56 protein-coding genes, 1 tRNA gene and 4 pseudogenes (2 of these 61 running past the window's edge) are annotated in these 54,901 nt (G+C 59.8%); 22 read left to right on the forward strand and 39 right to left on the reverse strand.

Going from position 1 to position 54,901, the window contains the following annotated elements:
- The 5 genes in view from FHT87_RS08165 to FHT87_RS31515 are tightly spaced (at most 13 nt apart) and all read left to right on the forward strand, a layout consistent with a single transcriptional unit that may run on beyond the window.
- On the forward strand, positions 1–478 hold the final stretch of the coding sequence (locus FHT87_RS08165; RefSeq protein WP_183727056.1) for a glycosyltransferase family 4 protein. It extends 731 nt beyond the left edge of the window; the window shows 478 of its 1,209 coding nt (coding positions 732–1,209); the start codon falls outside the window, past its left edge; it ends in the stop codon at positions 476–478.
- Between the two features lie 13 nt (positions 479–491).
- The gene (locus FHT87_RS08170; protein ID WP_183727057.1) at positions 492–1,523 is read left to right on the forward strand and encodes a polysaccharide biosynthesis protein; all 1,032 of its coding nucleotides are present in this window, start codon (positions 492–494) and stop codon (positions 1,521–1,523) included.
- Positions 1,520–2,629, forward strand: a complete 1,110-nt coding sequence (locus FHT87_RS08175) for an NAD-dependent epimerase/dehydratase family protein (RefSeq protein WP_183727059.1) — start codon at positions 1,520–1,522, stop codon at positions 2,627–2,629. The genes FHT87_RS08170 and FHT87_RS08175 overlap by 4 nt, the downstream gene beginning before the upstream one ends.
- A 1-nt stretch (position 2,630) precedes the next feature.
- Positions 2,631–3,770 (forward strand): UDP-N-acetylglucosamine 2-epimerase (non-hydrolyzing), encoded by a 1,140-nt coding sequence (wecB, locus tag FHT87_RS08180; protein WP_183727061.1) that lies wholly within the window; start codon positions 2,631–2,633, stop codon positions 3,768–3,770.
- Positions 3,771–3,781: 11 nt separating this feature from the next.
- Entirely contained in the window at positions 3,782–5,017 is a 1,236-nt protein-coding gene (locus tag FHT87_RS31515; protein ID WP_183727062.1) for a glycosyltransferase family 4 protein, read from the forward strand.
- Positions 5,018–5,391: 374 nt separating this feature from the next.
- Here FHT87_RS31515 and FHT87_RS08190 read toward each other — a convergent pair whose 3' ends face one another.
- On the reverse strand, positions 5,392–6,786 hold the full coding sequence (locus FHT87_RS08190) for a hypothetical protein (RefSeq protein ID WP_183727064.1): 1,395 nt from the start codon (positions 6,784–6,786) through the stop codon (positions 5,392–5,394).
- Positions 6,787–6,966: 180 nt separating this feature from the next.
- Between FHT87_RS08190 and FHT87_RS08195 the strand changes: the two genes are divergently transcribed.
- On the forward strand, positions 6,967–7,374 hold the full coding sequence (locus FHT87_RS08195; protein WP_183727348.1) for a hypothetical protein: 408 nt from the start codon (positions 6,967–6,969) through the stop codon (positions 7,372–7,374).
- An 821-nt stretch (positions 7,375–8,195) separates the two neighbouring features.
- Here the strand turns inward: FHT87_RS08195 and FHT87_RS08200 are convergent.
- Positions 8,196–8,271: transfer RNA gene (locus FHT87_RS08200), tRNA-Val, on the reverse strand.
- Between the two features lie 159 nt (positions 8,272–8,430).
- Between FHT87_RS08200 and FHT87_RS08205 the strand changes: the two genes are divergently transcribed.
- Entirely contained in the window at positions 8,431–9,045 is a 615-nt protein-coding gene (locus tag FHT87_RS08205; protein WP_183727334.1) for a class I SAM-dependent methyltransferase, read from the forward strand.
- Positions 9,046–9,059: 14 nt separating this feature from the next.
- On the opposite strand, the gene FHT87_RS08210 is transcribed toward FHT87_RS08205, so the two are convergent.
- The 5 genes from FHT87_RS08210 to FHT87_RS08225 form a co-directional block, all read right to left on the reverse strand.
- Positions 9,060–10,085 carry an NAD-dependent epimerase/dehydratase family protein gene (locus FHT87_RS08210; RefSeq protein WP_183727066.1) on the reverse strand — a complete coding sequence of 342 codons (1,026 nt, stop codon included), beginning with the start codon at positions 10,083–10,085 and terminating at the stop codon, positions 9,060–9,062.
- Between the two features lie 221 nt (positions 10,086–10,306).
- Entirely contained in the window at positions 10,307–11,281 is a 975-nt protein-coding gene (locus tag FHT87_RS08215) for a HEPN domain-containing protein (protein WP_183727067.1), read from the reverse strand.
- Positions 11,282–11,562: 281 nt separating this feature from the next.
- The gene (locus FHT87_RS08220) at positions 11,563–11,934 is read right to left on the reverse strand and encodes a hypothetical protein (protein WP_183727069.1); all 372 of its coding nucleotides are present in this window, start codon (positions 11,932–11,934) and stop codon (positions 11,563–11,565) included.
- Between the two features lie 284 nt (positions 11,935–12,218).
- On the reverse strand, positions 12,219–12,341 hold the full coding sequence (locus FHT87_RS31395; protein ID WP_281411203.1) for a hypothetical protein: 123 nt from the start codon (positions 12,339–12,341) through the stop codon (positions 12,219–12,221).
- Complete coding sequence (locus tag FHT87_RS08225) at positions 12,338–12,580, reverse strand: hypothetical protein (protein WP_183800857.1); 243 nt, start codon at positions 12,578–12,580, stop codon at positions 12,338–12,340. Before FHT87_RS08225 ends, FHT87_RS31395 begins: the two co-directional genes overlap by 4 nt.
- Before the next feature lie 207 nt (positions 12,581–12,787).
- Between FHT87_RS08225 and FHT87_RS31160 the strand changes: the two are divergent.
- Both FHT87_RS31160 and FHT87_RS08230 read left to right on the forward strand, forming a co-directional pair.
- A pseudogene (locus FHT87_RS31160) lies at positions 12,788–12,904 on the forward strand (type IV toxin-antitoxin system AbiEi family antitoxin domain-containing protein); the annotation flags it as partial.
- Positions 12,873–13,121 (forward strand): annotated as a pseudogene (locus FHT87_RS08230) (nucleotidyl transferase AbiEii/AbiGii toxin family protein); the annotation flags it as partial. The pseudogenes FHT87_RS31160 and FHT87_RS08230, both read left to right, overlap by 32 nt.
- A 116-nt stretch (positions 13,122–13,237) precedes the next feature.
- Here the strand turns inward: FHT87_RS08230 and FHT87_RS08235 are convergent.
- Complete coding sequence (locus FHT87_RS08235) at positions 13,238–13,765, reverse strand: GNAT family N-acetyltransferase (RefSeq protein ID WP_183727072.1); 528 nt, start codon at positions 13,763–13,765, stop codon at positions 13,238–13,240.
- A complete protein-coding gene (locus tag FHT87_RS08240; protein ID WP_183727073.1) occupies positions 13,762–14,040 on the reverse strand; it encodes a DUF1778 domain-containing protein in 279 nt (92 codons plus the stop codon). Before FHT87_RS08240 ends, FHT87_RS08235 begins: the two co-directional genes overlap by 4 nt.
- A gap of 969 nt (positions 14,041–15,009) precedes the next feature.
- Here FHT87_RS08240 and FHT87_RS08245 point away from each other — a divergent pair.
- Positions 15,010–15,888, forward strand: coding sequence for a DUF3313 domain-containing protein (locus tag FHT87_RS08245; protein WP_183727075.1), 879 nt, complete (start codon positions 15,010–15,012; stop codon positions 15,886–15,888).
- Positions 15,889–16,203: 315 nt separating this feature from the next.
- Positions 16,204–16,782: a hypothetical protein gene (locus FHT87_RS08250; RefSeq protein ID WP_183727077.1), complete on the forward strand. Its 579-nt coding sequence runs from the start codon at positions 16,204–16,206 to the stop codon at positions 16,780–16,782.
- Positions 16,783–16,865: 83 nt separating this feature from the next.
- Here the strand turns inward: FHT87_RS08250 and FHT87_RS08255 are convergent, their stop codons facing one another.
- From FHT87_RS08255 to adhP, 6 genes are all read right to left on the reverse strand, one after another.
- Complete coding sequence (locus tag FHT87_RS08255; RefSeq protein ID WP_183727080.1) at positions 16,866–17,627, reverse strand: ABC transporter ATP-binding protein; 762 nt, start codon at positions 17,625–17,627, stop codon at positions 16,866–16,868.
- Entirely contained in the window at positions 17,624–18,664 is a 1,041-nt protein-coding gene (locus FHT87_RS08260) for an iron ABC transporter permease (protein ID WP_183800861.1), read from the reverse strand. Before FHT87_RS08260 ends, FHT87_RS08255 begins: the two co-directional genes overlap by 4 nt.
- Positions 18,661–19,683 (reverse strand): ABC transporter substrate-binding protein, encoded by a 1,023-nt coding sequence (locus FHT87_RS08265; protein WP_183800864.1) that lies wholly within the window; start codon positions 19,681–19,683, stop codon positions 18,661–18,663. Before FHT87_RS08265 ends, FHT87_RS08260 begins: the two co-directional genes overlap by 4 nt.
- 293 nt (positions 19,684–19,976) lie before the next feature.
- Complete coding sequence (locus FHT87_RS08270) at positions 19,977–20,306, reverse strand: chaperone modulator CbpM (protein ID WP_183727086.1); 330 nt, start codon at positions 20,304–20,306, stop codon at positions 19,977–19,979.
- Between the two features lie 2 nt (positions 20,307–20,308).
- Positions 20,309–21,235 carry a DnaJ C-terminal domain-containing protein gene (locus tag FHT87_RS08275; RefSeq protein WP_183800867.1) on the reverse strand — a complete coding sequence of 309 codons (927 nt, stop codon included), beginning with the start codon at positions 21,233–21,235 and terminating at the stop codon, positions 20,309–20,311.
- Positions 21,236–21,578: 343 nt separating this feature from the next.
- Entirely contained in the window at positions 21,579–22,634 is a 1,056-nt protein-coding gene (adhP, locus tag FHT87_RS08280) for an alcohol dehydrogenase AdhP (protein ID WP_183800870.1), read from the reverse strand.
- 305 nt (positions 22,635–22,939) lie between these two features.
- On the opposite strand from adhP, the gene FHT87_RS08285 reads away from it, so the two are divergent.
- The 3 genes from FHT87_RS08285 to FHT87_RS08295 are packed head-to-tail and all read left to right on the forward strand — an operon-like array spanning position 22,940 to position 27,808.
- A complete protein-coding gene (locus tag FHT87_RS08285; protein WP_183800873.1) occupies positions 22,940–23,968 on the forward strand; it encodes an HlyD family efflux transporter periplasmic adaptor subunit in 1,029 nt (342 codons plus the stop codon).
- Entirely contained in the window at positions 23,965–26,685 is a 2,721-nt protein-coding gene (rbbA, locus tag FHT87_RS08290) for a ribosome-associated ATPase/putative transporter RbbA (protein WP_183800876.1), read from the forward strand. Before FHT87_RS08285 ends, rbbA begins: the two co-directional genes overlap by 4 nt.
- A 1-nt stretch (position 26,686) precedes the next feature.
- Complete coding sequence (locus FHT87_RS08295) at positions 26,687–27,808, forward strand: ABC transporter permease (RefSeq protein WP_183800879.1); 1,122 nt, start codon at positions 26,687–26,689, stop codon at positions 27,806–27,808.
- A 124-nt stretch (positions 27,809–27,932) separates the two neighbouring features.
- Here FHT87_RS08295 and FHT87_RS08300 read toward each other — a convergent pair whose 3' ends face one another.
- Together FHT87_RS08300 and FHT87_RS08305 are read right to left on the reverse strand one after the other, a co-directional pair.
- Complete coding sequence (locus FHT87_RS08300; protein ID WP_183800882.1) at positions 27,933–28,397, reverse strand: universal stress protein; 465 nt, start codon at positions 28,395–28,397, stop codon at positions 27,933–27,935.
- A 277-nt stretch (positions 28,398–28,674) separates the two neighbouring features.
- Entirely contained in the window at positions 28,675–29,238 is a 564-nt protein-coding gene (locus tag FHT87_RS08305) for a threonine transporter RhtB (RefSeq protein WP_183800885.1), read from the reverse strand.
- Between the two features lie 293 nt (positions 29,239–29,531).
- Here FHT87_RS08305 and FHT87_RS08310 point away from each other — a divergent pair, with 293 nt between their 5' ends.
- Positions 29,532–29,744 carry a hypothetical protein gene (locus tag FHT87_RS08310; RefSeq protein ID WP_183800888.1) on the forward strand — a complete coding sequence of 71 codons (213 nt, stop codon included), beginning with the start codon at positions 29,532–29,534 and terminating at the stop codon, positions 29,742–29,744.
- A 488-nt stretch (positions 29,745–30,232) separates the two neighbouring features.
- On the opposite strand, the pseudogene FHT87_RS08315 reads toward FHT87_RS08310, so the two are convergent.
- The 5 genes and pseudogenes from FHT87_RS08315 to FHT87_RS08335 all read right to left on the reverse strand — a co-directional run.
- A pseudogene (locus FHT87_RS08315) lies at positions 30,233–30,331 on the reverse strand (twin-arginine translocase TatA/TatE family subunit); the annotation flags it as partial.
- A gap of 338 nt (positions 30,332–30,669) precedes the next feature.
- The gene (locus FHT87_RS08320; protein ID WP_183800894.1) at positions 30,670–31,092 is read right to left on the reverse strand and encodes a hypothetical protein; all 423 of its coding nucleotides are present in this window, start codon (positions 31,090–31,092) and stop codon (positions 30,670–30,672) included.
- A complete protein-coding gene (locus FHT87_RS08325; RefSeq protein WP_183800897.1) occupies positions 31,083–32,006 on the reverse strand; it encodes a U32 family peptidase in 924 nt (307 codons plus the stop codon). Before FHT87_RS08325 ends, FHT87_RS08320 begins: the two co-directional genes overlap by 10 nt.
- 3 nt (positions 32,007–32,009) lie before the next feature.
- Entirely contained in the window at positions 32,010–32,987 is a 978-nt protein-coding gene (locus FHT87_RS08330) for a peptidase U32 family protein (protein ID WP_183800900.1), read from the reverse strand.
- Positions 32,978–33,484 (reverse strand): SCP2 sterol-binding domain-containing protein, encoded by a 507-nt coding sequence (locus FHT87_RS08335; protein WP_183727110.1) that lies wholly within the window; start codon positions 33,482–33,484, stop codon positions 32,978–32,980. Before FHT87_RS08335 ends, FHT87_RS08330 begins: the two co-directional genes overlap by 10 nt.
- A 101-nt stretch (positions 33,485–33,585) precedes the next feature.
- Here FHT87_RS08335 and FHT87_RS08340 point away from each other — a divergent pair, with 101 nt between their 5' ends.
- Together FHT87_RS08340 and FHT87_RS08345 are read left to right on the forward strand one after the other, a co-directional pair.
- Positions 33,586–35,094, forward strand: a complete 1,509-nt coding sequence (locus tag FHT87_RS08340; protein WP_183800903.1) for a UbiD family decarboxylase — start codon at positions 33,586–33,588, stop codon at positions 35,092–35,094.
- Complete coding sequence (locus FHT87_RS08345) at positions 35,078–35,716, forward strand: UbiX family flavin prenyltransferase (protein ID WP_183800906.1); 639 nt, start codon at positions 35,078–35,080, stop codon at positions 35,714–35,716. The genes FHT87_RS08340 and FHT87_RS08345 overlap by 17 nt, the downstream gene beginning before the upstream one ends.
- A gap of 153 nt (positions 35,717–35,869) precedes the next feature.
- On the opposite strand, the pseudogene FHT87_RS31520 reads toward FHT87_RS08345, so the two are convergent.
- Positions 35,870–36,136: pseudogene (locus FHT87_RS31520) on the reverse strand (hypothetical protein); the annotation flags it as partial.
- Positions 36,137–36,201: 65 nt separating this feature from the next.
- On the opposite strand from FHT87_RS31520, the gene FHT87_RS31170 reads away from it, so the two are divergent.
- Positions 36,202–36,681 carry a hypothetical protein gene (locus FHT87_RS31170; protein WP_246699579.1) on the forward strand — a complete coding sequence of 160 codons (480 nt, stop codon included), beginning with the start codon at positions 36,202–36,204 and terminating at the stop codon, positions 36,679–36,681.
- A 34-nt stretch (positions 36,682–36,715) separates the two neighbouring features.
- Here the strand turns inward: FHT87_RS31170 and FHT87_RS08360 are convergent, their stop codons facing one another.
- From FHT87_RS08360 to nirK, 3 genes are all read right to left on the reverse strand, one after another.
- Positions 36,716–37,411 (reverse strand): Crp/Fnr family transcriptional regulator, encoded by a 696-nt coding sequence (locus tag FHT87_RS08360; RefSeq protein ID WP_183727116.1) that lies wholly within the window; start codon positions 37,409–37,411, stop codon positions 36,716–36,718.
- Positions 37,401–38,363, reverse strand: a complete 963-nt coding sequence (locus FHT87_RS08365) for an SUMF1/EgtB/PvdO family nonheme iron enzyme (protein WP_183800909.1) — start codon at positions 38,361–38,363, stop codon at positions 37,401–37,403. Before FHT87_RS08365 ends, FHT87_RS08360 begins: the two co-directional genes overlap by 11 nt.
- Before the next feature lie 82 nt (positions 38,364–38,445).
- Positions 38,446–39,594, reverse strand: coding sequence for a copper-containing nitrite reductase (gene nirK / locus FHT87_RS08370; RefSeq protein ID WP_183800912.1), 1,149 nt, complete (start codon positions 39,592–39,594; stop codon positions 38,446–38,448).
- 200 nt (positions 39,595–39,794) lie between these two features.
- Between nirK and FHT87_RS08375 the strand changes: the two genes are divergently transcribed.
- Positions 39,795–41,012: an NnrS family protein gene (locus FHT87_RS08375; protein WP_183727128.1), complete on the forward strand. Its 1,218-nt coding sequence runs from the start codon at positions 39,795–39,797 to the stop codon at positions 41,010–41,012.
- A 245-nt stretch (positions 41,013–41,257) separates the two neighbouring features.
- Here the strand turns inward: FHT87_RS08375 and FHT87_RS08380 are convergent, their stop codons facing one another.
- The 5 genes from FHT87_RS08380 to FHT87_RS08400 form a co-directional block, all read right to left on the reverse strand.
- Positions 41,258–41,695: a CBS domain-containing protein gene (locus tag FHT87_RS08380; RefSeq protein ID WP_183727130.1), complete on the reverse strand. Its 438-nt coding sequence runs from the start codon at positions 41,693–41,695 to the stop codon at positions 41,258–41,260.
- Between the two features lie 294 nt (positions 41,696–41,989).
- A complete protein-coding gene (locus FHT87_RS08385; RefSeq protein WP_183727132.1) occupies positions 41,990–42,295 on the reverse strand; it encodes a metal-sulfur cluster assembly factor in 306 nt (101 codons plus the stop codon).
- Complete coding sequence (locus FHT87_RS08390) at positions 42,282–42,809, reverse strand: DUF2249 domain-containing protein (RefSeq protein WP_183727134.1); 528 nt, start codon at positions 42,807–42,809, stop codon at positions 42,282–42,284. The genes FHT87_RS08385 and FHT87_RS08390 overlap by 14 nt, the downstream gene beginning before the upstream one ends.
- Positions 42,793–44,166 carry a hypothetical protein gene (locus FHT87_RS08395; protein ID WP_183727136.1) on the reverse strand — a complete coding sequence of 458 codons (1,374 nt, stop codon included), beginning with the start codon at positions 44,164–44,166 and terminating at the stop codon, positions 42,793–42,795. Before FHT87_RS08395 ends, FHT87_RS08390 begins: the two co-directional genes overlap by 17 nt.
- A 15-nt stretch (positions 44,167–44,181) precedes the next feature.
- A complete protein-coding gene (locus FHT87_RS08400; RefSeq protein ID WP_183727138.1) occupies positions 44,182–44,466 on the reverse strand; it encodes a DUF2249 domain-containing protein in 285 nt (94 codons plus the stop codon).
- Between the two features lie 260 nt (positions 44,467–44,726).
- Here FHT87_RS08400 and hemN point away from each other — a divergent pair, with 260 nt between their 5' ends.
- Positions 44,727–46,079: an oxygen-independent coproporphyrinogen III oxidase gene (gene hemN / locus FHT87_RS08405; RefSeq protein ID WP_183727140.1), complete on the forward strand. Its 1,353-nt coding sequence runs from the start codon at positions 44,727–44,729 to the stop codon at positions 46,077–46,079.
- A gap of 148 nt (positions 46,080–46,227) precedes the next feature.
- Here hemN and FHT87_RS08410 read toward each other — a convergent pair whose 3' ends face one another.
- The 6 genes from FHT87_RS08410 to FHT87_RS08435 form a co-directional block, all read right to left on the reverse strand.
- The gene (locus FHT87_RS08410; protein WP_183727142.1) at positions 46,228–48,114 is read right to left on the reverse strand and encodes a VWA domain-containing protein; all 1,887 of its coding nucleotides are present in this window, start codon (positions 48,112–48,114) and stop codon (positions 46,228–46,230) included.
- Positions 48,115–48,121: 7 nt separating this feature from the next.
- Complete coding sequence (locus tag FHT87_RS08415; protein WP_183727144.1) at positions 48,122–48,934, reverse strand: CbbQ/NirQ/NorQ/GpvN family protein; 813 nt, start codon at positions 48,932–48,934, stop codon at positions 48,122–48,124.
- A 27-nt stretch (positions 48,935–48,961) separates the two neighbouring features.
- The gene (locus FHT87_RS08420) at positions 48,962–50,302 is read right to left on the reverse strand and encodes a cbb3-type cytochrome c oxidase subunit I (protein ID WP_183727146.1); all 1,341 of its coding nucleotides are present in this window, start codon (positions 50,300–50,302) and stop codon (positions 48,962–48,964) included.
- A gap of 18 nt (positions 50,303–50,320) precedes the next feature.
- The gene (locus FHT87_RS08425; RefSeq protein ID WP_183727148.1) at positions 50,321–50,773 is read right to left on the reverse strand and encodes a cytochrome c; all 453 of its coding nucleotides are present in this window, start codon (positions 50,771–50,773) and stop codon (positions 50,321–50,323) included.
- A gap of 205 nt (positions 50,774–50,978) precedes the next feature.
- Positions 50,979–51,260, reverse strand: coding sequence for a cytochrome C oxidase subunit IV family protein (locus tag FHT87_RS08430; protein WP_183727150.1), 282 nt, complete (start codon positions 51,258–51,260; stop codon positions 50,979–50,981).
- Positions 51,257–51,799 carry a cytochrome c oxidase subunit 3 gene (locus FHT87_RS08435; RefSeq protein ID WP_183727152.1) on the reverse strand — a complete coding sequence of 181 codons (543 nt, stop codon included), beginning with the start codon at positions 51,797–51,799 and terminating at the stop codon, positions 51,257–51,259. Before FHT87_RS08435 ends, FHT87_RS08430 begins: the two co-directional genes overlap by 4 nt.
- A 160-nt stretch (positions 51,800–51,959) precedes the next feature.
- On the opposite strand from FHT87_RS08435, the gene FHT87_RS08440 reads away from it, so the two are divergent.
- The gene (locus tag FHT87_RS08440) at positions 51,960–52,115 is read left to right on the forward strand and encodes a hypothetical protein (RefSeq protein WP_183727154.1); all 156 of its coding nucleotides are present in this window, start codon (positions 51,960–51,962) and stop codon (positions 52,113–52,115) included.
- A gap of 217 nt (positions 52,116–52,332) precedes the next feature.
- A complete protein-coding gene (locus FHT87_RS31030; protein WP_183727156.1) occupies positions 52,333–52,584 on the forward strand; it encodes a hypothetical protein in 252 nt (83 codons plus the stop codon).
- 62 nt (positions 52,585–52,646) lie between these two features.
- Here FHT87_RS31030 and FHT87_RS08450 read toward each other — a convergent pair whose 3' ends face one another.
- Together FHT87_RS08450 and FHT87_RS08455 are read right to left on the reverse strand one after the other, a co-directional pair.
- A complete protein-coding gene (locus FHT87_RS08450; protein ID WP_183727157.1) occupies positions 52,647–53,099 on the reverse strand; it encodes a pseudoazurin in 453 nt (150 codons plus the stop codon).
- A 253-nt stretch (positions 53,100–53,352) separates the two neighbouring features.
- Positions 53,353–54,901, reverse strand: the 3' portion of a protein-coding gene (locus FHT87_RS08455; RefSeq protein WP_183727159.1) for a PAS domain-containing sensor histidine kinase. Its footprint extends 377 nt past the window's final position; the window shows 1,549 of its 1,926 coding nt (coding positions 378–1,926); the start codon falls outside the window, past its right edge; the stop codon is at positions 53,353–53,355.

A 54,901-nucleotide genomic window follows, 5' to 3' on the forward strand; every position in this document is an offset into this window, starting at 1 on the left:
TCGTTCCTCAAAAACGCTGCGTGCAAGGATCCTTAGCGTTCTTGGAATCAACCAAAATATCCGGGCAGAAGTGGAGCAGCGGCTGCATAGCTACGATTTGGCCAAGGACTTTCATCTGGTTGGGTTCATGTCGGATATCGCTCAAGCCTATCGGTCCATTGATGTGTTGTGTTTTCCATCGCACTACAACGCTCCGGGTCGTCCGGTATTTGAGGCAGCATTCTCCGCCATTCCGAGCATTGTTGCCGTGACGAATCCGACCAAGGACACTCTGGTCGACGGGAAAACGGGATTGGCTGTTCCGCCACATGATCCCAAGAGGCTTGCGGCTGCGATTTCCACTCTCGCGAATGATCGTGACCGGTCGAGAAAAATGGGTTTGGCGGCCTTTGAACTCGCGAAGAGTAATTTCAGCGTGGATCAAAACGCTTTGAAGCTATATGCGGTATTCCGTCGATGCCTAGGATTGTCTGAATAGAGAAGTGGAAGAGATGTTTACAGACGCTTGTCTCCTGATCACCGGTGGCACTGGTTCGTTCGGCCATGCTGTGATGCGCCGTTTCCTGGACAGCGAAATACGTGAGATCCGCATATTCAGCCGTGATGAGAAGAAGCAGGATGACGTTCGCAAGGCGTTCAATAATGACAAGCTTAAGTTCTACATCGGCGATGTGCGAGATTATTCAAGTGTTCTGAACGCTACGCGCGGCGTCGATTATATCTTTCACGCAGCAGCGCTGAAGCAGGTCCCGTCATGTGAGTTTCATCCGCTTGAAGCGGTCAAGACGAACGTGCTCGGCACCGAAAATGTCCTGGAGGCTGCTATCACCAACGGCGTCAAGCGTGTTGTCTGCCTAAGCACGGATAAGGCGGTCTATCCGATTAACGCCATGGGAATTTCCAAGGCGTTGATGGAAAAGGTCATGGTTGCCAAGTCGAGAAATCTCAACAACGGCACCGTCATCTGCGGCACTCGTTATGGCAATGTCATGGCTTCCCGCGGATCGGTTATTCCGCTTTTTGTCGAGCAGATCTTGGCGGGAAAGCCGCTGACGATCACGAACCCCGCGATGACGCGGTTTATGATGACGCTCGATGATGCCATCGATCTTGTTCTCTATGCATTCGAGCGTGGCAGCAACGGTGATATCTTCGTCCAGAAAGCGCCGGCAGCCACGATTGGGGTACTTGCGGAAGCTATCAGGGCGATCATGAATATGCAGTCCCATCCCGTGCATGTCATGGGAACCCGCCACGGCGAGAAACTCTATGAAACGCTTCTAAGCGCCGAAGAGATGGCCTCGGCGGAGGATCTTGGCGATTATTTCCGCGTCGTACCCGACCTTCGGGATCTGAATTACGCGAAATATGTCGAAGAGGGCGAGGCGAAGATTTCCGAAAGCCAGGATTACAATTCACACACGACGACACGGTTGGATGTCGACGGCATGATCAAGCTGTTGCATAAGCTCAGCTTCGTCGAACAGATGCGGGCAGGCAAACCGGTAAGGTTTGATGTATGAGTGCGACAGTTACCATCACCGGTGCAAACGGCTTTATCGGCGCAAATCTGGCTGTGCGGCTTCGAGAACTGGGTTTCGGCGTCAGAGAGCTCGCCCGAGATTTTGATGTTGCAAAAATGGCAAGCGTACTCGATGGGACCTCTATGGTTTTTCACTGCGCCGGGGTCAACCGGCCGGTAGATGATACTGAATTCGAGAGCGGCAATGTCGGTCTGACGGAACGTCTGTGCCAAGCGCTCGAGTCCCTCGAAACCGCAATTCCGATCATCTACACCTCATCGATCCAGGCCATGAGGGACAACCCTTACGGACGCAGCAAACACGACGCAGAAGAGGTCATTCGTGCTTATGCCAGCAGATCGGGTGGGAGATACGCCATCTATCGTCTGCCGAACGTCTTTGGCAAATGGAGCCGGCCTGCCTACAATTCTGTAGTGGCGACATTCTGTCACAATATTATTAATGGCGAGCCGATTGCGATCCACGATCCTGAAGCAGTGATCCATCTAGTCTACATCGATGATTTGGTTGCAGACTTCATCGATCGCTTGGAGAACGGTCTGCCTACAAGCGGATACGCGACTGTTGAGCCAGTGTATTCGACAACCGTTGGGAAACTGGCAGAACAGTTGGAGGCGTTCAAGGCCAGTCGAGAGACACTGACTCCCGGCGGGGTCGGCAACGGGCTGCAGCGAGCTCTTTATGCCACGTTCCTTTCATTCATGAAGCCCGAGCATTTCGCATACGATCTCGTCACTCACCGCGATCCGCGGGGCGAGTTTGCAGAAATGCTTCGGACGGAAAATGCCGGCCAGTTTTCATTCTTTACGGCCCATCCTGGCGTGACCCGCGGCGGACACTACCATCATACAAAGAATGAGAAGTTTCTTGTTGTCCAAGGCAAGGCGCAGTTTCGGTTCCGCCACGTCTTGAGCAATGAGACGGCGGAGCTTTTCACTGACGGCAGCACTCCTCGTATTGTCGAGACTGTCCCAGGCTGGGTACACGACATTACCAATGTCGGCAGAGACACAATGATCGTCCTATTATGGGCGAACGAAACCTTCGATCCGCAAAAGCCAGATACAATCGTCAAGCAGGTCTGAAATGCCAGAGAAGAAATTGAGAGTTCTGACGGTTGTAGGGACGAGACCCGAAATTATCCGGTTGTCGCGCGTCATCGCCAAATTGGACGAGCACTGTGATCATATACTCGTCCATACTGGGCAAAACTACGACTACGAATTGAACGAGATATTCTTCAACGATCTCGGTGTTCGCAAACCAGACCATTTCTTGAACGCTGCAGGAAAGAACGCGGCCGAGGCCATTGGAAAGATTATCGCTACCTGCGATGACGTCCTGGAGACCGTCCGGCCCGAAGCCCTGTTGGTTTTAGGGGATACCAATAGTTGTCTGTCCGTGATTGCTGCAAAAAGGCGAAAGATCCCGATTTTCCACATGGAGGCCGGAAATCGATGCTTCGATCAGCGCGTACCCGAGGAGATCAACCGCAAGATTGTTGATCATACCGCCGATATCAATCTGACCTATTCGACCATCGCGCGCGAATACTTGCTGCGCGAAGGCTTGCCGCCCGACCGTGTGATAAAGACGGGCAGCCCGATGTATGAAGTTCTCAATCATTATATGCCTTCAATTGAAAAGTCTGATGTCTTGAGCCGGTTTGGATTGGAGCCGCGGGGATATTTTGTGGTGAGCGCTCACAGAGAGGAAAATATTGAGCCCGAAGTCAGTTTTAAAAAACTGGTTGAGGTCTTGAATGCAGTTGCGGAGCGCTATGCCATACCGTTGATCGTCTCCGCCCATCCACGAACGCGAAAGCGCATCGACGCGGCCGGACTCCCGTTTCACCCTCTGATCAATATATCAAAGCCACTCGGCTTTTTTGACTACGTCAACCTTCAGCAGAATGCGCGCGTCGTATTGTCTGATAGCGGCACGATCAGTGAAGAGGCATCAATTCTCAATTTTCCTGCGTTGAATATTCGCGAGGCGCATGAGCGGCCTGAAGGAATGGAGGAGACCGCCGTAGTTATGACGGGGCTGTCGCAAACTCGAATTCTGCAGGCGCTCGATGTGGTTGAAGCACAGCACTCGTCCACAAGTCGGGCGTTCAGACTTGTGTCTGACTACAGCATGCCAAATGTCGCCGACAAGGTTGTCAGGATCATTTATAGCTATACGGATTACGTGAATCGTGTCGTCTGGCGTACGGCTGAGTAGCCCGGACCGCTGTGAAGATCCTCGTCGTCACACAGTATTTCTGGCCGGAAGGGTTTAGGATCAACGATCTTGTGACTGGCCTCGTTGATCGCGGGCATGAGGTCACCGTGCTGACTGGAAAACCCAACTATCCCTCCGGCAAAATCTTTCCAGAATATCTGCAGGATCCTTCCGCATTCGCCAGCTATAACGGGATTCCGGTTGTCAGGGTGCCTATGTTAGCAAGGGGCGTGCGGGCGATCACTTTGTTATTGAATTATGCAAGCTTCGCGCTCTGTGGCTCCTTTTTTGGCGCGTTCAAGCTGCGGGGGAGGAAGTTTGACGCAATATTCGTCTTCGAACCGTCGCCTATTTCTGTTGGCTTTCCCGCAATAGTTCTGCGGTGGTTGAAAAAAGCACCAGTTGCTTTTTGGGTATTGGATTTGTGGCCTGAGAGCCTGGAGGCCACCGGCGTCGTTCGCTCTAAATTCGTTCTGAAGCAAGTCGGGAAGATCGTCAAATTCATCTATGACCGTTGCGATTTGATACTTGCACAATCACGCAGCTTCATCCCCGAAATTGCTCGCTTCGATCAATTGCCAGACAAAATAACCTATTTTCCAAGCTGGGCCGATAAAGTTGACCGCAATATTGAGGAGGAGCCAGCTTCCGAAATTCCTGCGGATAGAGAAAAATTCACCATTGTCTTCACTGGGAACATTGGGGAGGCTCAAGATTTCGGCGCCGTTCTCGATGCTGCGGAATCGTTGAAACATAACAAGGCGGTTCGCTGGATCATTGTCGGTGACGGAAGGATGGCTTCTTGGGTCCGCGAGGAAGTAGAGCGTCGCCAATTACAAGATTCCGTTCTGCTTCCGGGCCGTTTTCCGCTTGAGCGGATGCGATCCTTTTACATGCATGCCGATGCATTGCTCGTTTCGTTGAAAGCAGAGCCGATTTTCGCGATGACTATTCCCGGAAAAATGCAATCGTATCTTGCCGAAGGGCTACCCATCCTTGCCATGCTAAATGGTGAGGGCGCGGATGTCCTAAGCCGCGCCGGTGCTGGACTCGCTTCTCCCGCGGGCAACGGGGCAGCGTTAGCTGAGTCTGTGCTCAAGATGATGAGCATGAGTAATCACGATCGGTCTCAGATGGGTCGCAATGGATTTATGCTCAGCGAAAAGGATTTCAACAGGGATAGTCGTATCGACGAGTTGAGCGCTCTCTTGGAGAGTCTACGCTTTGCTCAGCACACCATGCATTAAATAGCTCGTGACGGCCGCCGGCGTCGGCAAAAAAAGCTCGCCGAAGCGGGCTAGTCTCTGGGGGAATTAACAGGGAGTGGATCGCACGCCCCGGCCGGGGCGAGCAGTATGCGAAATACATTGCTGCGCAATCCTTGCTCTCAACTTCGACAGGCGGGCAAGGTTCCGAGGAGTTCAATGATGTCTCCGTTTAAGGCGATTCAGAAGGTGTATCGAGGGCAGGCACCACGTTAACGAGCCGGCCTGTTTTTGGGGCGTGAATTTCGGGCCACTGAATTGGTTCGCCTATGTCGGCGGTCAATGCTAACATGAGGCCGACAACGCAGGCACCTACGACAGCGATAGCAGAGATGCGAACCATAATCGTCCTCCGGCTAGGTTTCCGTTTTGTATAAGCGTTGTTCCTCGTCTCCGCATGCTTTGCTGCATGAGAAGACTTGAGACCCGTTACTGATGAAAAGGAATGCGAGGGCGAACATGCCGTTGCTGGGGTGGAAGATACTGCCCCAACTCATCATAAGCCACACCATTACGGACAGGACTGCGACACCCCAAATGTCGTTCTCTTTGGCGTGGCTATAGCACCGCTCGATCAAGAATATGATGATCCCGAAAGCGGGGATGCCGTATGTCGCCACCATGCGGGTGAGGAATGAGACGGAGTCCGACCGCATCTGTCCTGCGTTGATAATATTCTTGAGCGCGCTAACCGCTAATTCACTGCCTTGACCCATAAGGTAAGGGCTGCTCCAGAACAGTTTCAGATGCTCGCTCCATAGCCATGGACGGTACATCTGGCGATATATATCCGCGACAGACATGCCGGCCTGTCCGCGAAGAAACATTCGGGACACGATGCTCCAGTCTTGCAGCGCATATAAGAGGATTGGCGATAAGGCAACCAGGATGGTAATTCCGATGGTCATAAAAAGCGCAACAGCAACTCTGAGGCGCGGGCGCTGCGGCAATAGGCTCATTATTGCTATTGTTGCGGAGAATAGTGCAAAACTTACGAAAACAGCTCGAACGAATGACAATGTCGCGAAGTAGAGTGCGGATGCCGCCGTCGCGACCTCCAACGGGTTTGGACGGAAGCGTCTGACAATCACCAGGAGGATCATGAGCGAGAATATTCCAGATGTGGCGATGTTTGGAGTGGCCGAGATGCGCCACGGCTGGAATGCGACTGCAGTTTGATTCGGTAAAATACCCCACGCGTTGATGTTTAACCCATCTCGATCTTGTTCGGGCAAAGCAAGTTCAGAACTACTCCCTTCGGCAGCTTCAGGCGGATCTAGTGGCTGCATCAGCCACGGGTGATCCTCATAGGAAGGCTGCATCAAAAAGGAGATGCAGCCGGCGCCGTAGAATATCAAGGCCAGAGCGAGAAGCGCTCGGGCGCTGATTCTCACCTCATCTCGGCACGCCCATCCTGCGACCCACACGATCAGAAAGATTGGTGGGACGGCTCCAAAATCCCGCTGGATCATTAACCAGACGGCGCTGACAATTCCGAAAAAGGCTATTGGCCGCGCCTTCCCGAAAAGCAGGTTCTCGAGTGTCTGCCTGAAGCGAAGCAACGGCATTAAAAGACTGGGACCAACAACTAGCCAATAGACAACATCGCCGCGCGAGATGATTTGTTCCTGCCCAATGAAGATAGCCATGGATAGGGAGATCGCGATGAAGGCAAGAACGTCTCCGCCTTGCTTGTACCAAGTCCATACGCCGGTCGCTGGACGAGGAAGATAAATTGCTAGATCTGCCACGATGTCTCCCAAAGGTGCGTAACAAATTGCATTCAGCTGTGCTCGACGAACGCCACTGCACGTTGTTATCGCAAATGCTAACTCTCGCTGCAAGCGTAGATATTAGATACCGCTTAAGCGAAGCGCTCTGCAGAACTTCGCAGCGATATCTCAACTCGACGGTGGACGGAGAAAAACACCATGGGGTTGAAAAGCTGGCTACGGACAGATCTGAAGGGGCGGGTGGGGATTCTGCCGGCAGCAGAGGATGGGCCAGACCCTTTGCCATACAGCCCAATGTTCAAACGGCGAAACCTCGACAATGCTCCGGCCGTTTCTCGCAATCATCCGGATCGTTCTTTGTGCGGCCTTTTCCTTCAGCATGCCGAGGCGAGTGCGCCGGTGAAACTGCATGGCATTGAGAGGGCAGGAACAAGGATGGCAGACGACATGAGCAACAACAATGATGCCCACCGTGTCTATGCGGATGCCATCACCGCCGAGCTTGGCGAGTGGGTCACCAACCTCGGGTGCCGGCAAACGGGCCTTGAGTCGGAGGTGCGATCCGGCTTCAAGAACATCGATTGCATTTGCAGCTGCATTCAGTGAAAGTTCGGAGTTCTCGTGAGGCGCTCCTACACTGACAAGGCTGGTTCTAAGGATCGTGGCGCTCTTTAAGACATCCGGTCCTCCCAACACAGACAAGCCAAGTTCGGAAAATAGCGCCAGTGGTTGAAGGCCATGCGATCGCTTATCTGAAATGGGCCTCTCTCAGCTTGTTGTAGTGCGCCTCGGCCGCTCGGGAAGCCTCCCGCGCGGAGTCTGCCCAGCGCCGCTGCGACGTAATTCTGTGTCGGACCCAACACGCAAATCCGCCGTTCTAGCGCCTCAGGTCGGTTCTGTTTGCTGTGCCGGTGTCCAGCCGGATCGGCCGATGATCGCCTCCCCCGTCATAACCGCAGAAATCCTGCTTCGTCGGCCCAGGTTTCGAGCCACGCTTGTTTCGGCCGATGGTCGGAGGACATTTCGTTATGCAGCCGCGCAGCGCTCTTCGGTGGTTAACAAGGAGGTCACCGCGCGGCCCATCCGCCTGGGCGAACCGAAAATTAGAGGGCGTAGCCCTGGTCGCGGGATCTCTCGTACAGATCCTCAGAGGCCGTATCGAATATCGCCGCCGAAGTAGGTTCCGATGCTCATCGAGCTGTCGGCTTCCCACGAGATATCGTTCGGCATGGTGTCCATTGCCGTCATCTTTCCGCGGTGCGTTTTAGAAGTTCTGGTTATGTTCTCATCGGCAAGGAGTAAAGCGGGCACCGAGGACTAAAGAAAACTCTTCCCCTTCAGGACTTTTAGCGCCGCCTCGACCTCTGCATTGGATGAATGGCTCACGTACCAAATTCAAGGCTAGAAGACTTTGGATTTCAAGGGAATGGTGGGCGATGAGAGACTCGAACTCCCGACATCCTCGGTGTAAACGAGGCGCTCTACCAACTGAGCTAATCGCCCTCGATGCTCTGTGTCATCGTTCGGTGCAGCGTCTCTAACGATATTGAGAAAGAACCGCAAGTCTCTTTTTGAGTTTTTGCGCAATTTGCTTGGAAGCGCTGCTCTTCCCCATAGCGGGCATTCTCTGTAGAGGTGCGGTTGAAAAAAATCGGAGCGAAAATGACGACGCGAGAGCAGCGAGCGGCCCTTCGGCAAAGCACCCCCCGGACCTTTTTGGATTACGTCCACACCGAGCATGCCAGATTGCTGCCCGATCGCGGCAAGCTTCTCGACAATTTACCGAAAGGTGGGATCGTCGCTGAATTGGGTGTCGCTGAGGGCGCCTTTAGTGAGCAGATCCTGGCGCGCAACCAGCCACAGCAGCTCAACCTCGTTGATCCCTGGAATATGGACCGCTATTCCGAAGGTCTCGAAATCATCAATCACAAATTCGGATCCGAGATCGCCGAAGGTCGCGTTATGATTCGACAGGGCACGTCGCTCGATATGCTGTCCCAGTTCGATGACGAGACCATCGATTGGATCTATATCGATACCGATCATTCCTTTGCGCTGACATGGGACGAGTTGCTGCTCGCAAACCGGAAGGTGAAGCAGGATGGCCGGATTGCCGGGCACGATTTCTGCACGGGGAACACCGTCAAACCCGTGATCTACGGGGTTGTCGAGGCGGTCAACAAGTTCTGCGTCGAATATGGCTGGCGCTTCGAGTTTCTGACACTCGAGCCGGATGCTCACTTTTCTTATTGCCTCAAGCGGATTGGTGCATCGTAACTGCCATCAGCAGCTTATATATCAATCGCGCCGAGTCCTTGCTTGGCTTCCAGATACCACTCGACGAAAGCCCTCGTGCCCGTTTCTAAAGGGGTGTTCGGCTGATAGCCTGTCAGGGCATGGAGAAGATCGGGGCTCGCGAAGGTGCGCGGCACATCGCCTTTCTGCATGGGAAGCATGACGCGTTTTGCTTTGTGCCCCATCGCATTCTCCACCTTCTCGATGAAGTCCATGAGGCTCACCGGTTGCCCGCCGCCAATATTGACGATCCGGAAGGGCGCCTTATGCGAAAGGGTTTCAATTCCGTTGTCAGTAACGCGGTTGCCTTCTGACGGAATGACGTCTGACAACCTGACCACGGCTTCAACCAGATCGTCGATATAGGTGAAATCGCGGCTCATATTGCCCTTGCCGTAGATCTCGATTGGCTTGCCCTCGATCATGTTCTTGACGAATTTGAAGAGGGCCATGTCCGGCCGGCCCCACGGGCCATAGACGGTGAAGAAGCGGAAGGCCGTGGTCGGAATCTTGTAGAGATGCGAATAGCTGTGCGCCATCAGCTCCATCGACTTCTTGCTGGCGGCATAGAAGCTCAATGGTTCGTCGGCACGGTCGGTTTCGTGGAAGGGGACGGTCGGATTTGCGCCGTAGATCGATGAGGTCGAGGCAAGCATGAGATGACGCAGGTCAATGCGGCTCGCCAGCTCCAGAATGTTCCAGGAGCCCTCGATGTTCGAACGCAGATAGGCCTGCGGGTTTTCGATGCTGTAGCGCACTCCGGCTTGTGCTGCCAGATGAATGAGAACATCCGGTTTTGCCGCTAAGACCGCGGTTTCCAGCGCTGCCTTGTCTTCGAGCATGGCGATGAAGGGGCGGAAGGCAGGATATTGCGCCAGTGCCGCATGGCGCATCTCCTTCAGCCTGACATTGTAATAGGGTGTCAGTCCGTCGAAGCCGGTTACTTCATGCCCATCCTGCAGCAGTCGGCGGGCCAGATGAAAGCCAATGAAGCCTGCCGTTCCCGTAATGAAGTAGCGCATTTCTACCTTTTTCTCGGGTCTCCCGCCGGTGGCAAAGAACCGAATCCGTATTTGATCGCTTCCCTTACCGGATAGATGCTCCTGAGATCAACAAAGACCCGAATCTTCGTTGTTTTTTAGGAAATACCAAGAACTCAAACAGTGCCACTGGCTATATCGGTCGGGCCTGGCACAAATCTGACGATAATATCGTTTGAGCAGTCGGCTCGAGCGCGTAATCGTTAATTCTTTGGCAGTGTCCCATCACCTTCGCTCGGCGGGAGTCCGAGCAGGCGTTCCTCACAGATTGATGCGACTGCTGCCTGCAGTGCCCGCACTCGTTCCGCCAGCCATCCAAGCTCCTCGGTAGTAATCGCATAGTTCGGCGAATAGCGTGCCTCAACGTAGGCGCGGGAGAGAAGCTCGAAACGACGACGGGCCATGCGATTGTCTCGCGGCCAGGCATCGACCAATCTTTTGTCGAGATCTTCGGCCTTCGAACGCAGCACTTTTATGCGATGCGACTTGGGGCTGTAGAGGGTTAGCGTAAGGAGGAGGCAATGATATGCTTCTTCAACCGCCTGATGCAGCATAAAGGCACCGTGCCGCCAGATGTTTCGCTCGAGCATCAGTTCGGCTCCAACGAGTGCCTCCTGCGACAGCTGGTACCATCGTTCGAAATTTTTCTGCGCCTCAGCTTTCGCCTCTTCCATGGTGAGCGGTCTGGGGTGGGCGAGGGGATGGCCTTCTTCCTCGTAGAGGACCTTCCCGTCTCTGGCGATATCGACAAAGAAGGGCCGGCCGCGTGAGAGCTGGTCGTTGACGTCATGCAGGCTGTGGACGATCGGGATGACCGGTGTTTCGATCCGGTGGGCGATCTGCTCCTGCAATAGCCGCTCGTCGAGCGAAAGCCACAATTCCTGCTCCTGCGCGAAGGCCTCGGAATTGACGATAACAAGGATATCGTAATCGGAGCGGTAACCGCTCGAACGGTCCTCCACCCAGTCGCCGCGCGCATAGGATCCGTAGAGAATAACCTTCAGGACCTGGCTATTGGCCCGCTTGGCCGACAGCTTGGTGGCACGGAACTGCTCGACCTCGGCAAAGATGATTTCAAGCACGCGGGCAAGCTCGCGCCGCTTGGCTGCCGGCAGATGGTCAAGGGGATCGGTCAAGGTCAAAGCCGCATCAAAGCCTTCGGTAGGAATCGTGTCCATCGTAACGGCTCACCTGATGTTTCGCACGCGTAATTTTTACGTGATTTTCTTTGTTGTGGCAACCATAGATAGAGAATCGAAATGATGTAATCCTAGCTTTCGCCTCTGGGTTTTCGGAAGCTGGAGCGTGCACCGGAAGCGTCGGGAACGATGCGAGCGTATCTGTCCTCATCCCAACATCCCTGGCAGGTTTCGCCGGTTCCGGTCGACGGAATGGAGCGCCAATGGCGACGCGCTCCGTCCCGCCATCAGCACCGAAATCCGGATTGCCCGAGTGTGCTTCATCGCTTCAGCACCCAAACGGTCTTGCCGTTCTGCGATGCTTCGATGCCGGCCTTGGTCCGGGTCAGTTGAAGGCATTTTTCAGCCTCTTCCGGTCGCGGCCTTATGCAAATCCCGCCTGGAGCGGCCCTCCACGTCGGGTTTATGCTCACGAGACTATCACTGATTGTTCCGCCGCCATCCGGACGGAACACGAGGATGTTTGAGGCCTTTCGTTTGACGACGATCATTTCCCACGGCTTGCCGTCGGCGATTACGCTGGAAAGAGGTTCTTCGGCTCGCGCCGGTGCGCCGGCGAAAACCGCAAGGACGATCAATGGCATCAAAAATCGGCAAGGGGAGCGGTCGCTTGGTAAGCGAGCTGTGCGCATTATGTATTCCTTTGGATTGGTTTGACCCTCAAATGGCAGGTCGCGATCGAGGGATTAAATTCAGTTGGGGGAACGTGGCCATGCCCGTCTGCCGGTGGTGATGTTGTTGCGATATTCTCCAACGCGTTCGGTAATGTCATCATGAGATTTATTTTGATTTGTTAAGGGCGCCGGCCATATCTCGGCATCATCATCACGCGGTGGGATCATACGGTATATCGGCAGCAGCGTAGCTCGGCACAACCGCCGCGCACCGAGAATATCCCACCTCGGTTTAGACATGGTCACAGCGCAAGCCGCTCTGAAACCAAAATGAGCATCAGGATCGGACCGCCGAGCAGCGCACCAAACAGGATCGTCACGAAGAACAGGTTTGCGAGCACACGAGCAATGGTCTTGCGCGTCATGGGTGCTCACCGACCCGTCTTGCCGGTTCGAACCGCACGGGACGCCTTTTCATCTCGACCATCGGCACCTTGCTGGCCCGGGTATGAACGATCTTTCTGTTCCTTCTGACGATGAGGATGACCGGCCATTGCCTGGTGCCGGGTTTCGCACTGGCAGCATCAAAGGTCAGGACGGCAGTTTGAATGGATTCGACAACCACCAGCGCCGCAGCTGATCCTGTCGTTCGTTTTGAAGCCATTGCTCTGTTCCAGATGTTGAGGGCGGATGAGGTCGTGCCCTGCCGGTTCAGGTTGGATGTCTTTCCATATGGGCTCCGACAATTGCGGAAGCATGACCGGATTTGTTTTTCCGCATGTAGTGCTGCCGCAACGCGAAAGGAAAAGACTCGCTGCGCGCATCAAACACATGAGGATTGCCGCACTACCGGACTGATGCCTACTTCGGCCGGCTCGATCTCAAACGTATCGACCTCGGTCATGGCAAGCGTCAGATCGTGGTCGGCGGTCGACTGGACAGTAAGTATCAGATCACTGTGCCGGCGGCACTCGACGCCGGCGTCTGAAGCTTACCGCGCGCAAGTCAGTCTCCTCGTTCGGGTTCTGCCACTCGTTGCTGAGGAGGATGTCTTCGCATTGAAGCGCGGCACGGCCATCAATGTCTTCGTCAGAGATCTTCCTCGCCTGTCGGTCGATATCGATCTGACCTATCTGCCGGTTGAGGACCGTGCAATGTTCCTCGCCAACATCGACGCCGTCATACGGCGGATTGGTGCTCGCATGGGGTATGCCGCGCAGCCGCACCCAGGTCGTGTCGCTGCATAGCGAGGCTTCAATTCTGGATGAAGTACGGTCGGTCGCATTAGCAAACCCTGAAAGAACGAAACTGCGAACGACCGTCAGAGAAGGCCCTTGGTCTTGAGGTCGGCGGCGAAGGTGGCAAGCGGCATGACGAGCGTGAACGGGTGGTTCTCCAGCGGCTCGGCCCCATAGCTGGCATACCATTGGGCCGCGCGCTCGCCCTTGGCGTCGATAATCAGCAGCACGCCCCCAGCCTCGGACGCGATCCGGAGGCAGCGAAGCGCCGCGGCGACGAGGAGCTGGCCGCCCAAACCATGGCCCGCGACGGAGACATCGGTTGCGATCCGCGCCAGCTTGAAGCCAGGAACTTCGTGTTGGGTCAGCCCCTTTGTCATCGACGCCGGCACGCCTGCGTGCGCCACGGAGGAAGGGGCGACAGTGTAGAATCCCAGCACGCGGTTGGGCGTAGAGGCGTCGATTGCACAGAAGGTCTTTGAGGCGTTCTGTTCGTGACTTTGACGGGCGTAGCGTCGGAAGAAATCGTTCATCGCCGGATCGCCGCAGTCGAAGGACTGGCGACCGTGCGATTTCGCGATTGCTTCCTCTCTCCAGGCGGGCAGCGTCATAGAGTGTCGGGCAACGCCGCCATCGCTGCCCGCAGCTTCGCGTTGGGCTTGGGCGGATTTTCCAGCAGTTCGAGCACGCGCGCATGATCGCGCGCCGTCAGACGAACGACCTCGGCCGCCTCGATCACAGCTTCGGCTTCGCGCAAGGCGGTCTGCGTAACGAAGTTGGTCAGGTCGGTGTTGCGCAGCGCGGCGGCGCGCACGAGCTTAGCCTTCGTTTCCGGCGAAACCCGCAAATTCATGCGCTTGTTGTCATCTATGGCAGCCTGGGGCATCTCCGTCTTCCTCGCAATTTGTACATGTTCAAGATGTACGCGATTATGTCGATCTTTTCAAGATCGTGTGTCTTGATGGCGTACACTATCCGCCTTCACCGCCAATGGGGGTGTTGCGGGGTTCTCCCCGCAGAAGGGGTCGGCCGAGACCGTCGCTCTCCGCGTTGGGGGGAAGGTTCACATGGCTCAATTCTCAATGGAAATTATGCGCCTAACCGCGTGTCGCCGGCACAGCGTCGCGCGTTCGAGGCGATGCAGGACCGCTTGCAGGTCCTGCAGCAAGCGGTCCAGGCACAGAGTAGCCACGAGATCATTTCGGAACGCCGGCGGCGCGCCATCGATCGCTCTCGCGGTGTCATTGGCTGAGCATTAAAGAGAAACGAAAGGAAAAGCACATGGCGGAACAGGAATCCTCTTACGACGCGGCGTCCGCGCCGAGATCGCGATCGAGGTCCTCCGCGCGGTGCCCAGTTCGAGATCCGGCGGTAATTGCCGGCTCGCTCATTGGCTCCCAGCCATCGGGCGTTTCATCTTGCCGTTGCTGGGAGTGCCTTTGCTGATCCTGCGGAATGGGATCCCGTCAGCAGGAAACCACTTAATGGCTTTCGGGGAGTTGGGGCGAATCTTAACAGCGCGCCATCAAGTAGCGTTCTAATCCCACGGAGCATTACGAGGTTCTGGGCGAAATCCCGAAAGAGCAAACCATCATCGATGGGCCGAGTGATCGCGCATCCATCCTCAAGGTCGAGAATACCGCGTGGTGCCGAAGAGCAGTGCGCGGGTCTGGGGCTTAGCCTTGTCACGCAGATTGCCGAAACCATGGCGGAAAAGTCGGTATCGAAAGTGGTCCGTCGGGAACGAAGGTATCGATCCAGCTCCAAAATGCAGCAAGCGGCGGACCACGTAATTGTGTGGCAATTGTTGCCCCCGAGTGTCCGGTCATCGCCATGACCGGAGCCAACGAGACACATGCCCAGCAATTCGTTTTCAAATCGTCGATTTTTCAATCATTCATCCAGGGCATCGCTCCTGGGGGTTATTGCTCTGCTGATAACGGTAACCGTTTCCGGCTGTGCTGCCGTGCCGCTCAAGGAGGCGGGAACGCTCGCCTCCTACAGCAATCTCGGTCCGTCGAAGGGGACGCTCGCCAAGAAACGGCTCTACGTCGACGGGCAGCAACTGGCGCGGGTAAAGACCGTCGCCATCGTCCCGACCGTCTTTTCCTTCAGTGCCGCGTCCAAAATCAGGTCCGAGGCCGACCGGTCCCTGGTTTCCAATGCTCTCGACCGGGCGCTGTGCGTGGCGCTGAGCGACAAATACCAGATGGTCCCGGCCGGCCAGCCGGCGGATCTGACCGTGCGTTCGGTTGTTGCCGACATCGTTCCGACCAACAAGGCAGCTGCCGGGGTCGCGACCGTCGTCAGCGTCGGTTCGGGCTTTGCCCTGCCTGTGAGCGTACCGCGCCTCCCTTTCGGCCTTGGCGGCCTGGCGATCGAAGCCGAAGCACTCGATGCCACGGGAATGCAAAATGCCGCAATGCTGTGGGCGCGGGGCGCAAACTCCATTCAGGACAAGCCGCGCGTTTCCGAGGTCGGGGACGCCTATGGTCTTGCAACGAAATTTGCCGGCGATTTCTCACGGGCGCTGATCGCCGGAAAGGAACCGAAGGGACTGAATCTTTCGCTTCCGTCGAGACAGCGCGCCCGCTCCTGGCTCGGCGGAAAGCCGAAATATGCTGCCTGCGATGCGTTCGGCCGCGCACCCGGGCTGCTTGGTGCCCTCGCTTCGAAGTATGGCGCTCCGCCGCAATGGACGGAAAAGAAGCCGAAGCCTGCAATGACGCGTTGACGGAAAGCATGCCCAGGCGCCGTCTAGCCGCTCCGCGAAGACATGGAACAGACGTCAAGGAGATCGACCGGCTTTGCCGGTCGAGGACGGGCGGAGACAGTGCCGGAACCCCGCGGCATTGCTCTGCCCGCCTGCCCTTCGCGTGCAGGGAGTGTCAGTCCTGACGATCTCGCCGAACGGCGGCTTATCTCCGTCGACAGTATTCGATCCGCCCCAGGAAGACGTCGCAGGGGACGATCTGATGCAACATTCTTCCCTTTGCATAGGGACGCTGTATTCTGATGTCGCCAGACACACTTCGATTTGAGGAAGAGTATGCCTGTCGATCATCTTGAAATTCGTTCGCAGACGGGATCTGGCCTGGCGGGTTCGCTTGGCGACACGAAGCGTCAGGTCACGACATGCCGGAACGGTTGGTACCATCTGAGGTGCGTGGCGTTCGGCGCGATCATTGTTGCCACACCATTCTTGAGCGCACCGGCATCCGCCGCCAATGTTCTCGAACGAGCGATCGAGGCCGCGCAGCCCTGCAAGCCATTGAAGGTCAGGCAATCGGTTTTGGGTGTGAAGGTCGAATTGGGCATCGACAAGCTCGACTTCGTTAAAGTCGATACGCTTGAAATCCGCGTTATCGGAGATCTGGCCGAGGCAAGCGCACTCGGAACGCTCGCCTGCAGGACGTCGGACGATGCCCCTCTTCAGGGTGGTTTTTCGGCAAAGGCTCGAATTCACCTGCAGACCAATCTCGTCACCTGTGTCATGAGCGGAAGTTCGATCGAGATCGTCGAGGCCGGCGGTGAGTTCGGTGACGTTGTCACGGCACTCGAACCCGAGATTTCGGCCGCCCTTCGCAAGGGCGTGGAGAAGGCACTGAAGAAACTCTGCGCGAGCTGAAATCGCGGCGGATAGGTGAAGGGTGATCGGTCTGCAGGCTGGCGGCTTCCCATGCGCGTCTGTGCCTCATCGACACGGCGTCGTCACCGGAGATAGTGGATGTGCGGTCGGGCGTGATAGGGCGAGGCTTCGACGCGCGCATCCACCGAGAAAACATCCCTGAGGACTTCTTCGGTCAATACCTCGGCCGGTGTACCGGACGCAACGATCTTCCCGCTTTGCATGACGATCAGCTCGTCGCAAAACATGGCCGCATGGTTGAGGTCGTGCAGCGCAATGATGCTGGTGACCGGCAGACTGGAGACGAGCCGCATGAGGCTGATCTGGTGCTGGATATCGAGATGGTTGGTCGGTTCATCGAGGATCAGTTCTTTCGGCGACTGCGCCAAGGCCCTTGCGATCTGGGCGCGCTGCTTTTCCCCACCGGACAGGCTCTGCCAGCGATCATGCCGTTTGGCGGACATGCCGGCCCGCTTCAACGCTTCTTCAACAGCCTGATCGTCGGCGAGCGTCCAGCTGGAAAACATCGAGCGGTGCGGAAAGCGTCCGAGCTCGACGACATCCACGACCCTGAGATTGGCGTTGGTCGTCGCATGCTGTTCGACGAAGGCGACGCGCTGCGCGATCGTGCGACGCCCGATGGCCCTTATGTCCCTCCGGTCGAGCCAGATGCGCCCGGAATTGGGTCGCTTCAGGCCGGCAAGAAGCCGCAGCAGTGACGTCTTGCCGGAACCGTTCGGGCCAAGAAGGCCGAGCATCTTTCCCGGTGTTGCTTCGAAGGAGACGCCATCGAGTATGGTCTTCTTGCCAATTTTCCAGACGAGGTTTTCGGCTTTGATGCTCATGATGCGCGCTGGAACCGGTAAAGGATGACGGAGAAGAAGGGGACGCCAACCAGCGCCGTGACGACCCCGATCGGCAGGACCTGCTGCGGGATGAGCGCGCGTGAGGCGATGTCGGCAAGCACCATGAAGATTGCGCCAACAATGGCGCAGGCTGGGAGAAGCCGGATATGGAGCGGCCCGACGACGAAGCGCGCCGCATGCGGCACGACAAGACCGACGAAGCCGATCGAGCCGACCATGCTGACGATCGTCGCCGTCATCATTGCGGTCAGCGAAAACAGCGCGATGCGGGTCCTGCCGACGTTGACACCAAGGGATGCGGCCGCTTCATCACCGAAGGCAAAAGCATCCAGAACCCTGGCATAGAACAGACAGGCGACAAGCCCGAAGCCGACGATGACAGAAACCAGCATAAACTCCGGCCAGCGCACGCCGCCGAAGCTGCCGAGCAGCCAGAACATGACGTCGCGAGCCTGCTGCGCGTTGCCTGATGTCGTAACCACGTAGGATGTGGCGGCGTTGAAGAGCTGCGAAGCGGCAACGCCGGCGAGGATCGTCCGGTCGGCGCCGCCGCGCGTGCCGTTGGACAGCAGCGCCACGAAAAGAAAGGCGGCAAATGCGCCGGCAAAAGCCCCGGCCGACAACGAAACCGCACCTGCACCAACGCCGAGAATGATGATGGTGACCGCGCCGGTGGACGCGCCGGCGGAGATACCAAGCACATAGGGCTCGGCCAGGGGGTTGCGAAGCAGCGATTGCATGATCGCACCCGACAGAGCCAGTCCCGCGCCGCAGAAAGCGGCCACGAGCGCGCGGCTGAGACGATAATCCCAGATCACGGTCTCGTGGATGCGGTTGAGTTCCACCGCCGTCCATCCCAGCCTGTTCGTGACCGCGGCAAACGTCGTGGTCAGCGGGATCGGCAGGTCGCCGATCCCGACACTGATGCCGACGACCAGACCGACCGCCACAAGGGAGGCCAACAGGAGGAGGCCGAAGGGGGCGGCCCGCTGCAGAGAGCGGTTCGAGGCGGTCACTTGATCAGGCCGAGTGCTTTCAGTTGCTCGGCTACCTGTTCCGCGCCGTAGATCGTGCGGATCGTCGGGTTCATGGCTTGGCCGTCCATGACGACGATTGCCTTGTTTTTCACCGCTGGCATCTGGCTGACGGCAGGATCGCTGTTCAAGAACTTGATCTTGGCTTCCGGCTTGTCGAGCTCCCAGCGGTTGCGGTCGAGATTGGCCACGACGATGACATCCGGATTGGCGGCGATGATGCTTTCCCAGCCAAGGGACGGCCATTCTGCTTCGGTGGTAATCGCATTCTTACCGCCGAGAAGATCGGCGATGAAACCGGAAGCTCCATTCTTGCCGCCGAGATAGGCATCGGCGGAAGGCGACTGGCTGGAGAACCAAAAGACGTAGGAAAGCTGCTTGCCATCCCTGGACACGCTGGCGCGCAACGCCGCTTCACGCTTCTTGAAGTCGGCAATCAGCGCCTGGCCACGATCGGCGACGTCAAAAATCTGCGAAAGCTCGTCGATCTCCTTGTACAGCAGATCCATGTTCCAGAGCTGGTCGCGGCTGCCGTACTCGTTTTTGACCTTTTCGGTGCTGAGGCAGGTGCTCGGCGAAATGTAGCTTGGTATGCCGATCTTGTCGAAGTCCTCGCGCTTGGCGACCTTGCTCGTCGGGCCGATCAGGCTTGGCAAGGCCGCCGCCACGAAATCCGGGTCTTGCGCCAGAATCGACTCGAAGGTCGGAAACTCGACAGACAGAAGCTTGACCTTCGCGTTGGCTTCGGCGAGCTCAGGCAGAACCTTGCTCGGCCAGAATGCGGTACCGGCCATTTTGTCTTCCAGACCGAGAAGCAGCATGATCTCCGCGCTGTTCTGGCCAAGTCCGATGGCTCGTGCTGGAGCCTTGGCGACGGTCACCTTCGCACCGCAATTGTCGAGCGTCAGCGGATAGGTGGTCGGTGCGGACAATACCGGTGTTGCGATCAGGCCGAGCACGGCGACGAAACCTGGAACTGCGAGGGACTTGAAAACTCTCATGAGAACTTCCTGTTCTTCGAACCCCCAACATGGGGATTCTAAGGGCGCGCGCGGTATAACCTGCTTGCCCAAGGAAAAACAAGAGTGGTGTAGTCATCTTTTGCAGTGACAGGTGCTGGCTGAATACGCCCGCAATCATGAGAGGATAATCAACAGAAGTCCGCGCAACGCTGTTTCCTGGCAGGGCGGAGAACCAGCTCTGCCAGAACAGGTGAGCCGGCTTGCCCGTCCCGCCATCCTCCATGCCGTACAAAGCCTGATCTTGATCGCCATGAAAGTCCGGAACGAAGCTATCAGCGGCCGCTATCGTCAAGCTCTTCGAGCGTGCGGAGCAGGCGTTGCTGGATCTCGGCCTCCTGCCGGTTCACGGCCGCGACAAGCCTGCGCATCGCGCCGCGCATGCCGTGGAGCTGGTCGATGAGCTCCATGACGACGTCGACGCCGGCCTCGTTGACGCCCATTTGGCGCGTGAGGTCCAGGATCAGGCGGGCGCGGGCAAGATCGGCATCCCGGAACCGACGCCGGCCCTCGGAAATATCGGGGGCCAGCCAGCCCTGCTCGACCCACAAATCGAGCTCGGTCACGTCGATTTTGAGGTAGAGTCGGAATTCGCGATCGTCCATGGTCAGGTCTCCATGTTCTTTCTCGGATCCTGTGTGTCGGCTGCCGCCCAGTCCTTGACGAAGGCGGTCAGCTGTTCGTCCGGCTGTTCGGGCAGCATGATCTTCAGCGTCACATAGACATCACCGGCGTCGCCGCCGCGCTTCACAACACCCTTGCCCTTGAGGCGCAGGACCTTGCCGCTGCTGGAATTTGCCGGCAGCGTCAGGTTGACCGGTCCTGATGGTGTCGGCACGCGCACCTTTCCGCCGAGTACCGCTTCTCTCAACGTGACGGGCAGATCGAGGCGGATGTCGTCGCCGTCGCGGGTGAAGAAACGGTGCGGGCGCACGCGGACGTCGATCAGCGCATCGCCGGCCGGGCCGCCGCCGAAACCGGGTTCTCCCTTGCCGCGCAGGCGCAGCGTCTGGCCGTCGCGCGTGCCGGGCGGGATCTTGACGTCGAGCGCCGGGCCGTCCGACAGTTTCACCTGGCTCTGCGTGCCATTCACGGCATCGAGGAAATCCACCTCCATCGAGAAGCGCCGGTCCTGGCCCTTTGCGCGGAACTGGCCGCCGCCACCGCCACCGCCAGCGCGGCGCGAGAAGAAACTTGCGAAGAGATCGTCGGCGTCTCCAAAATCGGCAAAGCCGGCGCCGTTATGATAGGCGCCGCCCGGGCCGCTCGAGGAGGCATAGTCTCGATAGTAGCTGCGGGGCGCCTGTTCGGCTCCGGTGATGTCGATCTCGCCACGATCGAAGCGGCCGCGTTTCTCCTCATCGCTCAGGATTTCATAGGCGGCAGAAATCTCCTTGAACTTTGCCTCGGCCTTCTTGTCACCGGGGTTCAGGTCGGGATGGAGCTTCTTGGCAAGCTTGCGGAATGCCCCCTGAATGTCCTTCTGGGTGGCATCCCGTTTCACGCCCAGAAGCTCGTATGGATCTTGGCTCATACATGTCTCCGTGTAAGGGCAGCGAATACTGCGGACTGGAATCCGCCTTGATATAGGTTGCCGGTCCGATGCTGGGGAGGGGACGAGGGCAGCGTCCTGTCATTTGGCCTGGCGAAAAGGGACGGCACCAGCTCGTAGGGTGGGCAGGGGCGCTGGCACCGGCCGTTTCCCCCTTCCGGCATGCAGTCCAGGCGGCAGCACGAAGAGCAGAACCGCACAGGCAACCATGTGGCGATCGCCACCTGTTTCCAAAGCTGCGCCTCTCCATCCGCCAGAATGAAGCAAGGTCAACGACCGGAACGCTACGTGCCTTGATCAACGTCAAAATTGACGTGCCTGTATCTCATGCCGCCCCCGCCGCTTTCTCTTCGGCGATATCCAGCACCATCCGGCCTTCGATGGTTCCCGCTTTCAGGCTGGCAAAGATATCATTGATATCGTCGAGCGGCGCCCTGGTGATCTCGGCCCGGACGCGGCCGTCGGCGGCAAACGCAAGCGCTTCGTCGAGATCGCGGCGCGTGCCGACGATCGAGCCGCGCACGGTTATGCGCTTCAGCACGACGTCGAAGATCGGTGTCTGGAAGTTGCCCGGCGGCAGCCCGACAAGGCTGACGGTGCCCTTCCGGCGCACCATCGAGAGCGCCTGCGAGAAAGCCGGCGGGGAGACGGCGGTGACGAGCACGCCATGTGCGCCGCCGCTCGTCGCCTTCAACACCTTTTCGACCGCGTCTTCGGAAAGCGCGTTGAGCGCAAGATCGGCGCCAACCTCGCGAGCGAGATCGAGCTTGGCGGCGGCGATATCGAGGGCGACTACCTTGAGGCCCATCGCCTTGGCATACTGGATCGCAACATGACCGAGGCCGCCGACGCCCGAGATCGCTACCCATTCGCCGGGCCGGGCTTCGGTTTCCCTGAGACCTTTGTAGGTCGTAACCCCGGCGCAGAGGATCGGCGCGATCTCGGCGAAATTAACGCCATCGGGAAGGCGTGCGGCAAAGGCTGCCGAGGCGATGACATATTCGGCAAAGCCGCCATCGCAGCTATAGCCGGAATTGTGCTGGTGTTCGCAAAGCGTTTCCCAGCCGGTCTCGCAATATTCGCAGCGCAGGCAGGCGTCGTGCAGCCAGGCAACGCCGACGGCATCGCCTTCCTTGAATTCTGTGACGCCGGGGCCGAGGGCGGCAACGACGCCTGCCGCTTCGTGGCCTGGAATGAAGGGCGGCCTCGGCTTGACGGGCCAGTCGCCGTCGGCTGCATGCAGGTCGGTATGGCAAACGCCACAGGCGACCACCTTCACCAGGATTTCGCCCGGTCCGGGAACTGGCACCGGCACGCATTCGATTACAAGCGGCCTGCCGAATTCACGCACCACCGCCGCCTTCATCATCTTGCTCGTCATGATCTCCATCCTTTCGCAATGATTGTCCGGCGTGATGATGAAGGGCACGCCCACCGGCGCATTGATCCATCGCAAGACACAAGTGTCTGGCGTCGCAGGTCGGGGCGCGCCCGTTCGGATGCTGCCTGAAAAACTCCATGCCGCCTCTGAACTGGCGATACGCCTGCGGCGTTCCTCGATCAGGCACGACCGCTGCAGATGCTTGCCCTGTCCTTCATGACATATGTCAAGGATGGCGGACGGGATTGCCAATAGAAGGACGAACATCGGCAACGTCCGCACAGGTTCGATTGGAGGCTCCGTCATTGAGAAAGCATCAGCTTTGTGTCCTGGTTTCCGCCGCTTTTCTCCTTGGCCTCGGTCAGCCGGTTCTCGCGCAGGATCGCTCCTCAGTCTTCTCGGCTCGATTCGAGGCCCTCTGGAACAAGATGACCGGCCGAGGACTGCCCGAAAATATCTCCATGTCCAATGGACGCATCGAGGCCCAGCAGGTGCTGATTTCGGCGAAATTCGCTGGCCGGCTTGCCGATGTCCTCGTCGATGAAGGCCAGATCGTCGATGCCGGTGCGCCGATCGCCCGGATCGATACGGCCGATCTCGATGCTCAGCTTGCTGGCGCCAAGGCCCAGGTTCGCCGCAGCGAGACGAGCCAGGTCGAAGCCGAGGCCTCAATTGCCCAGCGCCAAAGCGAATTGATACTCGCCAGGCAGGAATTCGAGCGCGCTCAATCGATGAGCAGCACGGGCAGCGGCACGATGCAGCAGCTCGAACTGCGCCGCAGCCAGCTGAGCGTTGCCGAGGCCGCACAAAAGGCGGCGCTCGCAAGCCGTGACGAGGCGGAAGCGACAACGGAAGCGGCGCAGGCGGAAGTGGTGCGCATTCAAACCGTGCTCGACGATGCCGTGCTGAAGGCGCCGCGCCGGGGCCGTGTCGAATATAAGCTCGCGCAGACCGGCGAAGTCGTTGCCGCCGGTGCGCCGGTCGCGACGCTGCTCGATCTCTCCGACGTGTCGATGACGATCTTCCTGCCGGCCCGCGCCGCCGGCACCTTGGCAATCGGCGACGAGGCGCGCATCATTCTCGATCCGGCGCCGCAATATGTCGTGCCGGCAACGGTATCCTTCGTCTCCTCGCAGGCACAGTTCACGCCGAAGACCGTCGAGACACAGGACGAGCGCGAGAAGCTGGTTTTCAGGGTGAAGCTGAAGATCGCCCCCGATCTGCTCAAGGACTATGAATCGCGCGTCAAGACGGGTGTGAGGGGGATCGGCTATGTCCGCACCGATCCCAAGTTGGCCTGGCCGGCGGAGCTGCAAGTGAAGCTGCCGCAATGAGCGAACCGGCCGTTCGCTTCACGGTCGTGACGCATCGTTACGGCCGGATTGCCGCACTCGATGGTGTCGACCTCGCCGTTCCCGCCGGCTGCATGGCCGGACTGGTCGGCCCCGATGGCGTCGGCAAATCGACGCTGCTCGGTCTTGCGGCGGGTATTACCCGCATCCAGCACGGACATGTCGAGGTGCTTGGCGGCGACATGGCCGATCGGCGCCATCGTCGCGACGCCCGTGCCCACCTTGCCTTCATGCCGCAAGGCCTCGGACGCAATCTCTATCCGACGTTGAGCGTCGCGGAAAACCTCGATTTCTTCGGTCGCCTCTTCGGCCAGGACGGTCTGCAACGCCGTGCACGCATGGACGAACTATTGCGAATGACCGGCTTGCTGCCCTTTCGTGATCGGCCCGCCGGCAAGCTTTCGGGTGGCATGAGGCAGAAGCTCGGTATCTGCGCCTCGCTCCTGCATGATCCCGATCTGCTGATCCTCGACGAACCGACGACCGGCATCGATCCGCTCTCGCGGCGGCAGTTCTGGGAGCTCGTCGATCACATTCGCGAGCGGCGGCCGCAGATGAGCGTGATCGTCGCCACCGCCTATATGGAGGAGGCCGAACGCTTCGACTGGCTTGCCGCATTGCACGCGGGCAGGCTGATCGCGACCGGCAGCCCCGGCGATATCATGCGGCAGGCCCGGCAGCAGACCCTGGAGGCGGCCTTCACGGCGCTGATGCCGAATACCGGCAAGCTGGATCGCGGTCCACTGATCGTCACGCCGCGCGTGATCGCAGACGGACCGCCGGCAATCGAGACGGAAGACCTGACGTGCCGCTTCGGCGATTTCGTCGCGGTCGATCATGTCAGCTTCCGTATTGCGAAGGGCGAGATTTTCGGCTTCCTCGGTTCGAACGGCAGCGGCAAGAGCACGACGATGAAGATGCTGACGGGACTGTTGCCGGCGAACGAGGGTGTCGCAAGGCTCTTCGGCCAGCCGCTGAAGGCCGGCGACATCGAGACCCGCAAACGCGTCGGCTACATGTCGCAGGCATTCTCCCTCTATGGCGAGCTGACCGTTCGCCAGAACCTCAGGCTGCATGCGCGTCTTTTCGGTTTGCCGGCGGCAGATATCGACCGGCGCGTCGGCGAGATGCTCGCCGAATATGATCTCGGCGAATTCGCCGACCAGCGGCCGGAAGACCTGCCGCTCGGCATTCGCCAGCGTCTCCAGCTTGCGGCCGCCGTCATCCACAAGCCGGAAATGCTGATCCTCGACGAACCCACGTCCGGTGTCGATCCGGTGGCGCGCGACGCCTTCTGGCGATCACTGATAACGCTGTCGCGGCGCGATGGCGTCACCATTTTCCTGTCGACGCATTTCATGAACGAGGCCGAGCGCTGTGACCGCATCTCGCTGATGCATGCCGGCAAGGTGCTGGCGATTGGCAGCCCGGCCGAACTCTGTGCCGAGCGGGGCGGGGCGACGCTGGAGGAAACCTTCATCGAGGTGCTGACCGAGGCGGGCATGGGCGAGGGCGCCGGGGCCGATGCGGGGGGCACCGCGCTCGCCGGCGGCACCGCCATGCCCACCCGGCTCTTCGACCCTCGCCGGCTCTTTGCCTATGCGCGTCGCGAGACGATCGAAATCCTGCGCGACCGGGCGCGGCTCGTCTTTGCGCTTCTCGGGCCGGTCCTGCTGATGCTCACGTTCGGATACGGCATCTCCTTCGATGTCGAGCATCTGCCTTTCGCCGTCTACGATCAGGATCAATCTTCAGAAAGCCGGCAGCTGGTGGAGAGCCTGCAGAGCTCGCGTTATTTCCAGGAGCAGCCGCCGATTGCCTCGACCGAGGAGCTGCAGCTTCGGCTGCAGGATGGTGAACTGATGGTGGGCATCGAGATCCCGCCCGATTTCGGCCGCGACCTTATGCGGCAGGAGGCGCCGGAGATCTCCGTATGGCTCGACGGCGCGATGCCGTTCCGTGCCGAGACAGCGCGCGGTTATGTTTCCGGCCTCGTCTCCTCCTATCTCGCCGATGTCTCGGCGCGGCACTCAGGCCGCTTCGAACAGCTCTATCCCGTCAATATCGAAAGCCGCTTCCGCTATAATCAGGATTTCAAGAGCGCCAATGCGATCGTGCCGAGCGTCATCATGCTGATGCTCGTATTGATCCCGGCGATCATGACCGCGCTCGGTATCGTCAAGGAGAAGGAGACCGGCTCGATTGCCAATTTCCAGGCGACGCCGGTCACTCGTATCGAATTCCTGCTCGGCAAGCAGCTTCCTTATGTGGCGATCGCCTTCGTTAGTTTCCTGATGCTGGTACTGATGATGCGCCTCGTCTTCGACGTACCGATCAAGGGCTCCATCGGGCTGCTTGCGGCAGGCTCGATCCTCTATATCCTCGCGACGACGGCCTTCGGTCTCTTCGTTTCGAGCTTCGTGCGCAGCCAGGTGGCGGCGATCTTCGCGACCGCGATCGTTGCGATCGTCCCGGCCGTGAATTTTTCCGGCCTGCTGGTGCCGGTCTCGTCGCTCTCCGGGGGCGGGCGGTTCATGGGGCTGCTCTTTCCCTCGGCCTGGTACCAGCCCCTGAGCGTCGGCGTCATCACAAAGGGTCTCGGCCTTGCCGAACTCTGGCCCAACCTCATCGTCCTTGCCGGTTTCGGTGTCGTGTTCGTTGGTGCCGCACTCGTGGCACTCAGAAAGCGGAGTGCCTGACATGTGGGGCAAGCTCAACCGGATTTTCCGCCTCGGCGTCAAGGAACTCTACAGCCTGAAGGCCGACCCTGTGATGATGGTCCTCATCGTCTACACTTTCACCATCGCCGTCTACACGGTTTCGACCGGCGCCAAGCTCGAGGTCGAGAACGCCTCGGTCGCCGTCGTCGACGAGGACCGTTCGATGCTCTCGACACGGCTACGGGATGCGATGCTGCAGCCTTTTTTCAAGGCGCCGGTATTGATCGGCGCTGATGAGGTGGATGCGGCAATGGATGCCGGTCGATTCGTCTTCGTGCTGGAGATCCCGCCCAAATTCGAGGAGGATGCGATTGCCGGTCGCAAGCCTTCGCTGCAGCTCGATATCGACGCGACGGCCATGGCGCAGGCCGGCAACGGAGCCTCCTATATTCAGAGCATTATTCTGCAGGAGATGGCAACAGCCTTGCCGAACAGCGCCGCCGCGTCACCGATCAATCTCGTCGTCAGCGCACGCTTCAATCCCAATCTGCAATCGACCTGGTTCACCGCGGTCATGCAGGTCATCAACAATGTGACGATGCTTTCGGTCATCCTGACCGGCGCAGCGCTGGTCCGAGAGCGGGAGCACGGCACGATCGAGCATCTTCTCGTTATGCCGGTCACGCCGGCGGAGATCATGATGTCGAAGGTCTGGGCGAACGGGTTGGTCATCATCGTGGCGGCGGTGCTGTCGCTCGTCGTCGTGGTCGAAGGGTTGCTTTCGGTGCCGATCGCCGGTTCGATCTGGCTTTTCGTCTTCTGCGCGGTGCTCTACCAGTTCTCCGTCACGTCGCTCGGCATCCTGATCGCGACTGCCTCAAGTTCGATGGCGCAATTCGGGCTGATCTCGATGCCGATCCTGATTGCGATGAACCTGCTTTCCGGCAGCACGACGCCGATGGACAGCATGCCGCTCTGGCTGCAATATGCGATGGTGGTTTCGCCCGCGCCACATTTCGTGTCGCTGTCGCAGGCGATCCTCTACCGCGGCGCCGGCTTCGATGCGGTCTGGCAGGAGATGGCGGCGCTCATGGTGATCGGCGTGCTTTTCTTTTGCGGCGCGCTCATGCGGTTCCGCCGGGCGCTGGCGGATGCGCGGTAGGGATGATGGCAATGCCGCAACGTCGTGTGCAGGCCGCCCATACCTGGCAATCCCTTTGCATCATGTGCAGGGAGAAGGTCGGCGCGAAGGCAAAAAACAGCGCGCCATTGCCGAGGGCGCACGGTTATGAGTGCGCCGCCGTCTCCACCGCGCGGCTCGGCTTATGCCCCGGACTTTGCTTGCGATCGACGAGGACCGAGCATTTGGCGTGGCGCACCACGCGGTCGACCACGGCCCCGAAAATATAGTCGGTGATATCTGCGACATGGGTCGACAGGATGATGAGGTCCGCCTGCTTCTCCCGCGCGGCGGCCAAAAGCACCCTGGCTGCGCTACCGGTATGGACCTCGACTACGGCGGGTATCTTCATCTGCCGGCAGAGCAAGGTGAGCTTCTCCTCGGCATCCTTTATGGCGGCGGTCTCGAAGTCCTCCGGCAGGCTCGTCGTCATGTAGTGTGGCATGGTTTCGACGGCGTGGATGACGAAGATCGAACCATCCTTGTCGAGGAGGCCGGCTGCCCTGTTCAGGATGCGCTCGGCCGTTTCGCGAGGGCCGTTGCCTATTGCGCAGACTATCGTTCGGTACATATCGGATCACTACCCTTGCCCGCCAGATCGTTATTCTAGCCTCCTGCATGGATCAGACATTGACCGACATCAAGAAATGGTCCCCTGCATCGTATTTGACGCAGGACAGGGCGGCTGCGGCAGGCGGCATGAAATCTTCCGGTCACCGTTTCCGGGGGGCCGACATCGATCTTGCCGGCTTGGACTTAGCGCAATGGCATAAGGCGGTTTGCGAGGGCAGCCATGCATGCCGTTGGGGAAGTCAGCCGAGCCACTGTCGTGAAAATCGACACAAGTCTCAGGTCCAAAGGGTGCTGATGGCAAGGGTCAGGGAAAAGGCGACCAGCACGGCGCAGCCGCAATGCCGCACAAGAGGCGGTATTTGCGCATGGCGTCCGACCAGCAGACCGCCAAGGCCAAGCCAGATCGCCGAGGTCACCGTCGCGCAGCAGACGAACGCTACGACCGCCACGGGTATACCCGTCTGGACCGAGGGTACAAGGGTAAGGCCGATGATGATGGCCTTGGGATTGAGCAGCGTGGTGACGAAGAGCTGACCGACGCCGAGCGTGCTCTGGCCGCCCACCGGGACCGGCACCCATAGTTTCAGCGCAAGATAAAGAACCCAGATTGCCGAAATCAGCTTGACGGTGGCGGCGATGGCCGGATGGCCTTCAAGCAGCGGCGCGGCGATGCTCGACACCGGAATGATGATTACGAGATAGCCGAGTACGACGGTGGTGACGAGCGACAGGGACCGCCTGACGGTCAGCGCCGTCGACGCCAATGCCAAAACCGCATTGGTCGGGCCTGGAAGGATCAGCAGCGAGAAGATGGCGATAACGAATGTCGGCAGGTTCATCAGATCCGGTCCTTGCGATTGTCTGCCACCCTTCTCACGAACTCGGGCGAACGGTTTTGATCTGTATCATTTCAAGCACCGCATCTGCCCGGACAGATCGCGAAGACCGTTGGGTGCCGATCAGCTGCGATCGGCTTGCCCTCTTGCCTGTATGAACTCCGGTCAGATTGAGATTTGTCAAGGACGAGCAGGGTGAGGGGCGATAGCAACGACATGCGATCTGCGTCTGTCACGCGCAACCCTCGCATCACGATAGGGTGTGAATCCATGTTCGAAAAGCTGCCCGTGCTGCCATGCTTCTGAGAGATCTCGATCCAGCCACTGCCGGGCGCGTTCTGCGCATCTATGACCGCATTGCAGAAACGTCATGGTTCAATCGCAACCGCGCCACCGAATGGGAGCTGTTGAAGCTCGTGCTTCGTCATGTCGCGCGCGATCAGGACGAGGAATATCTCCAGAAGCTATGCACCCGCGAAGCGTTCGAGCGTTTCTGCCGAAGCGCGTAGCCCAGCCGACGGGTCAATTGGGTGGGGAACGGATGTGATGGTGCTGCCGATACCCTGCCACGTCCACAGCGGTTCTGACTGTGTATGACCGCGACGCCAGCGTCTTACGTCGGTTGCGGTGACCACCAAGGTCTCCGCATGCCTCGGATCGCATCTGCCATAGGCGAGCGCGATCTCGCAAAAGCTATGCAGAAACTGGAAAAGCCGCGCCTCATTCGCACGCGGGGGCGATGCCACACTCAACAGCGATCGCCTTGTGACAATCACGGTCCTCGTTTGGCCAGCCAGCTGAAGAGCTACGCGACCGCATTTTTCCGCGTCGTCGAACCACGCCGAGATGATCGAGTACTCCATTTTGTTCCCCTCTGGACGTTCACCCGTGGCCTGCGCATCGATCCTGATCAAGACCGATCTGCATCTGCGCCGTCCTTGTTCGTTTCGCCGGTGGCCTCGCCATCGATACCCTTCCTGAAGGCCCGGATCCCCTACGCGACATCGCCCATCAACTCGGGGATCCTGCCGCGTCCAAACAGGATGAGGACGATCGTAAGTACGATCAGCCAATGGCAGGCGCTAAAGCTTCCCATTCCAATCACTCCTTGAAACGCGATGAGCTTAGACCTTCCTGTTCGACCGTGATTGATCTGGAGCAAATGCAATGATGTTGGTGAAACCGGCCGCGACTGATGCGGCCGCCGCAGTTTCCGACGATAGGCCCGTTACGGATATCGATGTCCGCCCGCTTGCCCGTCGCCGTGCCCATGCGTCCCGGGCGTTCGCTCGCCGACAGTCGGCTCCGGCGCGAGGGTCGGCCGTGTCTGCAGGAGAAACATCTCGAGAGCGGCGCGCGATTCCGCGCCGGGCGAACCGCTACAGCTTATGACCTCGAGCATGTCGACGTGCCGATCCCAGCGGCTCTCTGCCTTCATGATGGAATTTCCCCAGCCTCTTTGGCGACAAAGGGTTGCTGGGCGCCAAGAATGTCGCGCCGATTGGCGACGAAGGCTCTGAGAAGCTGAGAGCCCATTTTCGCCTGGTTTGCCACATCGTCGAAAATCAGAGCCGCTTCCTCGACCTCGCCGATTTCGGAGGCAGGTCCAAACTGCTCGAGTTCCTTCAGAAGTTCCAGGAGCGTGCCGACCTTCGTTCTCTGGCGCAGCGCCGACATGAACAGTTCCTGCACGACGGCGGCTCTTTGTCTTGGAACAAGATGCGCGAGCAATTCACTGATGATGAGGGTGCAGCTGCAGTCGGAATCCGGGTCCTTCGCAAAAGCCTTTATCTGACGCAGAGCCGAGAAGATCCGTCTGTCGCCGGGAGTGTCGCTTTCCGACAGTCTCATCTGCATTGTGTCAAATCCTTTGCGTTTTTCAGGCGCGCGACCCATTCCGCGCCGGTCCTGCCGTGGTAAAACCCGTTCGATAGCGGAACGTCCGGATAGACTTCGCGCAGCCTCGTCAGCGCCTGCGCAGGCTCGATATCTCCATTCAAGACCCTGCGAAAAGTCTGGGACACCTCGACCATGTCGCAGGTCTGCGGTGACAGCCGAAGCGAACTGACACCCTGAGCCGTCCATTCGTCGGAGCGCTCGATCAGGGCCTGGCATGTATGCGAAAGCGTTTGCACGCCGTTCAGGGCAAGGAAGGGCTGGCCTGAAATGGTATTGACCGTGATGCCATCAGGATCCTCCTGGCAGACGAACTGGCAATTGTCCTTGGTTCGCCCTTTCGAGCGGGCGTGAGCGCAGCGCGCGGAAATGGCGAGCGGCACACGGCCGAAGGCGAAGACCTCCAGATCGAGATTCGGACAGGTCCTGGCAATGGCGGCGACGGACGAGGCCGGAAGCTCCGGCGGCAGGCAGATCGCCGTCGCACCATTGGATGCCAGAACGCGTGCGGTCGCTGCGTTATAGACATTGATGAACGGTCCAACGGCGTGCGGCCGGCCCTTTAGGAGATAGAGGGCAGAGAGATCATTGGCCTCGACGAGCCTGGCATCCTCTTGAGCGAGCGCCCTTTGATAGTTCGCCTCGCGATCGAGCGTGACGAGCGCCAGTGTCGAGAGCCTGACCTCTTTTCCTGCGGCCTCCAGCCGCTCGATGACAACAGCGAGCTCGGCCTCCATGAAATGCAGGCGCTTCGAGCAGATCGTCTCGCCGATGACGACGACATCGACAGGCGCTTCGTCGGCGATCCCGAAATAGAAGTCGCGCCATCGGTCGCTCGGCCAGAGATATTGGAGCGGGCCAAGTGTCAGCTTCATCTCTTACCTCCACCGCTTCTCATAGGCGCCATGCGTCGTCTCCAGTCCCTCGCTGAGGGCCTTGAGACGGGCCATCAGTGCGGGGCGATCGGCGGGGGCGGCTTTCATCGTGGCGCGGAGCGTCGAAACGACTTGCGAGATATAAGCCTTGCCGCGTTGGCGCCCCTCCACCTTCAGCGCCGTGACACCGGCTGCTTCGAGTTCGTCCAGCTGGTCCATGACATCAAGAGAAACCGGGTCCTCGAATGCGTAGGTCTTGCTCTTGCCGATCGCAAAGCGCCCCTTGCACAGGGTTGGATAGCCGGCCGGTTCCCTCTCGGAGAACCTGTTGATCGTATACCCGCCCAGTTCCGATACCATGTCGGTGCCTTCCTGACGGTAGCGGACATGGCTTGCCGGAGAGCAGACGCCGTTCATGTTGGGCGATTTTCCGGTGGCGTAGGAGGAAAGCGAGCAGCGCCCCTCCGCCATGACGCAGAGGCCGCCGAAGACGAAGACCTCAAGCTCGCAAGCTACGCGACGAGCGATGCGGGCAATGTCGGCGACCGTCAGCGTTCGGGGAAGGACGACGCGCGCTGCGCCAAAACTTTCGACCAGATAGGCAAGCGCGTCCGGATTGGAGGCCGAAGCCTGCACCGAAATATGCAGGCGCTGATGTGGGTGACGTTCGGCAACATGGGCCATCAGCCCGAAATCGGCGACGATCAGTGCGTCGGCCCCGGCATCGGTCGCTTCCTGCGCCCGGCGATACCAGAGATCCTCCCGCCCTGCCGTCATGAATGTGTTCAGTGCCACGAACGTCTTGACGCCTCGGGTGCCGGCATAGGAGACGGCTTCCCGGAGCTCCTGCAGATCAAAATTCAAACCTGGGAAGTTTCGGGCGTTCGTTTCGTCGCGAAACCCGCAATAAACCGCGCCCGCACCTGCATCGACGGCCTCTCTGAAGGACGAGGGGGTTCCGGCTGGGCATATCAGTTCCATCTGGCACCTTCTCCCTTGAGTGCACGGCGCCGGATGGATGAGAGTGCCGCCATCACGGGGCGGCGGATCGGCCCCGACATGTCTCCGGCGAGTTTCACCAGATCGATTCCGCTGTCATCGAGCGCATTTCGAAGCGCGAGCACCGCTTCCATATTGCCTGTCACGGCAAGCTTACGGGCAAAGAAGACGGCATCACCATCCAGGCGGCCCTCGGCAAGCCCGAGCATCAGGAGCAGGGGGCCGCTGATCCTGGCGTCCGCCTCCGGCGCGCGCCCGCGCCGGAAGGTTCGGATACTGCCTCCGGCAGGCCGGATCACGAACTCGAAGGCAAGGTCGGAGGGGGCAAAGCCGAAACATAAATATCGATAATCCCCGAGCCGGTCGAAGAGCCGGGGGTGGGATTTGAGCACTTGCTGAAACAGCAAGGATGCGGCGCGGGCCGCGATCGGCAACGGCACGATGCCGGCCGCAGCCATCAGGCGGGATGGAACAAGCATTGGGGCCTCTTCTCGTGAGAGTGGCACCCTAGAGCCTGCTGCATTCGCCCTGTTTGTTTTGAGACAAAGACAGGAGCGGTTTCCTCGCCGATTGCATCCCCATGCTGAACGATGCACCCAAGATCAAACGTCATGCCGACCTGCAATCCTTCATTCGTGAGCTCGAGCAGCGCAGGCTGCTTCTGTCGGTCGACGAACCCGTGTCGCTCGTCCACGAGCTGACGGCCCTGCATCAGCAGGTCCTCGAGGAAAACGGGCCGGCTCTTCTCATAAAGGCACCGATAGACGCCGATGGACGGCGCAGCCCTATCCCCGTGCTCGTCAATCTGTTCGGCACCAGGGAGCGCATAGAGCTTGGCTTCGGTGTCGGGCAGGGCGGTCTCGGGCGACTGGCAGAGGATCTCGCTGATCTTCGAAATCCATCTCCGCCAAAGTCGCTTGCAGATGCTTTGAGCAAGCTCTCCCTGCTCACGGCCGCAAGTCGCATGCGACCGAGGCATCGGCGCATAGGCCTGTCGCAGGCGGTGGTCTACCGGGGAGCCGAGATCGATACCGGCATGCTTCCAGTCCAATGGTGCTGGCCAGGCGAGCCGGCCCCCCTGGTAACCTGGCCGCTGGTCATCACCTGCGATCCCGACGATCCCTACGACGTCAACGTCGGCATCTACCGGATGCAGGTTCGCGACCGTTCCTCGCTGATCGTGCGCTGGCTTGCCCATCGCGGCGGCGCAAAACACTTCCGTGAGTGGCAGCGACGCGGTCAGGACATGCCGGTGGCGATCGCAATCGGCAACGACCCTGCGACCCTGCTTGCCGCCGTCATGCCCCTGCCCGAAGGCGTGAGCGAACTGAACTTCGCCGGTCTTCTGCGTGGCGCGCGCACGCAAGTCGTCAGCGCTCTGACCGTGCCGCTCGACGTGCCGGCCTGCGCCGAGATCATTCTGGAGGGGCGCGTGTCGATCGACGAGACTGCGCCTGAGGGTCCCTACGGCGATCACACCGGTTATTACAACAGCGTCGAACCCTTTCCGATCGTCCGGCTGAGCGCCATCACCACCCGTCGCTCGCCGGTTTACCTGTCGACCTATACCGGCCGCCCGCCCGACGAGCCTTCCAGGCTCGGGGAGGCGATGACGGAGCTGTTCATCCCGATCCTGCGGCGACAATTTCCCGAAATCTGCGATCTCTGGCTGTCGCCGGAGGCTTGCTCCTACCGCACGGCGGTCGTCGCGATCGACAAGCGTTATCCCGGACAAGCCCGCAGGGTGATGATGGGGCTCTGGTCGATGCTTCCGCAGTTCAACTACACCAAGCTGATCATCGTGGTCGATGCCGATATCGGCGTGAGGAGCTGGGAGGATGTCATGTGGGCCGTGTCCACGCGGTTCGATGCGTCACGCGACCTGATGGTCCTCGAAAATACGCCGATCGATTATCTCGATTTTGCATCGCCCCGAGCGGGTCTCGGAACAAAGATGGGCCTCGACGCCACCCGCAAGATCGGGCCGGAGAGCGACCGCGAATGGGGTTGCGAGCTGCGCATGCCGTCAGACATTGCGGCGCGCGCGGCAACAACATGGGAAAGGATCAAACGTGACATCGTTTCATGAGCAGCGCGACGTCGTGCTGGCGGTTACCGGAGCTTCCGGCGCGGCTCTCGGTCTTGCCGTCCTCGATCTCTTGTGCGGGCTCGGCATGCGGGTGCATCTCGTCGTCTCGCAAAGCGGCAAGCGGACCTTGTTGCACGAGGCTGGGGCCGACGCCCATGACCGGATGCTGCCGAAGGCTTACAGAAGCTATGACAATGCAGACATCGGCGCGACGATCGCCAGCGGCTCGTTTCCGGTCGCGGGGATGATCGTCGCGCCCTGCTCGATGAAGACGCTGGCTTCAATTTCAACCGGCCTTTCCGCAAGCCTCGTGGCACGTGCCGCCGATGTTCAGCTCAAGGAAAGACGGCGGCTTGTGCTGATGACGCGGGAAACGCCATTGCATCTCGGGCATCTGCGCAACATGACGTCAGTTACGGAAATGGGCGGGATCGTCATGCCGCCGGTCCCCGCCTTCTATAACCGACCGCTGTCGGTGCAGGAGATCGTGGATCACCTTGCCCGCCGCGCCGTCGATCTTCTGGGCCTGCCGGTCGCGCCGCTGGCAAGCGCCTGGTCCGGCGAGGCGGACTTCGATCAGCCGAAGACGGAAATCGGGTCGGCGCCGAAGAGCAGGGCGTGACCGCCCGCAAGGAGCAGCCAGACGACCAGCGCGATCGTGGCCATCGCTGCTGCCACAAGCGCTGCGTCCCGATTTCGGCCGGACCCCGGAAACAAACGCCGCCTGGGGCCAGACGGACGTCTGCGCGGCGTAGATTTCCCAGTGATCGCCGAGACGCTTTCTCGCCCGGCGCTCGGCCATCGGAATGCCGGCGAGTGCGAAAAGCCCAAGCCCACCGAACAGCAGAAGCGACGCAAGTCTACCCGCTAAGATACGCGTCTTGCCAGGAGAACGTGTGCGGCACTGATCATGGCCGTTCCGATTACGTCTTTCTCGATCGCCTGGATTGCCGCCTTTCTGAGTTGAAGCGTCGGTCCGGTCACGATGCCAGACCCGGGGTGTCTGAACGGAGGGAGGCGAAATTGACGGGCTTGTCGGTATCGGCCTTGTCCGCCCGGCTCCTGGGGAGGTCGACGAGACGAGCCGGACGGCGTCGGCGGCGTCTTTTGATTTCGACGATGAAGGGCTTTTGCGATGTGCGCATCGGCATTCCTTTCCTTATGTCCGCGGTCACCTGCCGCGAACCACAGAAAGATCCTTATGGCCTGGGGCTTTCGTTCTCTTTGATGGAGGTCAAAGACGTCGAAATGCTACCCGCTATGCTCCGGTCCATTATCGATGAGAGGGGAGGAGCCCGCATGTTGTCGAGGTTCATCACAGCATTCCTGAAATCTTCCGGAGAAACAGGTGTCGTGCTGATGGAGCACGAGGGCGCACAGCGCGTGGTCATCATCGATCGCGACGCCCTGCAGGAGATCAGCAATCCACCGCGCGCCGATGAGACAAGGCTGCAGGAGCATGTGGGAACGATATGCGAAATCGCCGCCTCCAAGATACTTCTGCAGCCGCAGTCGTCATTTTCCCGGATACGGATATCGAGGGACGACGTCGAGGCGTGGAAGGCGTCGCACGATACGCTCCACTAGGACAAAAGCTGAGCCGTGATAGGGCCGACTCGGCTTAATCGCCTTCGCCTTCAGCAAGTCTAAGAAGACGCTGCGGATCGGTGACCGTCAGCTTCTGCCTGCCGCCCTCGACTATGCCCTTGCCTTCCCAGGCGCTCAGGATTCGCGACACCGTGTGCAGTGTCGTGCCCGTCATTTCAGCAATATCCTGCCGTGAAATCGGGAAATCGATTTTGATCGCGGTTCCCACCGCCTTGCCGGCCTGTTTGGACAGGCGCAGCACCGCATGAGCGACCCGCTTTTCCACCTCTTCGGTCGACATTTCGCGGATGCGGGTGTGCGCCTCCTCGAGCCGCTGGCCGATCGTCTGCATCGCACTCATTGCCAGGCGAGGATTTTGCTCGACGAACCGCGACCACATGTCGGTCGGCCATCCGAGGATGAGGCTTTCCGCTGCGGCAGTGGCCGTGCCCGGATAGTCCTGTCGGCGCAACGCCATGGCGAAGCCGAACAGGTCGCCTGGATGCACCATCCTGACGATGATCTGCTGGCCGTCATGCGTGACCTGCGTGACCTTGAGCCTGCCATGCAACAGCAGGAAGAACGATTTCGCCGGTGCTCCCTGCTCGAAAACAGCATCGCCCTGGGTGATGCGGCGCGGTGTGGCATGCTCGAGCATGGCGTCGAGGTCGGCATCGGTCATGCGTTCGAAAAGCGCCAGTGACTTCAAAACTGTACGGTCAACCTTCATCGTCGTCCCGCTGAACTCCCTTGGAAATGGCACCGGCGAGCATATCGGCTGCGGCACGGCGCGTGAAGTCTTCGATGCTCTCGATGAAGCTTGGCTGCCGGACGAGCCGGAAACCGAGATTGTCGGGCGGGCTGCCGACCGAGCATCCGCCGCCCTTGGGATTTCTCACAAAGGTACTCATCGGGGCGCGGTGCCTGCCGGCGGCGATCATGATGCCGCAGCTGGTCGGGTCAGGCTCGTCGACACCGGCTTGCTTGTCGAGGTCGATGCGCTTGTTGCAGGTCGAGGTCCATTCCCAGACGTTTCCGCCGAAATCGGCAAGGCCGGTCTGGCTCACGCCGAACCATCCCCTCGGTTGCGGCGCCGGGTCGATCGAGGCGGTGCGCCGTGCCTCGCGTTCATAGTCTGCAAGCCAGCGCAGCGCAGGATTGTTGCTGTCTGCATCGATGCCGAGCGCATCATCGGGAAAACGATCGGCAGCGGCGTAGGCGAGTTCGAAATCGGTCGGAAGCCGCCAATGTTCGCCCGTCTTTTGGGACAGCCAGTCCGCGTAGCGCAGCGCGTCCTCGTAGTTGACGCCGGTAACCGGCGTGTCGTGGCCGGAGGTCGCGCTTCGCCCTTCCGGCTCTGTGCAGATGCCATCGGCCACGCAACGGTCATATTCGGAAAGGCTGGTCTGATATTTCATGACCGTCAGGGACATCCGGACGTGGGCCTCGCGCTTCGGCGCATCGACAGCCAGGCCTCTGCGGAAATATTCGGTCGCGTCGCGATACTGGAATTCATGGGGTGCGATGGTTATGACCTCGGGAACGGCAAATGCGGCATCGCGCCGCCCGATGTTCATGAACCCGGTCTCGACCGCAAGCGCTGCGGAAAGGGTCCCAAGAAGCGCAAGCGGGATAGCGATCGAAAGGCCGGAAACTCGTGCAGTCTCGGCGTGCGGTGTCATATCCTTGTCGCGGCATGCGCCCCCTTTTTAAGAAAAGATACTGTGCAGGCCGCCCTCACGGCCTGCACAGCCCCACCCCAGGTCAGCTGGCCGACGGCGACTTCACCGAAGTCATCAGATCGTCGTTCCAGTCCCCGGTGACCTTGAAGTGGGCAGCCGCACCGAGTTCGAACGCCTCGATGAGGTTGTGGTTGACATAGGCGTAGATGCCCGGCTGCGCGAAGGTGCAGAGTGCGGCACCCGCCGTGCCGCCCGGGATGAACCAGGTCTCCTGGTCTATGTCAGGCACGTTCGCAAACTTGCCGGTCGCCCAGACATATTCGCCGTGGCCGCCGATGAGATGCGGTCGTGTGTCGCGGTTGGCCTGCGAATGCACGATGAGCACGGTTTCGCCGACCTTGGCGGTCATCGCATTGTCGCCCGTCAGCGCGCCGACGGCGCCGTTGAAGACGATATGGGTCGGGGTCAGCGTCTTCATGACGGCAAGCGTGTCTTCATAGGCCTCGCCGGGGCTGTCGTATTTCTTGAACTTGCCGTTCTCATCGCGCGGGATGTAGAAATCCTGCTCGCCGACGTAGTAGATCTTGTCGTAGACGAGGGGCTTTCCGTGGCCATCGGTGAGTCCTTCGCGCGGAAGAACCATGATTGCGCCGTTCATCCCCGACGTGACGTGCCAGGGTACCATGCCGGGAGGTGCGCAGTGATAGACGAAGACGCCTGCCTTCGTCGCCTTGAAGCGCAGGACGGTGCTTTCGCCGGGGCCGACGACCGTCAATGCACCGCCGCCAAGCCCGCCCGTTGCGGCGTGGAAGTCGATATTGTGCTGCATCGTGTTCGTTTCAGGATTGACCAGCGTCAGTTCCACATAATCGTCCTGGTGAACGACCATCAGCGGGCCGGGTACCGAACCGTCGAACGTCATCGCGTTCACCTCGGTCCCATCCTTATCGAGCACCATTCTCTTTTCCTGGATGGTCAGCGTGAATTCCTTGATCTTCGGGCCACCCTCGGCTTTCTGGCTGTGTGGATGGACGAAGGGCGGCTTGACCAGTTCGATCTTCTCGCGCCGAAGCTTGGTGAAGTCGGCTGTCGGCGCCTTCCTGGGCGCGTTCACCGCCACCACCTCGTCGGCATGGGCAGCGTTATTTGCGATGATAATGGGGGTCAGCGCTCCTGCGACAGCAGCGCCCGTAAGCATCGTGCGACGGGTCATTTGCAGAGTATTCGTCATTTCTAATCTCCTGTAGTCGAAGCGCGAGCGTGAGCCGCCCGGTCGAGAAGGAAAGTAGTAGAAACCCCGCTGGACTGTTTGATTTGGAGCAAACTGACTATTTGTGTCAGCGCAAAGTTCTGCCCCCGCTCTTTGCGTAATCTCAACGACTACCTCGACAATCTCCAGCATTGCTGTGTCGTCAATTTGGAGACACGGAAATGAAAAACACTTCGGATGCCAGGCGAGATTTTCCGCGCGGCATGTCGCGAACCGGACCTGTCCTCTTCTCCTATGGCTTCCGGCCATTCTTTCTGGCATCGGCGCTCTGGGCCATCGCAAGCCTCGACCTGTGGGTGGCCTATCTGAGCTTCGGCATCCCTGTCGCATCGGACTACGGGACACTGTACTGGCATGCGCATGAGATGCTGTTCGGTTTCGCACCGGCGGTGCTGGCCGGCTTCTTGCTGACGGCGATCCCGAACTGGACCGGCCGCCTGCCGATCGCCGGCAGGCCGCTGGCAATCCTGTTTGCGATCTGGTGTGCCGGCCGCATCGCCATGCTGCTCAGCGGCTCGATCGGGATTGTCCTTGCGAGCGCCGTCGATAGCCTGTTCCTGCCTGTCATGCTCGTTATCTGCGCGCGTGAGGTCGTGGCTGGCAGGAAATGGAAGGATTTAAAAGTCATCGCGGGGCTCTTTATCCTTTCGCTCGCAAACCTGGTCTTTCACATCCAGGTCATCGAGGTAGCAGGCCCGGAACTCGCGATCCGTCTCGGAATCGGTGCCTACGTGCTGCTCGTGACGATCGTCGGAGGTCGGATTCTGCCGAGCTTCACCCGCAACTGGATCAATCAGTTCGGCCGTACGGACTTTCCGGTGCCATATAACAGCTTCGATGCGGCCACCATCATCGTCGGTGCGGTCGCGCTTGTCCTGTGGGCGAGCGTTCCGGATTCCACGGCAACCTGCGGGACGGCGGGCGTCGCTGCGATCCTGAACACGATCAGGCTGGTCCGCTGGCGCGGCTGGACCACCTGGCCGGAGCCCATTCTGTTCGTCCTGCATGCGACCTTCATATTCGTGCCTTTCGGTTTTGCCGCCATCGCACTTCAAGCATCCGGATGGCTGCCCGAAGTGGGTGTGTTGCATATATTCGCGATAGGCACGATTTCGATGATGATGCTCGCAGTGATGACGCGGGCAACACGCGGCCATACCGGGCGGAAACTGAAATCGAGCCGGATGACCAATATTTCCTACCTCCTGCTTGGCTGCGTTGCACTCGTCCGGCCGCTTGCCGAACTCGTTCCTGCGCTGAGCACCGGGATCCTTGCCGTGGCAGCGATCGGCTGGACGGCGGCTTTCGGATTGTTCGTGGTGGAACATGCGCCGCTCCTATGGTCGGGACGCAAGCCTCTGACGATGAAGGGAGGGTGATTATGCCCGAAGCGCTCAAGCTGGCAGCCTGAAGGCGAGAGCCCTTTGGCTGTGTGACCACCCGTCACGTGCCCCACCGACACTGAGAGCGGGACCGATCATCCTGTGCACATGAGAAAATGTCAGCCATCCCCAAATGGTCGCGTGCGCCTATAAAGCGCCCGCGCCAAGGCTATGGCGCGAGCGACTGAATGAGGGATGGCGGCCAGCAGGCCGACAGTTTTGCTATGGAGCTGCGCGGACCGTCAGTGGGCTGTCTGCGAATGAGCGCCGCCGCGTTGTGAGATGCCACCCAGCGCCTTGCCTGTTTCCTTGGCACTGCCTTTCATGGCGAGATCGCCAAGCGAGATGATGCCGATGAGCCGCTTTTTTCGGTTCAGCACCGGCAAGCGCCGGACTCGAAGATCGCCCATGTTATGAAGAACGTCTTCCACGTCTTCGTCCTCGAAGCAGTATTTGACATCGGTACTCATCACGTCCCGTACCTTCGTCTTCGGGCCTCTTCCCTCTGCCACGCCACGGATGGCGATGTCACGATCGGTGATCATACCGACCAACCGGTCATTCTCACCCACCGGCAGAACCCCTGTGTCGAGACGCCCCATCATTAAGGCGACATCCTGCAATGTATGCTCCGGATCGGTGATCTGGACGTCTGTCGTCATGCAATCGCTGATTTTCATGATAACCTCCCTCGCACTGCCCACGCCGAGTGGCTTGGGCTAACAACAATCAACGCGCATCGGTCGGAAACGTTCCGGACACGAGCCCAGTGGATGACCGTCGTGGAAAGCTCGCTTCGCGACTATGGTGGAATATCAAACCGGCCATTTGCCGGGGCAGGGCAAGTCGGTTCGGGAGCGGGTCGATCATCTTCGATGATGTCGGGCGCGCATCGTTCTTCCGCGAGCCGATTGCAGCATCTCCTCGGGGCGCCTCGATGCAGGGAGGACCGACTGACCGCCCTTGGCAAAGGGTCACGTCTTCGGCAGGCCGAAGAGCGATACCATGTCCGGCGACCAGGCCGGCTCGTAGACGAGGTCGACAACGGCCTGTCTTACGCCGGCAATATCCTCAACACGCTGACGTGCGGCGTCGGCAATATAGCCGGAGGCCGGACAGAAACGGGTTGTCGTCGTCATCTTGATCTTCACGACAGCAGGCTCGGTGACATTGATTTCGTAGACCAAACCGAGGTCGACGATACTCGTTCCCATCTCGGGGTCTTCTATTTCGCGCAACGCATTGCGAACGTCCTGTTCCGTGACCTCAGACGCCGGCATCGTTCTGGCCTCCCGTGGTTGTCCTGATCATGATCCGATAGGTCTTGCCGGACGAATCGAAATTGCCGATCCATTCGTGGCCCCGTGCCTTCAATTCGTTGAACAGGAAGACGGGTTCCCGGTTGAGAAGGGCAAACAGAACCTCGCCGTCCTCCATCGTCTCCAGCCGGGACAGAATGCGCTCCATCGGCTCGGGTGGCGCAAGGTCGGTCAGGTCGAGGTTCCAGACCGGCTCGGGCCAGACCGCCTCGGTCACCGCGACTGCCGGTTCAGATTGCTGGATGGACTTGTTCGGGATGAAATCGATTTCCCAATCATCATCGGCCAGACGCTTTGTGACATGTGAATAGCCGCGCTTTTCGAGCTGGCGGATCAAGGGGACGGGCTCGAATATTGCACGCAGTTTCAGACCTTCATCGGGATCGAGACCGGCGAATGCGTCCATGATGAGCTGGAACGGCATGCCGCCGTCACGCAGGATCTGTCGGACGTCGAGTTCACGGAACTGAACCATTGGCGTTACCTCTGTGGTTTGCGGCGACGAATAGCGCCGGCTTGTGAAATGGTGCGGTCTTGATCTGGGGTTCTACGTTCGCGAGCGTGCGGGCGAGCACCAGCTCGACGATAAGAGCAACGGTCGATGCGGTTTGAAGGACCGCGAACACGCGAAAACCCATGTCGGATCCAAGGCAGAGTGTGGTCGCAGCGCCGACGACCGAAAAGTAGAAGAGGCCAAGCCAGAGGCCGGCCCGGCGTCCGTTGATGAGTTCGCCGAGCTTGGGCGTCGGCTTGCGGCCAAGAAGCGGGCCGAAGGCCTCGATCCAGGTGAGAAATGGAACGATTTTCAGGAGTTGGGCGAGACCGAAGCCGGTGAGCCAGCCGAACACGAAGAGATAGACGATCGCCGACAGGTTACGCGTCTCGGCATGCAGGAACAGGGACAACGCAAGAAGGGAGACGGAGAGGCCGAGCATCGCGAAGGCCGGCAATGATCCCAACGTATTCAGCTCGAGCGCCGGACGGCGCCTGGCGCGATATGTTCTGTAAATTTCGAAGAGATAGGTGGCTACGATCAGCCCAAACAGCACCGCGGCCGACAGGAAAACGGCGTGCGCAAAATCGGGTTCGACGACGGCGGCGATCGCTGCCACCGACAGGAGCAGAACCGCCAGCGTGCTCGACCGGCGAACGAACTGGACCTTGCGCATATCGTCGGACAGCAGGAACATCGGAAGCAACTTGTAGCTGACGCCGATCGCCGCAAGGGTCATCCATCCGCCGAGGCCGAAACTCGCATGGTAAGCCACCGCATCCATGCCATAGGCAACGATTGCCGGTGCTTCCATCTGACCGGAGATCGTCAGCGCGAAAAGGGCGCCGAAGGCCGTTGTGACGAGTAGGCATCCGATACCAACGAGGACGATAAGGGAGGCGGCATGCACGCGTCTTCCCCGCCAGAGTAAGGCAGACAAGGATAGCGAAACAGCAGCGATGGAGGTTGAAATCGCGGCGGACGCTGCAATCATCACCGAACCGGCCGCGGAGGAACCGAGGCCGATCAGATGAAATCCCAGCATGAGAAGTGCCGGACCGACGACCATGCCGGCGAAAACTATCGGATCGAAGCGGCTGGCGGGTCTGTCATTACCTGTCAGGACCGGCGCGAACTGAAGCAACGAGCCGATCATGAGAAGCAGAAGCCATCCGAGCGTCACGGCGTGCACGATGGCAAGCGCTCCAGGCTCGGCGATACCAAGGGAAGGGGTCCAAACGCCGGCTGCAAGCAGGCACTCCGCCAGCAGCAGGTAAGACAGCGCCGCGCCGAAATACGACATCGTCCACCGCGACAGGGTCGTGCCCACTGGCATCATGGCACGTCCCCGGCGCTAGTGGCTGCCGCAGCAGCAGTCGCAACCCGCATCGAGGCGGATGATCTCCACGCGCCAGACGTCCGGTCCCTGTTCCAGATATTCCCAGGAGAATTTTCCGGGCAGGGCGGTGTCGAGCTGGTACTGCAGGGGGCGGGGCTCGTGATCGCTGGTGATATGGAGGCTCTGGCCCGGCGTCAGCGAGTGCAGCGTGCCGAAGATCCGGGGATGGCGCTCGACGGGTGGCAGGATCCGCACGTCGATATGCGCAATCGCGGTCTGTGTGGCTGGCGCGTCTGTCATTATGGCTGTTTCCTTCTGCCGCGGGATGACTGATGACCGGACCGCGACGCATCCTGTGTCAGGGCGGAAGATAGCTGGGCGCAGACCGGCCAACTTTGACAGCGAGCAAACAGTCGGGCGATTGTCGGTTGTCCTAGGCGCTGGCCACCGCCCGGCTTGCTGTTTGTCAGCGTCACGCGGGTCATTATTGATCCAGGACAAGGAAGCCTGCCCCTTCGTCGGCATATGCACATCATGACACTCTCATGAAGGAAGCCGAAATGTCCGATACTCTGGTCGCCAAATATGGCGAGGCCCGCCTGCCACGTTACACCAGCTATCCGACCGCACCTGCGTTTTCGCCGGTCGTCGGGCCGGAGCAATATGCGCACGGTCTTTCCGACGTCGCAGCCGCCGGACCCGTCTCCGTCTACCTGCATGTTCCCTTCTGTCGTTCCATGTGCTGGTATTGCGGCTGTCACACGACGATCACGCGTCAGGACGCGCCTGTTCTCGAATATCTCGACGTCTTGAGCCAGGAGATCGAACTCGTATCGCAAGCAGCCCGAAACGAGGTTCCGGTCAAGAATGTTCATTTCGGTGGCGGCACGCCGACAATCATGAAGCCGGACGAATTTTCGAGCCTGATGAACAAGCTCAAGAGTGCGTTCCAGTTTACGAGCGACTGCAGCGTTGCGGTGGAGATCGATCCGCGGACGCTATCGGGCGCAATGATTGCCGCTCTCGGCGAGAACGGCGTCGACCGCGCAAGTCTCGGCGTCCAGAGCTTCGACCCGGTGGTTCAAAAAGCGATCAACCGGATACAGAGCTTCGAGCAGACTCAGGCCGCCGTGATGGGGCTGCGAGCCTATGGTGTGACGAGCATCAATTTCGATCTTATCTACGGACTTCCATATCAGACCATTCAATCCTGTATCGAAACGGTCAGGACGGCTGTCGAGCTGCGACCGGAGCGTTTCGCCGTTTTCGGCTATGCCCATGTGCCGGCATTCAAGAAGCACCAGCGGCTGATCGATGAAGCCGCACTGCCCGATGCCACCCAACGCAACGAGCAGGCCGAGGCGATTGCCGAGGAGCTGGAGAGCGCCGGATATGTGCGTGTCGGCCTCGACCACTTCGCATTGCCCGACGATCAGCTCGCCATTGCCTCGCGCTCGGGTACCCTGCGGCGGAACTTCCAGGGCTACACGACGGACGAATGCGAAACCCTGATCGGCCTCGGCGCCTCGGCAATCGGACGGCTGCCTGATGGCTACGTTCAGAACCATGTCGCTCTTGGACGCTATGCCGAGCGGATCGCTTCCGGAATCCTCGCAACGGCCAAGGGGTACGGGCTGACCGGTGAGGACAAATTTCGCGCCAGAGTGATCGAGCGTCTGATGTGCGACTTCAAGGTCGATCTCGCAAAGCTCGGCGCGGAAGACGGCTATGATGTCGGCTTCCTCATCGAGCGGAACGACCGATTGGACAGTCTCCTGTCGGATGGCGTGGTGACGGTGGAGAATGGCTGCATCACCGTCTCGAAGGAGCATCGCTTCATGGTCCGCGCCGTTGCGGCGGCCTTCGATGCCTATTTCGGTTCGTTCGGCCGGACGCACAGCAAGGCGGCATGACCTCCGGTTGACCGTTGACACAAGCGGCAGGGGACCAATGGTGATATTCCTGCCGTTTACTCCTCCCCCTATTAGTGCGAAAAACCGGGCCGGAAACAATTCCGCCTGGTTTTCGACGTGCGAAAGGGGGGCTTGGTCTTTCACGCCGTTATGCCGTCAAGCTCCTGTAGATGGCCGGCAGCGCACTCGGCAATTTCGAAATGTTCGACACGAGGGCAAAACCGGATCTGCCGAAGATCGCCGGCAGGTAGTCGCCGGCGCTGCGATCGACCGTCACGGCAAAGACCGCCTGTCCTTTCGTGCGTGCTTCCATGACGGCCTTGCGGCTGTCTTCAAGGGCGAAACGACCCTCATAGTGATCGACGTCGTTGGGTTTGCCGTCCGTCAGAATAAGCAGCAGCTTCTTTCTTGCGCCGTCGCTTTCCAATTGGCTGGAGACGTGCCGGATGGCCGCCCCCATGCGCGTGTAGTAACCGGGCTTGAGGCTTGCGATGCGGCTGGCAGTCCTGGCCGAGAAACTCTCGTCGAAATCCTTGACGGTATCGACACGAACCCAGTTGCGTCGCCTGGACGTGAAGGTCTTGATGGCAAAGCGGTCGCCGCAAGATTGCAGGCCGCGGGCAAGGACGTTGAGCGCCTGCATCTCCACATCGAGAACCCGGCGGTTGTCGACCCAGGAGTCGGTCGAAAGGGAGACATCGACAAGGATCGAAGTCGCAAGCTCGTGGCGGGCAGGGCGCGCGCATCCATAGATCCGGTCGTCCGGCTGGCCGGTGGCGATGAAGTCGATGCGGGAGCGGATAACCGCTTCGAGATCGATCTGATCCCCGTCCAGTTGCGCCCGCCGCAGCTCACGCTTCGGGCGCAGCATCTCGAACTGACGCCTGACCTTGCGAACGAGAGCCGCGTCGCTGGCGATCACCTGGTCCACCCTGTCAGGCGACGAACCAATCACCACGCGGCAATGCTCGGCGAGATACTGGTTTTTCCGGAAATCCCATTCCGGATAGGTGAATTCCCCGTCTATCATCGTCGGGTCGACGGCCTCAGGCGAGAGGTCCAAGTCGAAGTGAAATCTGGACTTCGGCCGTTCGCGCGTTTCGCTGAGCGTGATTTCCTCGAGTTCCTCGGCCGCCGACGGATCGTGCTCCTCGCTGTCATCGCTCGGGCGATCGACATTGACCATCTCCGCCATGGCGAGGATCTTTTCGAAGCGGTTTAAGATGAAGGGGTCGCGCTTGCGGTCGTCAGCGGCGCGTTTGCGTGTTGCCTCATGCGATGGCCGCGCCTGCCGGTCGTCACCCGACTGATCGGATGGAAGATCATCGCGCTCTGAGGAGTGCATCTCGCTGCGGCCCCTGAAATCCGGCCAGATCGGCAAAGGCAGCATCGGCAGATAACCGGCAGGGGCGGCACGTATCTTCGGGCGGACGGCGTCGGGAAGGGGATGATGCAAGGGAACGGTGAGCGCCAGCTGGGCGAATTCCTCGATCCACCGTTCGGCTTGAGGAAGCGTCCCGCGCCTGCGGCAGCCAAGCAGCGCCCGGGTGAGCCGCGCGTAGCGCGCCGCCATTCCAGGAAACCTCTGGATGACCAGGGCGGAATTTTCCCGGCCCGTTTCGATCCGCCACAGGTCGGCAAGGGCCGGATCGGCAGGGGATGAAACGGACGGTGCGGTCGCCACATAGGCAGCCAGCCAGGAATAAAGATCGCGATTGAGCGAGCGCTCGTCGAAAAGATCGACGACGGCAGGCAGATGGATTGCCGTGCCATCCCAGCTCGGATGGTCAGATCTTTCTTCGCCGAGGCCGATGACTTGTCTCAGCCGCAGCCTGTGCATCGAGGTTTTCTGCCTTGCTCTTTGAACCTGCAGTGTAGCGTCTCCGCCGAATGCCCTGAAGCAGACGGCAAGCTGCGGTCTGAGTTCGGCAAGGTGAACGGCCGCCGCAGGGTGATGCGGCCATGAACTGGTGTCGCCGACCAGTCGATGCCAGGCGCGCCCCACCGTCTCTTCGAGTTCCAGAAATTCCAGCATGCTTCACCTATCCGATCGAGGCCCTGGCGACCTCGACGAGGGCGGCCTTGACGTCCGGTTCGTCTGTCAGCGGTTCGATGATGGCTGCCCGCACAGCCTCGATCGTCGGCAGGCCGGCGTCGATGAGCGAGGCGCAGTAGATCAGCAGGCGCGTCGAAACACCTTCCTCCAGATCCTGACCCTTGAGCGCGCGCAGGCGCCGGGCAAGCTCGACGAGCGGTGCGACCCTGGCCTCGGCAAGGCCGCTTTCGAGCGACACCGTGGCGATCTCCCGTTCGCGCGGCAGGAAATCGAATTCGATCGAGACGAAGCGCTGACGCGTGCTGGGTTTCAGCGCCTTCAACAGGTTCTGGTAGCCGGGATTGTAGGAGACGACGACCATGAAACCGGGGCCGGCTTCGAGCACTTCGCCGGTCCTTTCGAGCGGCAGGATGCGACGGTCGTCCGTCAACGGATGAAGGACGACCGTCACGTCCTTGCGCGCCTCGACAATTTCATCGAGGTAGCAGATGCCGCCATCCCGAACGGCCTTGGTGAGCGGCCCATCCATCCAGACCGTTTCGCCGCCCTTGAGAAGATATCGGCCGGTAAGGTCCGCGGCCGTGAGGTCGTCGTGGCAGGAGACCGTCGACAAAGGCAGGCCGAGACGGGCGGCCATGTGCTGCACGAAGCGTGTCTTGCCGCAGCCGGTCGGCCCTTTCAGAAGGATCGGGAGTTGTCGCGTCCAGGCATGCTCGAAGAGTGCGCATTCGTTTCCCTGAGGCGCGTAGTGCGGTATTTCCACATCAAGATTGTGCGGATGGTTGAAGGCTATGGTCATCGTTGTTCTCCAGGAAAATGGCCCGCCTCACTCGGCGGGCTGGACCACTGGGCTTGGGACACGCGTCCGTCCGGGGACGAGCAGCGACCAGATGAACATCAGGGCGCTGATGAACACGAAGATGCCGGAGCCGAGTCTCACCCAGTAGAAGAGAGCGAGCTGATCCTGGACCTCCATGTAGGACTCGCCGAGGACCCGCTGCAGGTGCACCTGGATGATGCCGGCAAATGTGAGCGCGAAGGTCATGACCGACATGGCAGTGCACATGATCCAGAAACTGGCGATCGACAGCCATTGATTGTAGGGCGCGCGGCCGTGGATTTGCGGGACGGCATAGGCCATCGCTGCGAGATTAAGCATCACATAGGCGCCGAAGAAGGCCAGATGCCCATGGGCTGCGGTGACCTGCGTGCCATGGGTGTAATAGTTGACCGACGACAGCGTGTGCAGGAAACCCCAGACGCCTGCGCCAAAGAAGGCCATGACCGAGCAACCGATCGACCAGAGAAGGGCGGCCTTGTTTTCGTGCTTGCGGCCGGCGCGCCAGGTCATGACGAAAGTGAACACGACCATGGTGAAGAAAGGTGCTACCTCAAGCGTCGAGAAAAGCGATCCGATCCACTGCCAGTAACCGGGGGCGCCGATCCAGTAATAGTGGTGGCCGGTGCCGAGGATGCCGGAAAACAGCGCCAGTCCGATGATGACGTAGAGCCACTTCTCGACCACTTCCCGGTCGATGCCGTTCAGCTTGATCATCAGGAAGGCGAGCACCGACGCCATGATCAGTTCCCACACACCCTCGACCCACAGATGGACGACATACCACCAGTACATCTTGTCAAGCGCCAGATTGACGGGGTTGTAGAAGGCGAAGAGGAAGAAGATCGCGACACCCCACAGGCCGAAGAGCAGGATGTTGGTGATGGTCGTCTTGCGTCCCTTGAGCGCGGTCATGGTGACGTTGAAGAGGAACATCAGCGCCACGATCACGATCCCGACCTTGATCGCGAAGGGCTGTTCCAGAAACTCACGGCCTTCATGAATATGGAAGAGATAACCGACGACGGCCACTGCCGCCGCGATCAGGAAGATCCAGAACTGCGCGATTGCGATCCTGGTGCTGTAAAGTTCGGTTTCGCATTCCTCCGGCAGCAGGAAATAGGTCGTCCCCATGAAGCCCATGAGCAACCAGACGATCAGCGCATTGGTGTGGATCATCCGCACGATGTTGAAGGGCAGTTCGACGGATAGCGTATTGGGCAGCACGTAGATGGTGCCGGCGAGCACGCCGAACAGGAGCTGGGCCATGAACAGGCCGAGAGCTCCGTAAAAATAGAGCATTGCGACGCTCTGGGTCTTGTACTTCATTTCTATAGCCTCTCGCTGTCAGCCGGCCTGGTTCGGGGGCCAGTTCTGGGTGTTGGTCTTGCTGACCCATTCGAGGAAATCGGCGAGGTCATTGACCTCCTGGTCCGTCAGGTTGAATTGCGGCATCTGCCGTCGACCCTCGATGCCGGAAGGTTGCGCCGCCATCCACGCGTGAAGCGCCTCGCGGGCACTTGCCGGATCCTTGTCCCCACCCCAGCGGATCCAGACATTCGACAGTTCCGGCGCAAAATAGGCGCCTTCGCCATCAAGGGTGTGGCAGTTGATGCAGGCGTTCTTTTCCCAGACGTGTTTCCCGCGGGCGACGCTTTCCGTCAGCGTGGCCTCATTGGTGGAAACCGTGCGGATGTAGTAGTGACTGTGGGCAGTGAGACCCACGAATATGGCGAAGAAAAATGCCGACCCGCCGTAGAACACGTTTCGGGCCGCGGTTTTTGTCAGGCGTTCAGCCATCGATCATCCTTTCATGTCAGTGGCGGTGCCGCCGTGACGTCGGAATCGAGCCAGCGGGCTCGCTGGAAGGGAATGGCGGAATTCGACCGGGAGCTCTTTGCTCATTCGCAAGCAAGCCGACGAATGTGCGGCATGCCGGAGAAGCTGCACGCCGCGGACAGTCGGCACTCACGCGGGGAGCTTTTTTGAAGAGCGGAGCGAAATGTCAGACGGACAGTTGCAAGGCGGCGCGCGCGACCGCGATCAACAGCACGAGTGCCGCCCAGGACCACAAGGCCGCGATCAAGGGCGTCTGAGTTCCACGAAGTCCGAGAAAATCCAGCACGACAAGCCGGACCTTGGTGACGGTAATGACGGCGATCGTCATAGCGACGAGAACCGGAGGTACGCTGTCCGGCAGAGCGTGTGTCAGGATGAACGTGCAGCCTGTCAAAGCAAAGAGCAGCAGCAAAGCGCGCGAGCAATTCGGACGACCGGAGTGCTTCATAGCAGATAGACCACCGGAAACATGACGAGCCAGACGATGTCGATCACATGCCAGAGCGTGGTGATCAGATGGACATTTTCCCGCGTCGGAAAGACCGCGACGAGGACGAGGATCATCGATCCGAAAGCCACATGCGTCAGATGAAACCCGGTGATGAGAAGATAGAGCTGCGAGAAGGGATCGCCGGACAGAAGGGACGCGCCCTCGAATGCATATTCCAGGCCTTTGAGCCCGCCGAAAACGACCCCGCCCAATGCCGCCGCAAGCAGCATCATGCGCCGGCGAGAGATTGCGCTCTGTTCGGCTGCCTTGGCAGCAAGCCAGCCGCTTGCCAGAAGCACGATCGTGTTGGCGATCGGCAAGGCATGATCAAGCCTTGCCTTGCCGGCTGCGAATGTTTCTGGATGCAGCACGGAGGCGACGACGAAGGCCGTCAGCAGCGCCCCGAAGGCGACCAGCTCGCTCCAGGCAAGGATCCATACCAGGAGATCGCCATTGTCCGTATCGCGCGCGTCCTGGCTTGAGATTATCGAGGTCATGTTCTCAAGCTTATGACGAGGCCGAGCACCCGTCTTTGTGAAACCGCAAACAGCCGTGCGTCCCCTTCGGACGGACCGCTCGCCGAGCGGGAATTCTCTTTGATCGATCTCAAAGAAGCGCCCACCGCGACTGGCTATCCTGCGCCGCAAAGGAGACCTCATGAGCGACGCGCAAATCGGACTTTCGATAGCAACACCTGTCATCGTGATCTTCGCGATTACGCTTTACCGGATGGGCGTGCTGCAACGGACGGGTGTCGTGACTGCGGTCATTGCCGCCATTGCCATTGCCGCAAGCCTGTTCCTCCAGAGGTGAGCGATGAACCGCACGACATCTGACCCGTTCAAGGAACTCGAAGCCCGATACAGTGAGCTATTGTTCTGGGTGCGATCTTCCGAAGGCGATTGCCGATTTCCTGCCATGTCATGCAAATGAAAGGCTCTGCGGCACGGTCGCCGAAGGGCGCTTGTGCCTTGCTTCTGAGTACCATCGACTGGAAGAACAGATCGCTTCGGACTGGTTGGGGGCTATCATGGATGGCAGCGAGCGATCCGTCGATCTGCATCTGGCGTCCGCGCTCAGCCTACAATGTCTGCAAGCCACCGATTGCTCGCGGCCGAGGTCCCATCCGGGCGCCAGCCAGCGCCGGAGCGGCAAGCCAAAGATGATTGAAATGCGCCAATATGCGCAAGATTGCGTGAAAAACCGACCGCAATGGCCAGCGCACGTCAACATCGACCACCATGCCAGATCGTGCGGCTATTTCCATCGCTGCTGGCAATAGCGTCAAAGCAAATGGGAGGTACAGGCGGGGCGCATGACGCCACCGCCTGTGAGGGCCTTACGTTATTGGGTGAGCTGCGCGACCTGTGCGAGATCGGCATCAAGGCGCTTGCGCACCATGTTCGGAAGCTTGGCGGTCTTGATGGCTTCGAGGTTGGCGGGGTTGTCGCCGACCTGGATCAGCGCCACCATGCCCATGCCTGCGTGCGGCGTGCACTTGATGACATAGGCGCCGGGAACGTCGAATTTGGCCTGGTATTGCTCGCTCGGCTTGGATTTGAACTCCGCAGCCCCATCCGGAATAAGGCCTTTGTAGGTCTCGGCATTGTGGCTCTTGTCGGTGGGCACGAAGGTGACGGTGTCGCCGGGCGCGATCTTGACGAATCCCGGCTCGAAGACCATTGCGCCGTCAGCGCCCTTGTTGAGCATCTGGATCTGATGGTCGGCGGCCATGAGCGGCGCTGCCGATGCCATCAGAACCGCCGCGGCAGCGATCAGGCCAAATTTCAGACGCATTGCATTTCTCCTATCGTTCGGGGCCGATTTTGGCCTCGGCTGCGGTTCTAGGACATGCACGCGGCGCACTCTTTGATGCCCGTCAAATTGGCGGCGCCAATTCAGGCGATTGGCGGCTCTCCCGGTCCGGGTTCGACGACGTACAGCGAAAGGGCGGGGCAGGAGAGGGTGGGGATTTTGCGTACACGGAACCCTGCAGGCTCCGGCGCACGATCGGATTTCGGGATTCATTGAGAAGGCCAGCGCCCTCGCGTCACCGGGCGTCGATGAGCTCGCGCATTTTCAGGGCGAGGTCGCGGGCCGTATAGGGCTTGCGGAGCCATTGCGCGCCGGCGATGACCTCGTTTGCTGCCAGCGCGGGCTCCGAGTATCCCGACGTGAAGAGCACGGCGAGGTCAGGCCGTTCGACGCGGGCGGCCCTTGCCAGCTCATCGCCGGTCATGCCTCCAGGCATGACGATATCGGTGAACAAAAGCGCGATATCGGGCTGGTCTTTGAGCAGTTCAAGTGCCCTTCGGCCATTGTCGGCCTCAAGCACTGCATATCCCATCGCGGCGAGCCTGGCGACCGCAACCCTGCGGACGCGTGCGTCGTCCTCGACCACGAGAACGCGTTCGTCGCCGCCCGGCAAAGCTGATTCGCTTCTTTCGCCAACAGCGGCCTCGTCCCTCGTGCTGGCGCTTGAGAGCGCCGGCAGGTAGATGCGGATCGTCGAGCCGCGGCCGACCTCGCTATAGATCTGCAGATGGCCGCCCGATTGCTTGACGAAGCCGTAGACCATGCTGAGGCCCAGTCCGGTTCCGGATCCGACTTCCTTGGTGGTGAAGAAAGGCTCGATCGCGCGCTTCTTGACCTCCTCGCTCATGCCGCCCCCCGTATCGCTCATGGAGACGAGGACGAAATTGCCGCTACGAACCTCCGGATACATTTTCGCGTAGTCCGCATCGAGCTGCACGCGTGAGATCTCGGTGGTCAGAGTACCGCCTTTCGGCATAGCGTCGCGTGCGTTCAGGGCGATGTTGAGGATCGCGTTCTGCAGCTGGGAACTATCGACCAGCACGTTGAAATCGGATCCCGAAAGAACGGTCGACAATTTGATGTTTTCCCCGAGCGTCCTTCGCAACAGGTCCGAAAAGCCGGTGACGAGCTGGCCGAGATCGGCCTGCATCGGGTTCAGCGGCTGGCGTCTTCCGAAGGCCAGCAACTGTCCCGTGAGCTTTGCCCCGTCTGCTGCGGCATCCTGCGCTTCCCGCAGCATGTCGCGCAGCGGGCCTGACGGAAGCTTGTCCTCGATCATTTCCAGATTGCCGCTGATCACGGTGAGGAGATTGTTGAAGTCGTGCGCCAGCCCGCCGGTCAACTGACCCACGGCTTCCATCTTCTGGGCCTGGCGAAGATCCTCCTCGATCTTGAACCTGCTGGTCAGATCGCGAACGAAGCCGGTGAAAATCCGTTCGCCGTTTGCCGTCGCCTCGCCGACATGAAGCTCCATCGGAAACTGAGTGCCGTCAGCGCGCTGACCCGTCACGACGCGACCATAACCGATGATCCGCTTCTCGCCTGTCTGCATGTAATGGTCGATATATCCGTCATGCGCTGCGCGATAGGGTTCGGGCATCAGCTTCTTGACGTTCTGGCCGCAGATCTCGTCGGAAGCGAAGCCGAAGAGCGCCTCGGCGGCCTTGCTGAACGACATGACTTTGCCGTTCTGATCGATGACGACCATGGCATCGGGTACGGTATCGAGGATGGAAGACAGGTGCGCCTCACGCGCCCGTACGGCCTCTTCCGCCCTGCGTAAG

It is taken from the genome of Rhizobium sp. BK316, assembly GCF_014193695.1.
Lineage (GTDB): Bacteria > Pseudomonadota > Alphaproteobacteria > Rhizobiales > Rhizobiaceae > Rhizobium.

Bases quoted from the DNA above. Each gene is read 5' to 3' on its own strand.
- FHT87_RS08170 (WP_183727057.1), top strand. From the start codon at position 492: ATGTTTACAGACGCTTGTCTCCTGATCACCGGTGGCACTGGTTCGTTC.
- FHT87_RS08175 (WP_183727059.1), top strand. From the start codon at position 1,520: ATGAGTGCGACAGTTACCATCACCGGTGCAAACGGCTTTATCGGCGCA.
- wecB (WP_183727061.1), top strand. From the start codon at position 2,631: ATGCCAGAGAAGAAATTGAGAGTTCTGACGGTTGTAGGGACGAGACCC.
- FHT87_RS08195 (WP_183727348.1), top strand. From the start codon at position 6,967: ATGGGGTTGAAAAGCTGGCTACGGACAGATCTGAAGGGGCGGGTGGGG.
- FHT87_RS08205 (WP_183727334.1), top strand. From the start codon at position 8,431: ATGACGACGCGAGAGCAGCGAGCGGCCCTTCGGCAAAGCACCCCCCGG.
- FHT87_RS08210 (WP_183727066.1), bottom strand. From the start codon at position 10,085: ATGCGCTACTTCATTACGGGAACGGCAGGCTTCATTGGCTTTCATCTG.
- FHT87_RS08215 (WP_183727067.1), bottom strand. From the start codon at position 11,281: ATGGACACGATTCCTACCGAAGGCTTTGATGCGGCTTTGACCTTGACC.
- FHT87_RS08220 (WP_183727069.1), bottom strand. From the start codon at position 11,934: ATGCGCACAGCTCGCTTACCAAGCGACCGCTCCCCTTGCCGATTTTTG.
- FHT87_RS31395 (WP_281411203.1), bottom strand. From the start codon at position 12,341: ATGACGCGCAAGACCATTGCTCGTGTGCTCGCAAACCTGTTCTTCGTG.
- FHT87_RS08225 (WP_183800857.1), bottom strand. From the start codon at position 12,580: ATGGCTTCAAAACGAACGACAGGATCAGCTGCGGCGCTGGTGGTTGTC.
- FHT87_RS08235 (WP_183727072.1), bottom strand. From the start codon at position 13,765: ATGACGCTGCCCGCCTGGAGAGAGGAAGCAATCGCGAAATCGCACGGT.
- FHT87_RS08240 (WP_183727073.1), bottom strand. From the start codon at position 14,040: ATGCCCCAGGCTGCCATAGATGACAACAAGCGCATGAATTTGCGGGTT.
- FHT87_RS08245 (WP_183727075.1), top strand. From the start codon at position 15,010: ATGCCCAGCAATTCGTTTTCAAATCGTCGATTTTTCAATCATTCATCC.
- FHT87_RS08250 (WP_183727077.1), top strand. From the start codon at position 16,204: ATGCCTGTCGATCATCTTGAAATTCGTTCGCAGACGGGATCTGGCCTG.
- FHT87_RS08255 (WP_183727080.1), bottom strand. From the start codon at position 17,627: ATGAGCATCAAAGCCGAAAACCTCGTCTGGAAAATTGGCAAGAAGACC.
- FHT87_RS08265 (WP_183800864.1), bottom strand. From the start codon at position 19,683: ATGAGAGTTTTCAAGTCCCTCGCAGTTCCAGGTTTCGTCGCCGTGCTC.
- FHT87_RS08270 (WP_183727086.1), bottom strand. From the start codon at position 20,306: ATGGACGATCGCGAATTCCGACTCTACCTCAAAATCGACGTGACCGAG.
- FHT87_RS08275 (WP_183800867.1), bottom strand. From the start codon at position 21,235: ATGAGCCAAGATCCATACGAGCTTCTGGGCGTGAAACGGGATGCCACC.
- adhP (WP_183800870.1), bottom strand. From the start codon at position 22,634: ATGACGAGCAAGATGATGAAGGCGGCGGTGGTGCGTGAATTCGGCAGG.
- rbbA (WP_183800876.1), top strand. From the start codon at position 23,965: ATGAGCGAACCGGCCGTTCGCTTCACGGTCGTGACGCATCGTTACGGC.
- FHT87_RS08295 (WP_183800879.1), top strand. From the start codon at position 26,687: ATGTGGGGCAAGCTCAACCGGATTTTCCGCCTCGGCGTCAAGGAACTC.
- FHT87_RS08300 (WP_183800882.1), bottom strand. From the start codon at position 28,397: ATGTACCGAACGATAGTCTGCGCAATAGGCAACGGCCCTCGCGAAACG.
- FHT87_RS08305 (WP_183800885.1), bottom strand. From the start codon at position 29,238: ATGAACCTGCCGACATTCGTTATCGCCATCTTCTCGCTGCTGATCCTT.
- FHT87_RS08310 (WP_183800888.1), top strand. From the start codon at position 29,532: ATGCTTCTGAGAGATCTCGATCCAGCCACTGCCGGGCGCGTTCTGCGC.
- FHT87_RS08320 (WP_183800894.1), bottom strand. From the start codon at position 31,092: ATGCAGATGAGACTGTCGGAAAGCGACACTCCCGGCGACAGACGGATC.
- FHT87_RS08325 (WP_183800897.1), bottom strand. From the start codon at position 32,006: ATGAAGCTGACACTTGGCCCGCTCCAATATCTCTGGCCGAGCGACCGA.
- FHT87_RS08330 (WP_183800900.1), bottom strand. From the start codon at position 32,987: ATGGAACTGATATGCCCAGCCGGAACCCCCTCGTCCTTCAGAGAGGCC.
- FHT87_RS08335 (WP_183727110.1), bottom strand. From the start codon at position 33,484: ATGCTTGTTCCATCCCGCCTGATGGCTGCGGCCGGCATCGTGCCGTTG.
- FHT87_RS08340 (WP_183800903.1), top strand. From the start codon at position 33,586: ATGCTGAACGATGCACCCAAGATCAAACGTCATGCCGACCTGCAATCC.
- FHT87_RS08360 (WP_183727116.1), bottom strand. From the start codon at position 37,411: ATGAAGGTTGACCGTACAGTTTTGAAGTCACTGGCGCTTTTCGAACGC.
- FHT87_RS08365 (WP_183800909.1), bottom strand. From the start codon at position 38,363: ATGACACCGCACGCCGAGACTGCACGAGTTTCCGGCCTTTCGATCGCT.
- nirK (WP_183800912.1), bottom strand. From the start codon at position 39,594: ATGACGAATACTCTGCAAATGACCCGTCGCACGATGCTTACGGGCGCT.
- FHT87_RS08375 (WP_183727128.1), top strand. From the start codon at position 39,795: ATGAAAAACACTTCGGATGCCAGGCGAGATTTTCCGCGCGGCATGTCG.
- FHT87_RS08380 (WP_183727130.1), bottom strand. From the start codon at position 41,695: ATGAAAATCAGCGATTGCATGACGACAGACGTCCAGATCACCGATCCG.
- FHT87_RS08385 (WP_183727132.1), bottom strand. From the start codon at position 42,295: ATGCCGGCGTCTGAGGTCACGGAACAGGACGTTCGCAATGCGTTGCGC.
- FHT87_RS08390 (WP_183727134.1), bottom strand. From the start codon at position 42,809: ATGGTTCAGTTCCGTGAACTCGACGTCCGACAGATCCTGCGTGACGGC.
- FHT87_RS08395 (WP_183727136.1), bottom strand. From the start codon at position 44,166: ATGATGCCAGTGGGCACGACCCTGTCGCGGTGGACGATGTCGTATTTC.
- FHT87_RS08400 (WP_183727138.1), bottom strand. From the start codon at position 44,466: ATGACAGACGCGCCAGCCACACAGACCGCGATTGCGCATATCGACGTG.
- hemN (WP_183727140.1), top strand. From the start codon at position 44,727: ATGTCCGATACTCTGGTCGCCAAATATGGCGAGGCCCGCCTGCCACGT.
- FHT87_RS08410 (WP_183727142.1), bottom strand. From the start codon at position 48,114: ATGCTGGAATTTCTGGAACTCGAAGAGACGGTGGGGCGCGCCTGGCAT.
- FHT87_RS08415 (WP_183727144.1), bottom strand. From the start codon at position 48,934: ATGACCATAGCCTTCAACCATCCGCACAATCTTGATGTGGAAATACCG.
- FHT87_RS08420 (WP_183727146.1), bottom strand. From the start codon at position 50,302: ATGAAGTACAAGACCCAGAGCGTCGCAATGCTCTATTTTTACGGAGCT.
- FHT87_RS08425 (WP_183727148.1), bottom strand. From the start codon at position 50,773: ATGGCTGAACGCCTGACAAAAACCGCGGCCCGAAACGTGTTCTACGGC.
- FHT87_RS08430 (WP_183727150.1), bottom strand. From the start codon at position 51,260: ATGAAGCACTCCGGTCGTCCGAATTGCTCGCGCGCTTTGCTGCTGCTC.
- FHT87_RS08435 (WP_183727152.1), bottom strand. From the start codon at position 51,799: ATGACCTCGATAATCTCAAGCCAGGACGCGCGCGATACGGACAATGGC.
- FHT87_RS08440 (WP_183727154.1), top strand. From the start codon at position 51,960: ATGAGCGACGCGCAAATCGGACTTTCGATAGCAACACCTGTCATCGTG.
- FHT87_RS31030 (WP_183727156.1), top strand. From the start codon at position 52,333: ATGGATGGCAGCGAGCGATCCGTCGATCTGCATCTGGCGTCCGCGCTC.
- FHT87_RS08450 (WP_183727157.1), bottom strand. From the start codon at position 53,099: ATGCGTCTGAAATTTGGCCTGATCGCTGCCGCGGCGGTTCTGATGGCA.